Origin of the sequence: Arthrobacter rhombi, assembly GCF_039526245.1 — a bacterium.
In the GTDB taxonomy this organism is placed as follows: Bacteria; Actinomycetota; Actinomycetes; order Actinomycetales; family Micrococcaceae; genus Arthrobacter_H; species Arthrobacter_H rhombi.
Map to the genome: position 1 here is coordinate 75,505 of NZ_BAAAIV010000009.1, position 55,238 is coordinate 130,742.

Sequence of the window (55,238 nt, forward strand, 5' to 3'; positions counted from 1 at the left end):
GAAGGGGAGGCGGCCGACGTCGTGTTGTTGTTGCTGGACCTAGTTGGCCGAAGGCAGGACGAACGCCGAGTCGACGTTGATGGTGACCTTGTCGCCGACCAGGACGCCGCCGGCTTCGAGGGCCGCATTCCAGGTGATGCCGAACTGCTTGCGGGAGATGTGCGTGGTGGCGGAGAAACCGGCGCGGGTGGCGCCGAACGGGTCAACGGCGACGCCGCCGAACTCGACCTTGAACTCGACCGGGAGGGTGGTCTCCTTGATGGTCAGGTTGCCCTTGAGGACGAATTCCTCGTGGTCACCTGCGGCGCCGGTGGACACGAAGGTCATCTGGGGGAACTGCTCGACGTCGAAGAAGTCGGCGCTCTTGACGTGGCCGTCGCGGTTCTCGTCATTGGAGTCGAAGGAGGCGGTCTTCACGACGGCCTCGACCTTGGAGGCCTCGAGGGACTCGCCGACCGTGAGGGTGGCGTCCGAGTCGGTGAATGCGCCGCGGACCTTGCTGATGCCTGCGTGGCGGACGGTGAATCCGACCTCGGTGTGGGCCTGATCGAGCTTCCAGGTGCCGGGGGTGAGCGTAACTGACATGTTGGACTCCTTTGCTTCTCCCCGGCGGAACCGGGAGGTTTGTATGCTTATGCATATAACTATGACACTACATGATTGAAGTGTCAAGCATTATTTTCCAGAAGATCTCCGCTGCCCTCTCGATAGCGGGTCGGCAGTGAAGGACGGCCAGCCGGTCATCACCCACCACCAGGAATTCGATGCCGTGCTGGAAGAGATGCACGACGGCGGAAACGGGCTCCCGTGGTCAGTCCCGGGGCTTTCCGGCTGCCGCCGCGTCGGCGCCGGCTTCGCGATAGCGTGCCGCGAGCTCGGTCCGTGAGCTGACGCCCAGCTTCGAGTAGATCCGGGTCAGGTGATACTGGACGGTCTTGATGCTGACGAAAAGTTCCTCGGAAGCCTGCTTGTTCGTGTTGCCCGCGGCGACCAGTTGGGCCACCGCCTGTTCCTGGGAGGTCAGCGAGGGGAGACCCTCATGGGCGGTGCGGGACATGGCCGCTCCGCACGCCTGCACTTCGCGTTCGCAACGCTTCACATAGGTGTCCGAGCCCAGGGCGGCGAACTCCTCCCGCGCCCGGGAGAGCATCGAGGCAGCCTCGCGGCGTTTGCCGGCGCGACGCAGGGTCTGCCCGTAGGCGAAATACACGCGGGCGCGTTCGTAGGGCATGTTCAGGGATGACAGGCTGCCCAGCCCCCGCTCGAAGGCCTCGGTGGCGGCGCCGATGCGTCCGCGCGCGCCGAGGATTCGGCCGCGTACGTACGAAAGCCTGGCGATCTCCGACTTCCTGCCGCGCTCGGCGGCTGCCGCCTCGTAGGGCTTCAAGAAGGCGTCTGCCTCATCCACGCGGTCCTTCATGACCAGGGCGTTGGCGTAGACATCCTGCCAGGGCCAGAACCCGGGCTCGTCGATCCCGCGTCCGTGTTGCAGGTCCAGGAGTGGCTCCAGGGCGCGGAGCACGCCGTCGTAATCCGTGGTGGCCTCCGCGACATAGGCCAGGGCCGTGCGGTAGGGCAGGACCATGATGGGATAGTTCTCCGTGTTGGCCCGGCCGGCGTTCAGATGGCTCGCGGCGAGTTCCCAGTTGCCGCGCAAGACGTGGATGCGGGTGGCGATCCCGTGAAGCAGCGGCCTGATGGTCTCCATGCCGGTGCGCTCCTGCAGCAGCACGGCCTCGTCCACGGTGCGCAACGCGGTATCCCAGTCCCCGGAATGAAAGTGGGTCTGCGCCAACCAGGCACTGGCCCAGAGCGAAATCCGGTAGGACCCGGAGCTGAAATCGGTGCACACTGCGGCCGCCAGTTCCGTCCGTGCCGCGCTGAGGCGGTCGGTGGCGAAATCGAGCCATCCCATGGACATGGACACGCGCTGCCGTTGGGCCCCCAGGTCGTCTCGACGCAGGAGTGTCGCGTAGCAGTCCGCTGCCTCGGACAGCCTGCCGGTGGCTCCCAGCCCGAGGCCGCGGATGGCCTGGGCCTCGATGTAGGCGGGGCTTCCGTCCTCGGCCAATGAGGTGGCCCGTTCGGCCCACATGACGAGGTCGACCCCGTCGAGTCGGACCAGGGAATCCAACACCCGGCGCAGGGCGATGGTCCCGGCCAGGGCCGGTTCGTGGGCGGGGCTGACGCGGCGCCAGGCCCGATCCAACTGTGTTCCCGCGTCAGCCTGCCGCCCCTGCAGGATCGAGACATACCCGGCAACTGCATCCCGGGCGGGCCCGGTGTCGTCGTTGCCGATCTCGTCGGCGTAGGTGAGGGCGCGGGGGAGCTCCCCGGCGGCAACCAGGGCATCGATGGCCTCGAGTTGCAGGGCATGGCTGGCGGACTCGCTGGGGTGCAGATGGCCCGCCGAGAGCAGCGCGTTGGCCGCTTTGGACCAGGCTCCGGCTTCGGCTTGGCTCATCGCGTACGCTTCGAGTTCCCCGGCCAGCCCCACTTCGGGCAGCAGGGCGGCCGCTGCCCGGTGGGCCAGGGCCAGGCCGGTGTCCGTCTGGAGGCCGGCCGCCATCCGGTGGAGGCCAATCCGCCGGGACAACGGCATGGAATAGTAGACCGCCGCTTGCTCCACGGTGCCGGCAAAGGAGACGGCCACGTCCCCGCCGTTGCCCACCACGCGGAGCAGGCCGTGGAGTTGGGCCGCTTCCAGGGCCGGAAGTGGATCGTCGATCCCTGCCAACGCGGTGGCCTGGACCAGCGCACTGGTTTGCCCCAGGACTGCCGCCGCCTCGACGAGGGAACGCTCCGACGTCCCCACCGTGTCCAGGCTGGCGGCAACGGCGTCGACGAGGGCCTGGGGGGCGGGTAGCAGCCCGCGCCATCTGCCCCAGGCCGCGGCGGGAACCTCCCGCAGGAGGTCCAAGACGTGCCGGGCATTTCCGGAAGTGTGCTCGGCCAGCTGGTGTGCCAGGGGAGCTGTCAACGCGACGCCCGCGCGGCGAAGGGCCACTTCGCGCACCGCTGTGCCATCGAGGGGGCCCAGCACCAGACGGGTGGAACCGAGGCTTTCGATCACGTCGCGGATGGCTGGCGGGAGTCGATGGTGTTGCCCGGAGCGCAGGGCGAGGATCACGAGCAGCTTCTCGGCGTGGAGGTTCCGCGTCACGCAGGTCAGGGCTTCGAGGCTGGCCCGATCCGCCCACTGGAGGGAGTCGACCCACAGGACGGATGCGGCGCCGTCTGCTGGGGCCCGGAGCTTGTCCAGGACCAGGTGGGCGGCCTCATGGGCGCGGCCCGTTGCCGCCAGCCGGCCGGCCTCGGCATCGAGTTGGGCCAGCAGTCCGCCGGGTTCCTCCGCCTGCCCCACTGCACCGTGGGCGCTCAGGTGGCGGAGCCCGGGTGGTGATGCGAGGAATGCCTCGACCAGGGCCGTTGCGCCGCTGCCCTCGGGCCCGGAGACGATGGCCACACGGGGCAGGCCGGCGGTCGCCTCGGCCAACAACCCCGCCAACGCCGCAAGCTCCGGACCACGGGCAATGAGTCCGTGCTCCGGAGCCTGGGCGACGCCGTCGTGTTCTTGATGGTCCATGACCTGCCAGCTTACTGTGTGCTGCGCGTCCCACCCGGGGGTGTGACGGCGCCGCCAGCCCCTGAGGGGGTCAGCCCAGATCGCCGCCGGCGACCGGCAGGACGCTACCGGTGATGTTCGATGCCTCTTCGGAAGCGAGGAACACAATCGGGGCGGCCTGTTCGTCCAGGGTGCCGTAGCGCTTGAGCAGCGACGAATTGATGGTCTGGTCGATGTGGGCCTGGTGCCAGGCCTGTTCGACGTCGTTCTGCGGTGTCGGCGTTCCCCGCGGGATCTTGCGTGGGGGCGCCTCGGTGCCCCCGGGGGCGGTGGCGACCACCCGGATGCCGTGGTCGGCGTACTCCATCGCCAATGAGGCCGTGAGTGCATTCACCGCACCCTTTGCCGCACTGTAGGGAATGCGGTGGATGCCGCGCGTTGCCGCGCTGGAAACGTTGACGATCACGCCCGAACCCTGCAGGACCAGCTGGGGCAGCACCGCGCGGCAGGCGTACAGGGTCGTCATCAGCGAACGGTCGATCTCCGCCCGGATCTGGGTGTCGGTGAACTCCGTGAACGGCTTGAAGTTGATGGCGCCACCCACGTTGTTGACCAGCACATCGACGCGGCCGAATTCCTCCACCGCAGCGGAGACGGCGGCCTCGGCCCCGGAGTAGGACTCCAGGTCCGCGGTCACGCTGAGGACCCGGGCCCCGGAGGAGCGCAGTTGCCCGGCCGTCTCGTGGGCCAGCTCGGCTCGGTCGACGAGGACCACCGAGCCGCCTTCGGAGGCGACCCTGCCGGCAACGGCACTGCCGATCCCCTGGGCGGCACCGGTGACCACGACGACCTTGCCATCGAAACGGCCCGGATGGAACGTGCTCATGCGCTCACGCCGTGGGCTGAGGAGCCCTCCATCGCGGCGCGCATCGTGGCCTTGGCATGCTCGTTGTGCGCGATGATGCAGGTGCGGGCTGCCGCCTGGTCCCCGCGCTCGAAGGCATCAACCAGTTCCAGGTGGTCGTCCGCGACGGCACCGTCGACCCAGTTGCCGTTCTTCAGGACGTCGTCCATCATTCCCTGCACGCCCAGACGGGAGTAGGCCTCGCGCAGGAACCGGTTGCCGGTGCTGGCGAAGAGGAAATCGTGGAACGCCGCGTTGGAGGCGGTGAACCCCTGGGCGTCGACGAAACGCTCGTCGCCCAGCGAGGTGCCGGCCAGTTCGGCCAGGATCCGGTACTCGGAGAGCTGGCCCTCGGTGAGCCGGTTCATCATCAGCTCCATCGCCCCCAGTTCCAGGGCCATGCGGGCGTCGAACTCGGCTTCGACCGTGGCGTGTTCCTCGCCGATCTCGTATTCGGCCGCCTGCGGAGCTGTGGTCTCGGCGGCTGCCTCGGCGGCGGGTGCCTCGCTGGGCGCCGGTTCCGCTGCCGGCGCGGCTTCCGCCTCGGCCGCGGCAGCAGCAGGGACAGCCAGTGCGAACTTCTCGTAGTAGAAGTTCACCGGGCTGATGCCCTCTGCCGTGAGGTGCTTGCGCACGCCCTCGACCATGGGAGGCGGGCCGCAGAGGTAGATGTCGACATCGCCGTCGTTCAGATGTGCGGGCTGGAAGTGGTTGGTGACGTAGCCCTTCTTCTCGGCGGCACTCTCCGGGTCCCCGACGACCACGTCGAAGGTGAAACCGTCGATCCGGGAGGCATAGTCCTCCAGGACGTCGACCTCCACCAGGTCCATGTCCGAGGTGACGCCGTAGATGAGGTGCACGGGGTGGTCCGTGGTCTCGGCTGACATCTTCTCCAACATCGACAGCAGCGGGGCCAACCCGGTGCCGCCGGCCAGCAGCAGTGCGGGACGCTTGATCTCGCGCATGAAGAAGCTGCCCATGGGGCCGGTCAAGGTGAGCTTGTCGCCCTCCTTCGCGGTGTCGCGCAGGTAGGAGGACATGACGCCCTTGTCGGTGATGCGGATCAGGAACGAGAGCGTATCGGCGGTGGGGCCGGAACTGAACGAGTAGGAACGCTCCTGGTCGGTTCCGGGGACCGAGACGTTGACGTACTGGCCGGGCAGGAACGCCAGCGCGTCGCGGTTCTCGATGGAGACGTCGAACCCGTACGTGGTGTCGGAGAGGCGGCGGATCCGCTGCAGGGTGGCCTCGAAGACGCCGGCTGCGGTCTTGGCGACGTCCGACGTGGTGGGGATCTGCAGGACCAGGTCGGACTCGGGGACCATCTGGCACGGCAGGGCGTATCCGGCCTCTGCCTCCTCGTCGGTGAGGGCGTCCTCGATGTAGTCACCGCCGTCGTACTTTCCGGATTCGCAGAAGGACTTGCAGGTACCGCACGCGCCATCGCGGCAGTCCAGGGGGATGTTGATGCGTGCCTTGTAGGAGGCGTCGGCAACGGTTTCGTTCGGCCCGCATTTGATGAAGCGGGTGATCCCGTCCTCAAAGCTCAGGGCAACCTGGTAGGTCATGGAAATGCTCCTTTTCAGGCGGATCAGATGTGGTAGATGTCCACGACGTGGTGGATGAAGTCGTTCTTCAGGACGACCTTCTTCTTCAGGATCAGCGGCTGCGTCCCGGACAGGTCGATCGTGTAGAACGACGTACCGAAGTAGGTGTCCACGTTGTCGTAGCGGAAGTAGAGGGTGAACCAGTTGAAACGGACGTCCACCTGGTCACCGCGGTGCTCGACGATCTCCACGTTGGAGATGTTGTGGCCGGTGCGCGGCTCGGGGATGCTGGTCGCCGAGGAACGGTCGGTGCGGATGCGGAACACCCGGTCCTCGAGGCCGCCACGGTTGGAGTAGTAGATCAACGAGATCTCGCGCTGCGGATCCTCGGTGAGGGTGCCGTTGTCATCCCACGCCGGCATCCAGAATTCGGCATCCGGGTGGTAGCAATCCACCCATTGTTCGAATTCCCGGTCGTCCAGGAAGCGTGCCTCGCGGTAGAGGAACTGGCTGATGCGATGCAGCTCGGTGATGTGCTGCTCGTCGGTCAGTGCGGGTGCCGACGTATCGGTGGTGGTCATGCTCATGGTCCTTTCGTCGTCCGGCTCTAGTGGCCGCAGCCGGTGGTGGGCTCGGCGGCCGGGCAGGCGGGGCCCTGCGCCGCTTCGCGCTCCTCGGCGGCAACCGCCGCGCGCATTTCCTGGGCCCAGTAGTTGTGCTGGACGGGGTAGAGGCCCTCGTCTTCGGTCATGGCACCGCTGGAGATCGGGTTGATGCCGAGGCCCTTGGCCGTCTCGTCCGGCCCGTTGAGCTGGTGGGCGACACCGCGGCTCATGTCATTCCACGGGGCCTTCTTGGCCATGTAGGTCTTCTGGCAGGAGCGGAATTCCTCCAGGTCATCCGGGGTGGCCATGCCGGAGGCGTTGAAGAAGTCCTCGTACTGGCGGATGCGGTTGGCGCGGGAGGCGTCGGACTCGCCCTTGGGGGCGATGCAGTAGATGGTGACCTCGGTCTTGTCCACGGCGATCGGCCGGAAGTGGCGGATCTGCGAGGAGAACTGGTCCATCAGGTACACGTTCGGGTACAGGCACAGGTTGCGCGAGGCGCCGACCATGAACTCGGCCTTCTTCTCGCCGAACTCCTGCTTCCACTCATCCAGCTGGCCGTAGTTCGGGCGGTCCTGCGGGTTGCCCCACCACATCCACAGCAGCAGGTGGCCGTGGTCGAAGGAGTAGTAGCCGCCACCCTGCTTGCCCCAGGTGCCGGCGTCCATGGCCTTGGTCTCGTTGGCTGATTCGCCGCTGGAACGACGGGCGGTCGTGGCCGCGTAGTTCCAGTGGGTTGCCGAGACGTGGTAGCCGTCGGCGCCGTTCTCGGCCTGGACCTTCCAGTTGCCGTCATAGGTGTAAGTGGACGAACCGCGCAGCACCTCCAGGCCCTCGGGGGACTGGTCGACGGTCATGTCGATGATCTTGGTGGCGTCCCCGAGGTGCTCCTCGAGGGGCTTGACGTCGGCGTTAAGCGAGCCGAAGAGGAAACCGCGGTAGCTCTCGAAGCGGGCGACCTTGGTCAGGTCGTGGGAGCCTTCCTTGTTGAACTGCTCCGGGTAGCCGCCGGTGCGCGAGTCCTTGACCTTGAGCAGCTTGCCGTCGTTGCGGAACGTCCAGCCGTGGAAGGGGCAGGTGAAGTTCTTGCGGTTGTCCGTCTTCTTGCGGCACAGCATGGCACCGCGGTGGCTGCAGGCGTTGATGAGGCAGTTGAGCTCGCCGTCCTTGCCGCGCGAGATGACCACGGGGGAGCGGCCGATGTAGGTGGTGAAGTAGTCGCCGACCTCGGGGATCTGCGATTCGTGGGCCAGATAGACCCAGTTGCCCTCGAAGATGTGCTTCATCTCGAGCTCGAAGATCTCCTCGTCGGTGAAGATCTCGCGCTTGGTCCGGTGGATGCCCTCCTCCGGGATTTCGACAACGGCGTCCTGGAGTCGCCGGCTGACCTGCTCGAGGGTTTCTGTCATCGTGTTCTCCTATGCTCCGCATGGGCGTCCTTGCCCCGGGCCGACCATTCGGTCGGTTCACGTCATCCATACATGCTGCCAGCGTGTGTGGCCGGTCACACTAGGTGTCTGCCTAGGGTTGGCCTAGGGGGGTATTGAGAGGCCGCAGGTCCGAATTTGACCGAAATGGGTACTTGTTTCCCGAGTGCTGTGGACCGTAGCGTGGTCAGCCGTGGCGCATCCCCTGCGGATGGCCCGATTCCTCCCCTTGCAGCGACCGATGACGGATGTCCCGTACTCTCGCGCCCCCCTCGATCCCCTGGAAGGCCGGACGCCGATGACGTCGACCAGCACTGCCACCCGCCGCCGAGATCACCGCCGACCCCGTTGGGCCGATGTATCGCTCTCCGCGGTGGTCGCCGGGCTGATTGCCGTCGCCGTCTCCTACGCGGGCCCACTGCTGGTGGTTCTCAATGCCGCCCGGAATGCCGAATTGACGCCGGAACAGACCTCTTCGTGGGTCTGGGCGATCTCCGTGGGCAGCGGGGTGGTGTGTGTGCTGCTGAGCCTGTTCACCCGCCAGCCCGTGGTGGTGGCCTGGTCCGTTCCGGGAGCCGCGTTGCTGTTGGCCGCCTTGGGGAACTACACCTACTCCGACGCCGTGGGTGCCTTCATCGTCGCCGGGATGCTGGCCCTGGTACTGGGCGTGACCGGTTGGTTCGGCAAGCTGCTGGCCAGCGTCCCGGGCCCGATCCTCGCGGCAGTGCTGGCCGGCGTCCTGCTGCCCTTCGTGCTCAAGGTGGCCGGCGCGGTCGTCGACGCCCCGTTGGTCGCCGGAGGCGTGGTCGTCGCCTACCTGCTGGGGCGCCGGTTCATGCCGAAGTACGCCGTCTTGTTGGCCCTGCTCGCCGGGGTGCTGCTGGTCCTGGTCTCCGGGCAGGGCTCGACCCCTCAGATGGGCCTGGAGCTCTCCGGACCGGTGTGGACGACACCGACGTTCAGCCTCCCTGCCGTCATGGGCATCTCGATCCCGCTGCTCATCGTCACCATGGCCGGCCAGAACGGTCCGGGCCTGGCGATGATGCACGCCAACGGCTACGCGGCCAACGACCGGCTCCTGCTGGGTGGCTCGGCCGCGGCGTCCATCGTCTTCGCCCCGTTCGGCGCCCACTCCATCAACCTGGCGGCCATCACCGCGGGCATCTGCACCGGGCGTGAGGCCCACGAGGACCCCACCCGCCGCTACGTCGCCGGGATCTCCTGCGGGATCTTCTACCTGGTGTTCGGCATGATCAGCGGGACCGTGGTCGCCCTGCTGGCCGCCGTGCCGACCGAACTGATCACTGCCATGGCCGGCGTGGCCCTGATCGGCGCGTTGCAGGTGTCCTTCTCCGACACGATGGCCGACGCCCGGACGAACCCCGCAGCCGTCGAGGCCGCCCTGATCACCTTGGCGATCACCGCCTCCGGGGTCGCACCGTGGGGGATCGTGGCGCCTTTCTGGGGTTTCCTGGGCGGAGCTGCCGCCTACCTGGTGCTGCGCCAGACCCGCCAGGCGCGCGCCCTCCGCTAGCGGCTGGCCGCCTCAGCGGCGGCGCGGGAGCGTACGCAGCAACGAGTCCAACCGGCGGCGCATCCGGGTCATCGCGGACGGCCGGGTGGTGGTGCCATCGGCGTTCCGGGGGCCCACCGTGATCTCGGCGACCTGCTCCAGCCGGGGTGCCCCGCCGTCGTCGTTCTCCACCACACCGCGGGACCAGCCGATGCGCAGCCCCTGCCCGGCATCCTCGAGCACCGCCAGGTTGTTGTCGAACCAGGGCCCCCGGATCTTCGCCCAGTTGAAGGGCGGAGGCGGAACCCCGGCGGACCGGGCCAGCAGGGAGCCGAAGAGCCGTGCGGGCCCGTAGGCCATCGAGGAGACGAAAACGCGCAGTGCCGGGGGCATCGGATTGCGCATGGGGGAGCAGACGGCCTGGATGATCCGGCTGCCGCTGTGCCGTTCCACCTCGGCCACGTAGGAGAAGTGCACGTCCCCGGAGAGGAACGTGATCGTCTCCGGGGCGGGGCCGCGCTTGCCGTCGGCGGTGTCCGTCACCAGGCGGGCCATGTGGCGGAAGCTGCGTTGGAAGGCGGCCCAATGTTCCAGGTCGACCGCCTGGCGGATGGTTTCGCCGATCCGGGACCAGGTGCGGCCCCAGGCGCCTTCGGAGATGGCCTCGTCCCACGATTCGACGTGGTGCAGGCCCTTGGGCAGCAGGTAGGGCAGGGACGTGCCAATCAGCAGGTGGCGGAAGCCGCCGTGGAGGCGCTCGTCCACCCACGTCATTTCGTCGTCGTCCAGCAGGGAGCGGGACCCGGGATCCAGTTGGCGGGCAGCACGGGAGTCCACCACCAGCAGGCGCACATCGTCGATGTCGCGGCAGTAGCTCCAGCGGTAGGTGGTGGGGTCCTGGTCGGCGCGGTCCGCGAAGGCGTCGAGGTCCTCGCTGAGGTCCAGTTCGCCGTCGCCGCGGTGTGCGGCGATGCGCTGCCACAACGGATCCGCCGCCCGTTCAGCCCGGGAGAGGTTGCCCAGATGCTGGTGGACCCAGTAGCTGCCGAGCCCGGCGACGATCCGGCCGTGCCACCAGCTGGTCTGCTCCATCTGCCGGCGCCACGACCGCGAGGAGTTCCAGTCGTCGCGGATGTCGTGGTCATCGAAGATCATCGCCGTCGGCAGGGTGGAGAACAGCCAGCGGATCGCCGGATCCGACCAGGCCAGCCCGTAGAGGTGGGCGTACTCCTCATAGTCGCGCAGTTCGGCACCGGGCGGTTCGTTGATGTCGCGGCGGCTGCGGATGAACTCCTGCATGGCGTCGCTGGTGATGTCGGCATAGACCTGGTCCCCGAGCAGGACTGCCAGGCCGGGCCACTGGGGATCCCGGCTGCCGGCCATGTGGAGGGCGTAGGAGCGCAACGCGTCCACGCCGTGCTCGCGGTTGCCGGCGGCGTCGTGGGGGACGCTGGTCCGGCAGGACCCGAAGGCCATCCGCAGCGGGGTGCCCGTGGCGTGCGTGCGGATGACCGAGGGCGGGAACCCGGCGGATTCGGGCCACACCGGGTGGCCATCGACGCTGACCCGGTACTCCAGCTCGGCGCCTTCCGGCAGCCCCTCGAGGGTGACCAGGGCGTAATGGTGGCCGTGGACCCCGAACGTGCGGGCCGTCCAGATGCCCGCCTCCGTTTCGACGGCCACGGTGCCGGCGCGGCTGGTCTCGACCCAGATGCTGGCGCCGGTCTCCTCCACATGGCGGAGCATCGGACCCAGCAGCAGGGTGGGGATCGCGGTGGCCTCGGGTTCCATGGGCAGTCCTCCTGGGGTGGGGCATCGGGGCATCGTCGAACGGCGCACTGCCATCGTACGGCCCACCAGCCCCCTGCCCCGGGCGGAGCCCCCGCGGCGCTGGAAGACAAGCCCGCTGCAGCCAAAGACAAGCCACCCGGACGTGAACTACGGCACAGTGGATCCCAGTGACCCCGCGCCGCCACCCGGCGACGCCCAGCACCAAGGAGCAGGCATGTCAACGCAACCGGCCACCGCAGCAGCCACCTACCGGGACCTCCTGGCCCGCATCGCACCGCAGGGCGACTCCCGCCCCATCAACGATCCGGCCACCGGCGAGGAGGTCGGCCGCGCCCCCGTGCACACCACCGAGGACCTGGACGCCGCGGTCTCCGCGGCCCGTGCCGCGCAGCCAGCGTGGGGCGCCCTCTCCCACGCCGAACGCAGCGGTTATCTCAACCAGGCGGCCGACGCCGTGGAGGCCAACGCCGAGGCGCTCGCCGAACTGCTCTCCCGCGAGCAGGGCAAACCGTTGAACGGGCCCAACGCCCGCTTCGAGGTCGGTGCCTGCTCGGCCTGGCTGCGCGCCACCGCCGCCTTCGAACTGGAACCCGACGTCGTGGTCGACGACGGTGAATCCCATGCGGCCATCCACTACCGCCCGCTCGGCGTGGTCGGGGCCATCGGCCCGTGGAACTGGCCGATGATGATCTCCGTCTGGCAGATCGCCCCGTCGCTGCGCATGGGCAACACCGTGGTCCTCAAGCCCAGCGAATACACCCCGCTCTCCGTGCTGGCCCTGGGAGCCGTCCTCAACGACGTCCTGCCGGCCGGCCTGCTGCACGTGGTCTCCGGCGGCCGCGACGTCGGCGAGGCGCTCTCGGCGCATCCGGGGATCGACAAGATCATGTTCACCGGCTCCACCGCCACCGGCAAGGCGATCATCCGCTCCTCCGCCGACACGGTGAAGCGGCTGACCCTGGAGCTCGGCGGCAACGACGCCGGCATCGTCCTGGACGACGCGGACCCGCAGGCCATCGCCGAGGACCTGTTCTGGGGTGCCTTCATCAACACCGGGCAGACCTGCGCGGCGCTCAAACGCCTCTACGTCCCGGATGCCCTCTACGAGCAGGTCTGCGACGCCCTGGTGGAGATGGCGGCGAAGATGCCCATGGGCAACGGCCTCGACGAGGCCAACGTGCTGGGCCCGCTGCAGAACCAGGCCCAGTACGACATCGTCGCGCGGCTCGTCGAGGCGGCCAAATCCTCCGGTGCCCGCGTGCTCACCGGTGGCAACCCGGACGCCTCGGCTCCGGGCTACTTCTACCCGACCACGCTGGTCGCCGACATCGACAACGACAACCCGCTGGTCGCCCAGGAACAGTTCGGCCCGGCCCTGCCGATCATCCGCTATACCGATCTGGAGGACGCGATCGCCATGGCCAACGGGCTCGACGTCGGCCTCGGCGCCTCCGTCTGGTCCGCCGACCCGGCCCGCGCCCGCGAGGTCGCGGCCCGCATCGAGGCCGGCACGGTCTGGATCAACAAGCACGGTGCGGTGGATCCGCGCATCCCGTTCGGCGGGGCCAAGCAGTCGGGCTACGGGCTGGAATTCGGTGTCGCCGGGCTCAAGGCCCTGGGCACCCCGCAGGTCATCGCCGGTTAGGGGACAACACATGGAACAGCAGGACTTCGACTACCTCATCGTCGGCGCCGGATCGGCCGGCAACGTCATCGCCCGCCGCCTGCTCGACGCCGGCCACCGCGTCGCGGTACTGGAGGCCGGCGGGCAGGACACCAACCCCGACATCGCCAACGTCTGCACCCTCGGCGCCCTGTGGCACAGCGAGCAGGACTGGGACTACTACACGCTCCCGCAGGCCGGCGCCTCGGGACGGCGCATCCATCTGCCGCGCGGCAAGGTCATGGGCGGATCCCACGCCCTGAACGCCACCATCTGGGTCCGCGGCGCCCGGGCCGACTACGACACCTGGGCCTACCTCGGCTGCCCCGGCTGGGCCTGGGAGGACGTGCTGCCGCTCTTCCGCACGATCGAGGACTACGACGGCGGTGCCTCGGACACGCGCGGTGCCGGCGGTCTGCTCGATGTCACCAGTGGCTACGAGCACCACCCGATCCAGGACGCCATGCTCGCCGGCGCCGTCGAAACCGGGTTCACACTCAACGAGGACTACAACTCCGGGGACCCCGAAGGCGTGTCACGGATGCAGCTCAACGTGCGCGACGGCGGCCGCTTCAACACCTGGCACGCCTACCTGCGGCCCGTGATGGACCACCCCCGCCTCACCCTGCTCACCGGTGCCCACGTGCGCCGTCTGGTCATCGAGGACGGGCGGGTCACCGGCGTCGAGGTGGAGCACGACGGCGGCACGCGGGTCATGCGCGCCACCGAGACCATCCTCGCCGCGGGGGCCATCAACTCGCCCGAACTGCTGCTGCGCTCGGGCATCGGCCCCACCGACGAGCTGGCCGCTGTGGGAGTCGAAGCAGTCCACGATCTGCCCGGGGTGGGCAAGAACCTGCAGGACCACATGCTGGCCCCGGTCATCTTCTCCACCGACGAACCACTGGACGCGCCGACCGTCGCGCCGGCGGAGGTCCACCTCTTCGCCAAGTCCCGCCCGGACCTGCCGGTGCCCGATACCCAGCCGATCTTCTTCTCGGTGCCCATGTATTCGCAGGACTACGCCGGTGGGGAGATGAGTGGTGCAGAGGGTGGGTTCTCGATGCTCGGCGGGCTGGTCCGCCCCGCCAGCCGCGGCGAAATCCGCCTGACCGGCCCGGCGGCCAGCGATCCGATCAGCATCGACCTGCGGGCGTTGTCCGAACAGTCCGATGTGGATGCGCTGGTGGCCTCGGTGCAACACTGCCGGGCGATCGGCCGCTCACCGGCGCTGGCCGCGTGGGGTGCCACCGAGGTGTATCCCGGCCCCGATATCGCCGACGAGGACCTAGAGCAGTACGTCCGCGATTCGGTGGTGACCTATCACCACCAGGTCGGCACCTGCCGCATGGGCCTGGACGCCGGCTCCGTGGTGGACCCCCGGACGTTGAAGGTCCACGGGCTGGAGGGCTTGCGGATCGCCGACGCGTCGATCATGCCGCTGGTGCCCACGGGCAACACCAACGCCCCCTCGGTGATGATCGGGGAGAAGGCCGCCCAGCTGCTGGCGGGCGGCTGAGCCTCACCAGTCCCTGCCGCGCTTGGCCAGCAGCTGGAGCTTGTCCAGCCGGGCCATGCGCACCTCGCGGACCAGGCGCAGGGTCGGCTTCAGGGCGAAGCAGACGGAGCCGACCAGGAAGCACCAGGTCCCCGGGATCATCAGCGCATCGGAGAAGAACATGATGCTGCCGACGATGAACAGGGCGGCGGCGGAGAAGTCCACCACCGTGTAGGCGATCTCGAACGAGGCGTAGAGCCGTTGGTGTTCCTCGGACTTGTTGCGTTTATCGGGCGTGAAGATCATGGTGCTCTCCTGGTGGGTGGGGGCCTGGTCACAGCATCCCACTGGTGGCCGTCAGGGGCGGCTTCTGCCGATCCCGGAGGCCAATGGAACCCGCAACCCCAGGCGCAGCGACAACACCCGGGTCCCGAACACCACGGCGGCCACGGCGGTCCCCGTCACCGGGTTCAGCCAGCCGATGACCCAGAGCCCCGAGGTCAGGGCGGCACCGACCATGGCCGGGATCGCGTAGACGCCGCGGGGGTTGAACACCTGGGGGATCTCATTGGAGACGACGTCGCGCAGGATGCCCCCGCCCACCGCGGTCGTCAGTCCCAGGAGCGCGGACGTCACCGCGCCCATCCCCGATTCCAGGGCGGTGAGCGTCCCGGTGACGCAGAACAGTGCCAGCCCGCCGGCGTCGAAGATCATCAGCGTCCGGCGCAACCGGCGCACGCCGAAGAGGTGGAAGTACACGGCCAGCACCGCCAGCACCGGTGGCACCAGGTAGATCGGGGACTGGAACGCCTTCGGCACTCCCTGGTCGATCACCACGTCCCGGATGACCCCGCCGCCGAGGCCGACCAGGGAGGCCAACATGACCGAGCCGACCACGTCGAAGTCGCGACGGGCGGCCAGCAGCGAACCGGAGACCGCGAAGAAGAACACCCCGAGCAGGTCCAGCAGGAGCATGAGGTTCACGGGCGGTGGCGCCCCTTTCGGGTGTGCATCGGATCAGGCAGCCGTGCCGACGCGGGACAGCAGCGCTGCCACGGCGGCCCGGGTCCCGGTTTCCAGGGTCGGTTCCATGACGGGGGCGAATTGGGGGGAGTGGTTGACCGGGAACTCACCGGCATCCATCGTCTCCTGCGTGTAGGCCCCGAAGAACCAGAAGACCGACGGCACGTCGATCGCCGCGGACAGCGCCCCGAAGTCCTCCGAGGCCATGGCCGGTTCCCCCTCGATGACGGCGGCGTCCCCGAGCTCGGCCCGCAGTGCGTCGGCGAGGGCATCCGTTGCCTTGGCGTCGTTGTGGTTCGGCGGGTAGACGGTGAGGACCTCGATGTCGGGTTCCGGGGCGTTGGAGGCAGCGGCCTCGGCGGAGATGATGCGGCGCAGGGCGGCCAGGATCTGGTCGCGGACGTCTTCGTCGAAGGTGCGCACGTTGAGCGTGAACTCGGCGGTGTCCGGGATGATGTTCTCCTTCAGCCCGCCGCGGAAGGTGCCGATGGTGACGACGGCGGCGCGGCGCGGGTCGACCTCGCGGGAGACGATGGTCTGGATCCGGGTGATGGTCGCGGCACCGAGCACGATGGGATCGATCGAATCCTGTGGTTGCGAGCCGTGCGACTGGCGCCCGTGCAGGGTGACCTTCCACGAGTCGGCCTGCGTCATCGGGTGCCCGTGCACGTAGGAGACCGTTCCGGCCAGGCCGGGCATCACATGCTGGCCGAATACGACCTCCGGCTTCGGGGCCTTGTCCCACAGCCCGTCCTCGACCATCGCCTTGGCCCCGGCAGCGGTTTCCTCGCCCGGCTGGAAGATGAAGACGATGGTGCCGGACCACGCGTCGGTGGAGGCTGCGAGGATGCGGGCCGCGGCCAGCAGGGAGGCGGCGTGGGAATCGTGCCCGCAACCGTGCATCACCGGGACGTCGGTGCCGTCCTCGAGGGTGCCGCTGGCGGTGCTGGCGTAGGGCAGTCCGGTGTCCTCGCGGATCGGCAGGGCGTCGATGTCGGCGCGGAAGGCGACCGTGGGTCCCTCGCCGTTGCGCAGCACCCCGATGACTCCGGTGCCGCCGCAGCGCTGGGGCTCGATGCCGAACGACGTCAGTTCCTTCTCGATGGTCTCCGCCGTGCGGTGTTCCTGCATGGAGAGTTCCGGATGCTCATGGAATTGCTGGTAGATCCCGTGGAGGTATGCGCGGTGGTTGTCGGTGAGAAGATCGGCTGCTGACATGTTCGACTCCTAGGGTTTCGACACCGGTCCCGGTTGCAACGGCCCCGGTCGCCACCCACCCGGAGAGTGGCGGCGTGTTCATCGTAACAACGGCCGCGCCGATAGGATCCGGTCATGAGTTCCCTCGACTTCACCATTGCCCTGCGCTGGTCAGACCAAGACGCCAACGGCCACCTGAACCATGCCCGCATCGTCACCCTCATGGAGGAGGCGCGCGTGCGGTGGACCCGGACCGGCGAGGGCTTCGGGACGTTGCTGGCCGGCGTCGTCGTTGCCTCGCTGAAGGTGGACTACCTGGCCCAGGCCGAGTACGTGCCGGAGATGACGCTGAGCCTGGGCGTGGAGCGCATCGGGACCAAGTCCTTCACGCTGCGCCACACCGGCATCCAGGGTGGGACCACGGTCTTCGTCGGTACCACGGTGATTGTGCCGTTGGGTCAGGACCGCACCAGCTCGCGGGCCCTGGACGACGACGAACGCCGGGCCCTGGAGCGCAACCTCCTGGAGGAGGCCCAGGCCTGAATCCGCCCGGGATCCGCCCCGCACCAACGGGTGCATCCGGGCCGCGCGGGACTAGAATAAGCCCCAGTTCCTCCCGGAAAAGAGGCCGCCATGCGGCATGCACAGCACCAGGTTGTATCCCGTCGGATGATCCGCGCAGCGGCCTCCGGAACGTTGGCCCTGGCCCTGGTGGCCGGCTTCTCCCCGGTGGGTCCTGCAGGTCCAGCCCACCCCCTCCTTCCGGCAGCCACAGCGGCAGCTCGGTCGACTCCCGCCCGGCAACTCTCCCGGCTGAGCCTTGACCAGCGGGTCGGCAAGGTCCTCATGATGGGGGTCCCGGCCACGGGTGCCAGCTCCACCACGCTGAAGACCCTGACGCGCTACCACGTGGGCAACGTCTTCCTCAGCGGGCGTGGCTACGGGGGAACCGCTGCCACGCACTCGGTGGTCGCGAAGATCAACGCCACCGTCTCACCGGCGGCCACCGGCAGCCTGCCGCGGTTCATCGCCACGGACCAGGAGGGCGGATACGTCCAGGTGCTCAACGGCCCCGGGTTCACCGACATGCCCACCGCCCTGCACCAGGGGACCTGGTCGACGTCTTATCTGCAGTCGCAGGCGACGAAGTGGGCACGCCAGCTGCGCTCTGCTGGAGTGAACGTGAACCTCGCGCCGGTGGGCGACACCGTCCCCAGCGCCGCGTTCGCCCCGCACAATGCACCCATCGGCTACTTCCACCGCGAGTTCGGGTACACCTCACAACATGTCGCGGCCGACGTCGACGCCTTCACCCGCGGCATGAAAGCCGGAGGGGTGGCCCCGGTGGTCAAGCACTTCCCGGGCCTGGGGCGGGTCACCCGGAACACCGACACGTCCATGAACGTCAAGGACACCACGACCACCCGTTACACGGCCTACCGGCGGCCCTTCGCCCGGGCGGCGAACAACGGGACGCGCTGGATCATGGTCTCCAACGCGTACTACACGAAGATCGACAGCCGCCACATCGGCACGTTCTCCCCGGTCATCATGAAGACGATGCTCCGTCACGACCTGGCCTTCAAGGGCATCGTCATCTCCGATGACCTGTGCAATGCCAAACAGCTCTCCCCTTGGAGCTACGCGACGCGGGCGAAGACCTTCTTCAAGGCCGGCGGAACGATGTTGTTGTGCGTCAATCCCGCCGCCATCCCCACGATGCATACGGCGCTGGTCGCCGAGGCGAAGGCCAGCCCGGCGTTCCGCAAGGTGATCGACGCGGCGGCCCTGGAAGTACTGGATACGCAGGCCGGCAACTAGCCGCCGGGCTCAGTCCTTGAGGAAACCCGAGAGCCGCCGGTCCAGCGCCGAACTGCGTTCGTCCAGCCCGGTCACCCTGACCTCGGCGCCGTGCTTGGCGTACTTGGCCCGCACCGAATCCAGGGCGGCGATGGTCGAGGCGTCCCACAGCTGGGCCGCCGAGAGGTCGATGACCACCTGGGCGGGGTCCTCGGCATAGTCGAACTGCTCCACCAGGTCGTTGCTGCTGCCGAAGAACAGCGGCCCCGCCACGGTGTAGCCGACGGAGGCACCGTCGTCGTGCAGATGCCGGGTCACCACGAGCACGCGGGCGACCCTGCGGGCGAAGAGCACCATGGCCAGCAGCACGCCGATGCCGACGCCGACGGCGAGGTTGCCCGTGGCCACGACGGCGATGATCGTCACGGCGAGGACCAGGGTCTCCGGCACCGGCATGCGGCGCAGCGTGGCGGGGCTGACGGAATGCCAGTTCACGGTCTGCACGGCGACGACCATCATCACCGCGGCCAGGGCGACCATGGGGATGCGGGCCATCACATCGCTCAACGAGGTGATCAGTAGCAGCAGGAACAACCCGGCGACTAGCGTGGAGATGCGGGTGCGGGCCCGCCCGAGCTTCACGTTGACCACGGTCTGCCCGATCATGGCGCAGCCGCCGATGCCACCCCACCCGGCTGCCAGCATGTTGGCCACGCCCAGTCCCCAGGATTCGCGGCCCTTGTTCGAGTGGGTTTCGGTCAGGTCGTCGGTGACCTTGGCGGTCAGCAGGGTCTCGAGCAGTCCGACGAATGCCACCGACAAGGCGGTGGGCCAGATCAGCTGCAGCGTCTGGAGGTTGAGCGGAACGCCCAGGGCCGTCAGCCCGGGCAGCGGGCCGCCGATGGTGCCCTCGTCGGCGACGTTGGGGATAGTCCAGTTCAGCACGATGACGGCGGCGGTGGCCAGGGCGATGGCCACCAGCGGGGCGGGGATGACGGTGGTGAAGCGGGGGAGCAGGAGAACGATGAGCAGCACCGCGGCGAAGACCGCGTAGCCCAGGGGCGGCAGGTCCAGCACGTGGGGGACCTGTGCCAGGAAGATCATGATGCCCAGCCCGTTGACGAAGCCGAGCATGACCGAGCGCGGGACGAAGCGCATCAGACGGGCCAGCCCGAGCACCCCGAACGCCACCTGGACCAGGCCGGCGAGGACGATGGTGGGCATCAGGTATTCGACCCCGTGCGTCTTCACCAGCGGGCCGACCACCAGCGCCACCGATCCGGCCGCCGCAGTGACCATCGCCGGACGGCCACCCAAAAACGACATGGAGACGGCCAGCACCACGGAGGCCAGCAGGGAGACCTGCGGGTCGACCCCGGCGATGACCGAGAAGGAGATGACCTCGGGGATGAGCGCGAGCGTGGTGACGATCCCTGCGAGGACCTCCGTGCTCAGGGCACGCGGGGACCGCAGGACGCTGCGGACGGAGGCGGGGGCGGGAACGGCTGGCACAAGGGACCACTTTACGCGGTGGGTACTGCAGGCTTTTCTGAGGCAAAACCCGTGCAAAACCCAGGAATGGGGGATACGGTGGTGATATCAGTCGAAAGGCGGTTAGTCATGACCATCGCTCCCGGCAGTCCCCGGCACCAGGCGCGAACCCTGGACATGGACATCGACGAGGTCGTGCGCGAGTTGATCGAGGTCCTGACAGCGAATCTCGTCGCTTCACTCGCCGGCATCAAGGATCCCGGCCAAGCCCGCAAATGGGCGCGCGGAGAACTGGTACCGCGGCCACCTGCTGAGCAACGACTTCGCTTCGCGATGGAGACCTTTGACCTCCTTGCCGGGGCCAACACTTCACAACGTGCCCAGCGGTGGTTCCTCTCGATCAACCCGCAGCTTGATTTCCGATCGCCCATCCAGGCAATTCGTGAGAATTCCTTTCAGTCAGTGGGAGTCGCCGCGCGGGCCGTGGCCGAGGATCCGTCGGACGCATGAACTCCCGTACCTGCTCCGATACCGGCCTGCGGCTGGTGGATGGGCCGGGCAGGATGTATCGGGTCGCGGGAAATGCTCCTGACCGTGGCCCGCTGAACCCCGTCCCGCGCCGACAAGGGCAGGTCGCGGAACGGCTGGGCTGGAACCGGTACGACACCGTCGGACTGACGATCTACGGTGCGGCGCATCGGGACACCGCCCTGACCGAGTCAGTTGCCTACAGGGCTCCGGACGCGAACGGGTATGCCGCCCTGCGGACGGAGGCTGCATACCTGGGTATCGGTCTTGATGAGTTGCTCCGGGACCTCCGGCAGGCTGGTGTCCCTGTGGATGGGCTCGGCTCCGAGTGGAGTGGATCGCACTTCATGTATGAACTCGACGCCAGCCAAGGGGAATGGGTGGACATCCGCCACCCCCTGACGATTGCGGCGTTGAAGGGCGCCGGTCTCCTGCAACGCCCCCACCTTTGGTGGGCGGATTTGATGGGAGAAGATCGGATGCTCACGACATTCGCCGCCGAATGGCTCCGGCAGTCCGAACTGGACACCGGGTCGCGACCGGCCGGCATCCGTTACGCCTCGAAATTCGGGATGGCCACCGATGACGACCATTGTTGGGCGATGTTCCTGGACCCATCCGATCTGCCACGACAGCTCGACCAGTGGCCCATCCTCGCGCACGCCGAAGATGTCAGTACCGCAGTGTTGCGCACTGGGGTCCACATCGCCTGAGGAGGCCCGCCAACCCCGACGGGCGCACGCTGGTCAAGCGGTGGTAAAGTCAAGGTAGATATGCTTCCGCCGCCCACGGGTCGCGACTGCCCCCAGATTTTCCCGGTTTGCTCCGGTGTCGACCGAAAAGACACTGCCAGCCGGACTCCGAAAAACAACACCGCACAGAGAACGGATCCTCTTGAGAAAAAAGCAGCACCAGACCCCGCCCGCCCTCGCGAAGGGAGCCATGCGGATCACCCCGCTGGGTGGCCTGGGCGAGATCGGCCGCAACATGACGGTCTTCGAATACGGCGGCAAGCTGCTGATCGTTGACTGCGGCGTCCTGTTCCCCGAGGAGCAGCACCCCGGCGTCGACGTGATCCTTCCCGACTTCTCGGCGATCCGCGACCGCCTCGATGACGTCGTCGGCGTCGTGCTCACGCACGGCCACGAGGACCACATCGGTGGCATCCCGTACCTGCTGCGCGAACGCGCGGACATCCCCCTGATCTCGGCACGCCTGACCCTGGCCTTCGTGAAGACCAAGCTGCAGGAACACCGCATCAAGCCCAAGGTCGTCCAGGTCAAGGAGGGCGAGCGCAAGAAGTTCGGTCCCTTCGACCTCGAGTTCCTCGCGGTGAACCACTCCATCCCCGACGGCCTGGCCGTGGCGATCCGCACCCCCGCGGGCCTGGTGCTGGAGACCGGTGACTTCAAGATGGACCAGTTCCCGCTGGACCACCGCATCACCGACCTCGCAGGCTTCGCCCGTTTGGGCGAGGAGGGCGTTGACCTGTTCATGCCCGACTCCACCAACGCCGAGGTCCCCGGCTTCATGGCCGCCGAGGCCGAACTGCTCCCGGCGATCGACAACGTCATGCGCACCTCCCCGCGCCGTGTGATCGTCTCCTCCTTCGCCTCGCACGTGCACCGCATCCAGCAGGTCATCGACTCGGCCCACAAGTACAACCGCAAGGTGGCCTTCGTCGGCCGCTCGATGGTCCGCAACATGGGCACCGCCAAGGAGCTCGGCTACCTGAAGATCCCCCGCGGCGTGCTGGTGGACTTCAAGGAGGTGGAGAAGATGGCACCGGACAAGGTCGTCGTCATCTGCACCGGTTCCCAGGGTGAGCCCATGGCCGCCCTGGCCCGCATGGCCAACCAGGACCACGTCATCGACCTGGTCGAGGGCGACACCGTCCTGCTGGCCTCCTCGCTGGTCCCGGGCAACGAGACCTCGATCTACCGGCTGATCAACGACCTGACCAAGCTCGGCGCCAACGTGGTGCACAAGGGCAACGCCAAGGTCCACGTCTCCGGCCACGCGTCGGCCGGCGAGCTGGTCTACTGCTACAACCTGGTCCGCCCGAAGAACGTCATGCCCGTCCACGGCGAGCACCGTCACCTGAAGGCCAACGCCGAACTGGCCATCCGCACCGGCGTGGACCCGAAGAACGCCCTGGTCCTCGAGGACGGCGTGACCGTCGACCTCAAGGACGGCGTCGCCCGCGTCTCCGGCAACATCGCCGCCGACTACGTCTACGTCGAGAACATGGTCGCCGGCGCAGCCACGGAGGAATCCCTGCAGGACCGCATCCGCCTGGCCGAGGACGGCGCACTGACCGTGCTGGCCATCGTCGACCCGGAGACCGGTGCACTGGAAGAGGACCCCGAGTTCTTCCCGGTCGGCTTCTCCTTCTCCGACAAGGACCTCGGCAAGGCCGTGGGCATCGTGGAGAAGACGCTGACCGGCCTCAAGGGCGTCAAGACCGGCCCCGACGCCGAGCGCGCGATCTCCCAGGCCCTGGTGCGCTGGTCCGACCGCGCCATGCGCCGCAAGCCGGTCGTCACGGTCATCACCGTCGACGCCTAGCCACACCGCAGCACCGGAAACCGGTCCCGATCACACCGATCGGGGCCGGTTTTTTTCATGCACGACGGCGGTTCCTCCCGGATGCCCCCGGACCATTGACAGCGGTCAGACCGCTTCGTAGGGTGGGCCCACTGCTTGAATCCGATCACTGGGGATCCGGAGGCGGCGGCCGGCCCCGACGCCGGCAACGGCCCCGCGGTCCGGACTACAGGGGACCACCGTGAACACCTCGCCGACCGCTTCCGCTGCCACGACGCCGGCCACCGCGGCGCTGCTGGACTCGCTGGCCTGCGCTTCGACGGATCCGGAGGACCGGGCCCACGCCAGCACCGACCGATCCGGCTACGTCTCGCCCTCGATCCCCGACGGCGTCGTCTTCGCCGAGAGCATCGACGACGTCGTCCAGACCATGAAGCGGGCCACGGAACTCGGGGTCCCCGTCGTGCCGCGCGGTGCCGGGAGCGGCCTGGCCGGGGGAGCGGCGGCCCACGCCGGACAAGTGGTGCTGGACGTCTCCGGGATGAACCGCATCCTGCACATCGACCCGGTGGAGCAGATCGCCGTCGTCGAACCGGGGGTGCTGAACGCGGAGGTCAACCAGGCCGTGGCAGCCCACGGGCTCTTCTACGCCCCCGATCCGGCCAGTACCGCGATCTGCTCCATCGGCGGGAACGTTGCCACCAACGCCGGAGGGATGTGGTGCGCCAAGTACGGGGTGACCCGCGAATCCATCCTCGCGCTGCGCGTCGTGCTGCCGGACGGACGCCTGCTGGACACCGGCCGCGGAACCATCAAGGGCGTCACCGGCTACGACCTGAACGCCCTGATGATCGGCTCCGAGGGAACGTTGGGAATCGTGGTGGAAGCGAAATTGCGGTTGCGACCCAAGCCCGTCCACACCGCGACGCTGGTCGCCTACTTCCCGGACGTCTCGGCTGCCGCGCAGGCTGCTTCCGCCATCATCGCCGCCCGGGTGCAGCCCTCGGTGCTCGAACTCATGGACGGCCAGACGCTTGCGGCGGTCGATGCGGCCCAGGGAACCGACCACGCGGCCCGCGGCTCGGCCTTCCTGCTCGCTCAAACTGACGGCTACGGTGCGCATCTGGAGCAGGAGGTCCTCATCGAGGCCATCCGGCCGTTCGCCTCGTCGATCGAGCAGGCCGGTGATGCCGAGCAGGCCGAGGCTTTGATGGCGGCCCGCCGGGCGGCCATCCCGGCGGTCGAACGGCTGGGCAGGGTCCAGATCTGCGACGTCGGCGTGCCCCGGAACCGCCTGGCCGAAGCCTTCGCGGGGCTGGAGGAGATCGCCCGGAAGACCGGGGTGCGGATCTTCACCGTGGCCCATGCCGCCGACGGGAACCTGCACCCCATCATCGCCGTCGGCCCCGATGAATCGATCACGGAGGGCCCGGCCAAGGTCGCGTTGGGGGACATGTTCCATCTGGCCCGGCGCCTCGGCGGCACCCTGACCGGCGAACACGGGGTCGGCCTGCTCAAGCGCGACTGGCTCACCGAGGAACTGGGGGAGACCTCGCTGGAGCTCCAGCACGCCATCCGTGACGTGTTCAACCCCCACGGGATCCTCAACCCGGGCAAGGCCATCTGATGACCACGCGCCCTGCGGCGGGAAGCGGGGGCGGCTCCGCACCGCGCAGGTCCTATGACGCGCTGCTCACGGACGTCGAGGCGACCTTGGCCTCTGGCGAGCTCGCCGTCGGGGACCAGCTGCCCGGCGAGCGCGTGTTGGCCGGGAAGTATGGGATCTCCCGGGCTTCGGTCCGCGAGGCGATCCGCATCCTCGACGCCATGGGCATCCTCCAGGTCCCGAGGAACTCGGGTCCGCGCTCCGGTCCCCTGGTCATCGCGACCCCCTCGAAGGGCTTGGGGTCGGCCCTGCGCCTACATGTGGCCGCCAAGAAGCTGCCGGTGGCCGACATCGTGGAGACCAGGATCCTGCTGGAGGGCTGGGCGGCCCGCACCAGCCCGGAACGCCTGGGCCCGGAGGCCCTGCAGGAAGCGCACGGTCTGCTGGAGGCCATGGATGCCCCGGACATCGAGCCCGGGGCCTTCCATGAACTCGACGCCCGGTTCCATGTGGCGCTGAGCAGGCTGGGTGGCAACGTGGTGATCGAGACGATGATGGAGGCGCTGGGCGGGGCGATCAGCGGATATATCGGCGACGCCCTGGCAACGCTTGGCGACGCCCCCACGGTGCTCGATGAACTCCGCGGCCAGCACCATTCCATCTTCGCTGCGGTCAGCTCCGGTGAGCGGGACACCGCAGCCCGGCTGATGGGAGAGCATATCTCCTGGCTCCACGATCGCGCCCGCAGCGAGCGGGAATAGGAGCAGGCCCGGGGCGTCGCGATGCTAGAGTTGGTGTCGAAAGTATGTTCTACTCCAGGGGGTATCGTGTTCGGCCAGGATCCGGTCCACGTGCCCCCGCCCGGGACGGGCCCCGACGGCGACGCCTCCGGCGGATCGACGGTGGAGCGGCAGGCCAGCGGATTCCCGTCACCGGCCCGGGACTATTTCCACGGCGGGATCGACCTGAACCGCCATCTCATCCGCGACCGCACCTCGACGTTCATCATGCGCGTGGCGGGGAATTCCATGTCCGCGTCCGGAATCTGTGACGGCGACGAGGTCATCGTCGACCGCTCGGTGGAAGCCCGTGATGGACGGGTGGTCATCGCGGTGCTCGACGGCGAACTGGTCATCCGCCGTCTGGCCGTGGACGCGTCGGGGGTCACCCTGCACACCGACGATCCGCGCTCCGCGCCGACGCGTGTCGCCCAGTTGGAGGACCTGACGGTCTGGGGCGTCGTGACGCGCTGCCTGCACCATGTCTGAGAGCCGGACCGCGCACCAGCGCCTGGCGCTGGTGGACGTGAACAACTTCTATGTCTCCTGCGAGCGCGCCTTCGACCCGAGCCTGGAAGGGCGCCCCGTCGTCGTGCTCTCGAACAACGACGGCTGCGTGGTCGCCCGCTCGGAGGAAGCCAAACGGGCCGGGATCAAGACCGGTACCCCGTGGTTCCAGGTGCAGGGGAGCGCGGCGGCGATGGGGCTGGTGGCGCGTTCGAGCAACTACGAGCTCTACGGTGACATGTCGGCGCGGGTGATGGAGGTGATCGGCCGGTTTGGGGCCTGGCAGGAGGTCTACTCCATCGACGAGTCGTTCATCGGTCTTCCCGGTGACGAGGAGGCGCTGCGCGTGTCCGCCGAACGGATCCGCGCGGCCGTCTGGCGTCATGTGGGGGTCCCGGTCTGCGTGGGGGTGGCGCCGACGAAGACGCTGGCGAAGTTCGCCAACCACGTGGCCAAGCGCAATCCGTCCCTGCGCGGTGTCTGCTCGTTGGGCAGCGTCCCCGAGGAGGAGATCCACCGCATCCAGTCGCGGGTCCCGGTGACCGGTTTGTGGGGTGTGGGCGGGCGAACGGGGACCCGGCTGAACGCGCTGGGCATCGACACGATCGCCGACCTGCGGGCCGCCGATCCGCTGATGATCCGCAAGAAGTTCTCCGTGGTGCTCCAGCGCACCGTGCTCGAACTCAACGGCACGCCCTGCATCCCCGAGGTGGAGGAGCGTGCGGACAAGGCGCAGATCATGTTCTCGCGCAGCTTCTCCACACCGGTGACGACCGGCACCGACATGGACCAGGTCATGGCGCTGTACGCGCAGCGCGGGGCCGCCCGGATGGCCGCCGAGGGGCTGCGTGCCTCGATGCTCACCGTCACCGCGGGGGTCAGCAGGTTCGCCGCGGCAGCCCCGGATGCCGGCCCGGCCGCCACCAACCCCGCAGTGTCGGTGCGGTTGCCGGCTCCGACCCAGGACCCGATCGTGCTGACCCGGGCGGCCGTGGCGGCCATGCGCGAACGCATGGTGCCCGGGACCCGGTATGTGCGCGCCGGGGTGATGTTCTCCGGGCTGGAACCGGCGACGGGCCAGGCCACCTTCGACGCGTTTGCCGGTGAGGGGGAGGAGCGGGACATGGGTTCGCTGCTGGGCACGGTGCGCGCCCGGTTCGGGGAGGCGGCCATCGGGTTGGGCCATGCCGGGTTGGCCGAACCCGCGGGATGGACGATGAAGCGCGAATTCGCCTCCCCGCGCTACACCACGGAATGGTCCGACCTGCCGGTGGTCTCCGCCTGACGGCGGGGGCCATCACTCCCGGTGAATGCCGCGTGGGGTCGGCCGCGACGTGGTGAAATAGGGCATGGCCCCCACACAACGCGTCAACCGTCTGCTGGAGTCGACGTTTCGGATCAGTCTGGTGCTCAAGGGCCTGGACGGGGTGCTGGAGTTGATCGGTGGCATCCTGCTGCTCGTGGCCTCGCCCGCGAAATTGGGCTCGCTGGTCCGGGTGTTGACCCAGCACGAACTCTCGGAGGACCCGAACGACCTGGTATCCACGGCGCTGGTGCACTGGACCGAGGGCCTGACCGTCTCCACGACACTCTTCGGTGCCGTCTATCTGCTGTTGCACGGGTTGGTGAAGGTGGTACTGGTCTGGGCGGTGCTGCGCGACCGGCTCTGGGCCTACCCCTGGATGATCGGGTTCCTGCTGGTGTTCATCGCCTACCAGTGCTATCAGCTGGTGGTGGGGCCGACGTGGGGGATGGCGCTGCTGACGGTATTCGACATCTTCATCGTCTGGCTGACCTGGTACGAGTATGGGCGACACCGTCGGCGCAGCACCGGTGCGGTCCCGGGCGGCCATCGGTTGTAATCTGGTGACGTTTTGCCAGCAGTTCCCGAACCGGAGGTCCCATGTCAGCAGCGCCCGCCGGAAGACGTAGCCGGGCCTGGCTCTGGACGTTGGTCGCCGCAGCCTTCTTCTCTCAGACGGCACTGAACCTGGTCCGCCCGGTGACCACGTACCAGCTGATCGACCTCGGCTCCGATGCCACGGTCATCGGGCTGGTGACCGCCGCCTACGCAATCCTGCCCGTCGCCACCGCCATGTGGTTGGGGCGGCTGACCGACCGGATCCCCGGGCTGCGGGCCATGGTCGCCGTCGGGGCGCTCATCCTGGGGCTCGGCGCCGTGGGGCTGGCGCTCGCCGGAAGCATCATCTGGGTCGCCGCCGCCAGCGCCGTGCTGGGAATGGGCCACCTGGTCTTCACCATTGCCGGTCAATCGGCGATTGCCCGGTTCTCCTCCAACGACGAGCTGGACACCGGGTTCGGCTGGTTCACCGCAGCTTATGCCGGCGGACAAATCGCCGGCCCACTGCTGGCAGGATTCCTCCTGGGTGGGTCGGCGGGGGCCGGTGCCGGCTCCCGTGCCGACGGCATCACGTTCTCGATGTGGCTGGGAGCCGGTCTGGCGCTGATGGTGCTGCCCGTGATGTTGCCGGGCATCATTGCCAGCCGGGCCGGAACACGGGGGAGTGCTGCGGGGCAGCGCCGCCGTCGTTCCGTTGCCCTGCCCGCCGGTGCATCCGGGCAGGAGGCCGACGCCGGAAAGCCGACAATGCCCGCCATCCTGCGTCGACCCGGGATCCCCTCGAACATGCTCGCTTCGCTGGCGCTGTTGGCGATGCTGGACATCCTCACCGCGTTCCTGCCGCTGGTCGGCGAGGCCCACGGTGTTTCCCCGGCATGGATCGGGATCCTGTTGGCGGCCCGTGGCGCCGGAACGATCCTCTCGCGAGGTTTCCTGCCGTACCTCAGCCGGCGCATCCCGCGGCGGAGCCTGCTGATGGGCAGCCTCTACGGGGCGGGGATCTGCCTGGCCGTGCCCCCGCTGGTCATCGACACGTCCTGGGCGACTTTGGTGCTGCTGTTCGCCGGCGGGGTCTTCCTGGGATTGGGGCAGCCGCTGACCATGTCACTGATTTCCGAGGCGGTCCCGCATCACTGGCGCGGATCGGCGCTGGCCGTGCGGCTGCTGGGCAACCGGGTGGGACAGGTGGTCATGCCGCTGGCCGCCGGCGTGATCGCCGCGCCGCTGGGCCCGGCAGGGGCCATCTGGTTCAGCTGTGCCGTGCTGGTGGGCAGCGGTGTGCAGAAGAGTCTCGGCTGCACCCGCTGACCCACCCGGCAGGGGCCCTAGAGCTTGACGATCATCTTGCCCGTGTTCGCCCCGCGCAGCAGGTCCAGGAACGCGTCCACTGCGTGGTCCAGCCCATCGACGACGGTCTCGTCGAACACGACATCGCCGTTGGCGACCCAGGCTCCGGTCTGCTCGGCGAAGGCGCCGAAGTGCTGCCAGTAGTTGCCCACCGTGAAGCCTTCCAAACGCAGCCCGCGGGTGACCAGATTGGTCATGTTCCGCGGACCCGAGGCCTGCTCGGTGGAGTTGTACTGGGAAATCGCCCCGCACAGTGCCGCCCGGCCGGCGTCGTTCATGGCGCCGATGGCCGCCTCGAGGTGCTCGCCGCCGACGTTGTCGAAGTAGACGTCGATGCCGTCCGGTGCGGCGGTGGCCAGCTGGCCGGCGATGTCTCCATCCTTGTAGTTGAACGCGGCGTCGAACCCGTACTTGGAAGTCAGCAGCTCGATCTTCTCGGCGCTGCCGGCCGAACCGATGACACGGGCGGCGCCCTTGAGCCGGGCGATCTGCCCGACCATGGTTCCCACGGCCCCCGCTGCGCCGGAGACGAAGACGGTGTCGCCTTCCTTCATCGAGGCGATTTCCAGCAGGCCGACCCAGGCGGTCAGCCCCGTCATGCCCAGGGTACCCAGGTAGACGGAGAGGGGGAGGCCGGGAAGCTCGGTGATGGCGCGGAAGTCGGCGGCCGGGCCCTGGGCGATGTCACGCCAGCCCTGGGTGTGCAGGACGGCGGTGCCCACGGGCAGGGAGTCGTCGCGGCTTTCGACGACGCGGCCCACTGCCCCGCCGTTCATGACCTCGCCGATCTGGAAGGGCGGGACGTAGGACTTCACGTCGTTCATGCGTCCACGCATGTAGGGGTCCACTGACATGAACTCGTTGGCGACGCGCACCTCGCCCTCGGCCAGGGCCGGGAGTTCGACGACGGCGGTGCGGAAGTTCTGGTGGTCGGGCCACCCGGTGGGGCGGCTGGCGAGCTGGATGTGCGTGCTGGAGGTCATGGTGTTCTCCCTCGTCCGGGGTGGTGTCGCGGTCTGCGATGACACTACAATATTAGAACGACCAGTACACAATGAACTTTTGAGGCGAATTTCACCTCCGGCGCAACCGGGGTGGATGAGGCAGGGAACAGGCGGCACGGCAGATGGCACGGACCAGGGCATTCGATACGGACGAAGTCGTCCAGGCGGCGCGGGACGTCTTCTGGACCCTGGGGTACGACGCTGCCGCGATGCCGGATCTGGAGCGGGCCACCGGGTTGGGCCGTTCGAGCCTCTACAACGCCTTTGGCTCCAAGCGGGGGCTCTTTGACGCCGCAGTACTCAGTTACCTGGACGAGGTCGTCCGGCCCCGGCTGGCGGTCCTGGCGGCGGCGCCCGACGGGGCCACCGGGCTGCGCTGCTATTTCGAGTCGATCGCCGACGCCGTCCTGACCGGGGAGGGAGACCAGCAGCGAGGCTGTCTGCTGCTGACCGCGTCCACGGGCCGCAGTGGGCAGGACGCCGAGGTGCGCGCCGCCGTCGAGGCCTACCGGGTGGAAATCACCGCCGCCTTTGCCGCCGCCCTGCGCCGCGATCTGCTCCGGGAACACGGCAGCGGCGCCGCCCCTGAGGACGACGCCGCTGCTGGTCAGGACGAGCTGGTTGCCGAACGGTCACGCATGTTGTTTGCGGTGCTCACGGCCGGCATGACCTTGGCACGCATCAACTGCGGCGAGGCCGCGGCGACACTGCGCTCGGCCCTGCGCTTTACCGGCCCGTTGGCGTCTCGCTGACCTCGGCATCCTCGGGAGATGAATCGTCACGCGACAGTTCCCCGGATGCGCCGCCCCGCCGGTAGCGGAACACGCCAATTCCCACGACCACGACGGCCAGGCCGAGGGAGAGGAACAGGGATTCGCGGGTGTCTTCGAGGATCAGCATGCCGATCAGGAGTGCAACGATCGCGCCGATGGACAGCCAGGTCAGGTAGGGGAACAGCCACATGCGAATGGGAAGGTCGCGTGCCTCGGCACCCATGCGTCGACGCAGGATCAGCTGCGAGCTGGCGATGACCAGCCAGACGAACAAGGCGATGGCACCGGAGGTGTTGACCAGGAAGAGGAACACCGTGTCGGGCCACAGGAAGTTCAGTCCCACGGTGATGAATCCGACGACAGTGGAGGCCAGGACTGCGGTGATCGGAACCCCACGACGTGAGGTCTTCTGCCAGGTCTTCGGTGCGTCGCCGCGGGTTGCCAGCGAGAAAAGCATGCGGCTGGCCGTGTACAGACCCGAGTTCAGGCAGGAAAGGACCGAAGTGAGCACGACGATGTCCATGATCGTGCCGGCAGCCGGGACGCCGAAGCTTTCGATGACCGCCACGTAGGGGCTTTTCGCCACGGAGGCCGAATCCCACGGCAGCAGGGTCACGACGATGGCCACGGACCCGATGTAGAAGATCAGGATGCGCCAGACGACGGAGTTGACGGCCTTCTTGACCGCATCCACCGGGTTTTCCGATTCGCCGGCGGCGATGGTCGCGATCTCGGCACCGAAGAACGAGAAGACGACGACGAGGATGCCGGCCAGGACAGCTACCCCACCGTTGGGGAAGAAGCCGCCGTGTCCGGTCAGGTTGGACATGCCCGGGGGCTCCACCCCGGGGATGAGGCCGCAGATGGCCGCGATGCCGGCGATGAGGAACAAGACGATCGCGGTGATCTTGATGGAGGCGAACCAGAACTCGAACTCCCCGTAGGACTTCACGCTCCACACATTGGTCAGCGTCAACAGGATCATCAGGGCCAAAGCCCAGACCCACTGTTCGATGCCCGGCACCCAGCGATGCATGATGGCGGCACCCGCCGTGGCCTCGATGCCCAAGACGATGATCCAGAACCAGGCGTAGAGCCACCCGATGCTGAAGCCGGCCCATCGGCCCAGTGCCTTGTCCGCATAGGAGGAGAAAGAGCCGGTCTCCGGGTTGGCTGCTGCCATCTCACCCAGCATGCGCATGACCAGGATGACGACGATGCCAGCCGCAGCGTAGGCCACCAGGATGCCGGGGCCAGACTGCTGGATGGCCGCGCCGGAGCCGACGAAGAGTCCGGCTCCGATCACTCCGGCGATGGCGATCATGGACAGGTGACGCGGTTTCAGCGTTTTCTGCAGCTGTGGTGGTGTTCCCACGAAGGGCCTTCCCGTAGCGGTCGATGTCGGCACCTGCGTGACGTGGATGACTTTTTGCCTTCTTCAAGCGGTGCGCCGTATAACCTATTCCGGGGTGAGCCGCACCGCCAATGTGTAGTCGCACAAAAATTCACGCTAAAATCGGTGCAGCCAAACATCCAGGCGGCGTTTCGTTCCAACGCCCACGAGCCCTGGAGGCGGATCCACTCCCGGAATTCCGTTGTCCGCGACGCCCACGGCGTTTCGGCGGACGAGGTATACGGGACTACGTGGAATCCCGTCGAACATGAAGTCAGCGGCTTGTCGGAACCCTGGGACGGGGCTACGTTGGGTAGCCATATGTTCCGCGGGCCCACCCTTGAAATCCACTGGAGGCTAGCGCATGGTCGACCCATCGCCCTTGAACAACCGGACGCTGAAGAAAGCCGCCGCAATGCTGCTGGGGGCTGTCGTCGTCACGACCTCCCTGACTGGCTGCCGGATGAATTTCAAGGACAACTACGTCCCCGAAGTGGCCGGCACGGTGGTGCGCGTTGTCGACGGTGACACGTTCATTGCGGAGATCGACGGCAAGGAAAAGTCGGTCGACCTGCTTAACACGTTGGCACCAGTGGATGGAGACAATCCGGAGTGCCTCGCCCCGGAAGCCACCAAGGCTTTGGCCTCCGTGCTGACCGAGGGTGCCAAGGTGCGGCTCGAGTACGACGATCAGATGCCTCCCAAGCGCAAGAACAACAAGGCTGCTGTCTTTTCCGCAGGCATCTTCGCCAATGAGGAGATTGCCAAGGAAGGATTTGCCGTGGCGGAAAAAGACAGCCCGAACAACCCTTACTATGACCGCGTCCTGACCGCCCAGAACAAGGCGAAGGAGGACGCCAAGGGACTCTTCGATGGTTCGCGGGACTGCACCGTGGCGGCAACTGTGGAGCCTGCCATCAAGCGCATGAAGGATGTGTCCAAGGCTCCGCCGACGACCGTCGAGTCCGCAGCCAGCATGGTGGATGACCTGACGTCGATTGTCGACGACGGAAACGCCGCCAAGAAGACGCTGACAGATTTGCAGGTGAAGGAAGGGTCCGCGCAGGCAGTCGTCTACGCCTCCGAGCGGGCCACCTGGGAAAAGCAGATCAACCGCACGATTGGCGAGGCGCAGAAGCGCATGAAGGTCGTGAAGGGCGAACAGAAAAAACTGGTTGCCGAAAAGAAAGCCGAAGAGAAGCGCCAGGAAGAACTCGCGAAAGCCGCAGCAGAACGACAGGCAGCCGAGCAGGCAGCCGCGCAGGCCCGTGCCGAAGCAGAGGCGAAGGCCAAGGCTGCCCGGGACAAGGCGAATGCTGCCAAGGACAAGGCGGACGCTGCCAAGGATAAAGCCGCCGAATCCAAGAAGGCGGAAGAGTCCAAGAAGGCCGAGGCATCGAAAAAGGCTGAGGAGTCCAAGAAGGCGGAAGAGTCCAAGAAGGCCGAGGCATCGAAAAAGGCTGAGGAGTCCAAGAAGGCCGAAGAGTCCAAGAAGGCCGAGGCATCGAAGAAAGCAGACGAGTCCAAGAAGGCGAAGGATTCCGACAAGGGCAAACCCAAGAAGCCGTGACGGCGGTGTCGGCGCGCTGACGCCGGACTCGCGCTGCAGTCTGTGTCCTCGTTCGTCTGGCTCCTCCGGTGGGCCTGGAGTGCCTGTGTGGAGCTCGCCGTGGGGATACGCCACCCTGCAAGGTGATCGGAAAGCTTTCCTGTGTTCCCCCGATCTGCCAACAGGTTCGCGGCAGATCCGCGGGCAAGGCCGCCCTGCATTTCTCCTTCGGGCTCATCGGAGCACGGTTCGTCTACCGGGTTTCCCTCAACGAAGCCATCTTGCTCGGCAAGGGCACAGCGCTCACTGATGCGATAGCCGGCGTATTTATGGCCGGCGTGCCCGGGTCCTCCTTCCTTGCCCTTTCGGCCACTGCAGCGGCACGGGGCATCCTTCCTGTCACGGGGGTGGCCCTGCTGCTCGGCGCGGATCGGCTCATGGATTCCATGCGCGTTGCCGTGAATTTGCTGGGGAACCGTGTGGCGACCTTCGTCGTCGTAACGTGGGAAAAGCAATTCGACCGTGAGGCGATGAAACGGGCCTTTGCAGGAGAAATAACCAACGCGGCCTCCTCGATTTTGCTGGGCCAGGAGAAGGAATACGCCGAGGAAGAGCAGGAGCGCGGAGCGCAGGGGTACGGTCCTGCCCCGTTGTATGCGGGCGGCCCGCTGCGTACCGAGCAAGAGTCCATTGCCATGAAGTGTTGGGCTTCTGTTCCAGTAAAGGATTTTGCTGCGCACACCCGTGGTGCAGGAGCGGCAGGCGACGGGAGCCTGGCGTCGGAGAAGGATCGAGATGGGGTGGAGCTCGCCGGGAGGGGCTAGCCGGCGTTGAAGGAAGCGATCTGCTCGGCCAGCAGCATGGCGCCCAGCAAGAGCATGATGATCCCGCTGCACAGGGTCACGATGCGGGCGGCCGAAGGCCTGCTGGCGAGCAGGCGTCGAGCTCCGAAGGCGACTCCTGTGTAGACCACCGCGGAGACGAGGAGGTGCGAGATCCCCAGGATCCCGGTCTGAACGGGAGCGGGGAAGCCGGAGTTCAGGTCGATGAACTGGGGGATCAGCGCCAGATACAGCAGCAATGCCTTGGGGTTGGTCCCGCTGGTTCCCAAGCCACGCAGGAAACTTCCAGCGTTATCTGGTTGTGGATGATCGGCGTCGTCCGACGTCGTGTAGCCTGCAGACCGCCAGGACCGGGTTGTCGAGATCCCCAGCCACAGGAGGTAGGCCGCGCCTGCAATGGTCAGCCCGGCCAGCAGCTGTGGCATGGCGATGACCAGCGCTGCCAAGCCAGCGACGATGAGGATTGTGTGGATCAGGTAGCCGCCCAGGAGCCCGCCGACGGCCGGGGCTATCTTGCGTCCGCCCAGGCCTGAGGAGATGGCATAGGCCCAATCGGCCCCGGGAGTCAGTGCCAGCGAGACGGAGACAACCGCGAAGCCGAGAATAAGTTGTGGGTCCATGGTTGCCTCCTGGGCGGTGTTGTTGTTGCCAGGAAAAGCTTAGGAAAATTCGACCCAAAAGTGCTTACCCTTTTAACCGCCAAATAGGTTGTCGACGATATGATTATTGCGTGGTTGATGAATTAGACAGAAAAATCTTGCACTTGCTCCAAAAAGATGGACGGATGACTGTCACCGCCCTGGCGGCCGCGGTGGGATTGACGGTTGCGCCCTGCCATCGGCGGCTCAAAGACCTGGAGGCTGATGGGGTCATCACGGGATATCGTGCGCTGGTCGATCCGCCACGGATCGGGCTGGGATTCCAGGCGCTCGTGTTCGTGACCTTGAAGGATCGCCAGAACATGAGGGCGTTCGAGGACGAAGTGACCGAGATACCCGAGATCACGGAAGCCTCGCGGCTCTTTGGCGAACCGGACTTCTTGTTGAAGGTTCTGTCGACGGATCTGCCCAGCTACCAGAAGTTCTACGACGAAGTACTCATCGGGTTGGCGGGAGTCGAGAAACTGACATCGACCATTGTCATGAAAAGCCTCAAGGGAGCGGGGGAACTTCCCCTGTAGGCGAGGCGAGGATCGGTCGGGCATGCGTGGTCGATCATTGCGCTACGTGGCACCTGAATGCTGCTTGGCTATGTGAGGCAGCGCGGAGGCGGTGTCGCAGAACTGCTGGGTGGCGGGCAAGCCGCGCGGAAGCGGTGTCGACGCGGCATCCCCTGTACATGGTTCCGCTTCGGGGCCTCGGCGCATAGGGGGACATCCCCGACCCGACTGCTCCATGCCGCGGTTGCCATTCCAGCGCGACGCTGGCCAAAATTGCCGCGTTGCTGCCGAGGTTTTCCACAGGCGGTGCCGTAGGGATGCGCGCGGACACCGCGCTGTCTGGCATCGCGCTACCGGCGCTGCGGACGAGGTGAGGACCGCGGAACCCCTGGCCCTGCTCCGACGGCTGGCACTCAAGATTGAATGGGCCATCCCAGGGTGCATGGATGCAGACACGGTGAACGGGAATGTGCGTTGATTGGGCGCCTTTTCGCTGTAATACTGCGTGAAGCAATCCGGCTGTGTCGCGCGTCACATCGCGAGGCGAGCGGGTCACCACTCACACATCGTGTCAATTTGAGGAGCATCAACATGGCGGCACAATCGCCGACTAGTCAACCGGGGCTTGGTGCCGGCTTGAAGAAGGTGGTGGTCGCCTCGATGGCGGGCACCGTCGTTGAATGGTACGAATTCTTCCTTTACGCGGCCGCGTCTACCCTGGTCTTCGGTCACTTGTTCTTCCCCAACTCGAACAGCGATCTTGACGGCATCATGAAGGCCTTTCTGACCTACGCGGTCGGCTTCATCGCCCGCCCGATCGGCGGCATCGTCTTCGGTCACTTCGGGGACAAATTCGGCCGCAAGAAGCTGCTGCAGTTCTCCATCATCCTGGTCGGGGTTTCGACCTTCCTCATGGGCTGTCTGCCTGGCTTCGACGCCATTGGCTATGGGGCACCGGTGCTCCTGGTGCTCCTGCGCTTCATCCAGGGCTTTGCTGTAGGCGGGGAATGGGGAGGAGCAGTCCTGCTCGTCGCCGAACACAGCCCCGATGACCGGCGCGGCTTCTGGTCCAGCTGGCCCCAGGCCGCAGTGCCCATGGGCAACCTGCTGGCCACCGGCGTCCTGCTCTTCCTCTCATTTGCCTTGAGCGAAGAAGCCTTCCTCGGCTGGGGCTGGCGTGTGGGCTTCTGGCTCTCCGCTGTCATCGTGCTGATCGGCTACTACATCCGCACCAAGATCTCCGACGCCCCGATCTTCCTGGAGGAACAGAAGAAGATCGAGCAGAACAAGGACGTCGGCTACGGCATCGTCGAGGTATTCAAGCGCTACCCCCGTGGCGTCTTCACGGCCATGGGACTGCGCTTCGCGGAGAACATCCTCTACTACCTGGTGGTCACGTTTTCCATCACGTACCTGAAGATCATTGTCGGGATCGAGACATCGCACATCCTGTCCATGCTGCTGCTGGCTCACGTCATCCACTTCTTCGTGGTGCCCCAAGTGGGCCGCCTGTCGGATGCGATTGGCCGCAAGCCCACCTATCTGCTCGGCGCCATCACCGGGGCTTCGTGGGGCTTCTTCGCATTCCCGATGATGGACACCGGCAATGACTGGATCATCCTGGCCTCCGTGACCATCGGGCTGTGCTTCCACGCGCTAATGTATGCCGGTCAGCCGGCGATCATGGCGGAGATGTTCCCCACGCGGATGAGGTATTCCGGAGTCTCCCTGGGGTACCAGGTCACCTCGATCGTCGCCGGCTCGCTGGCACCGATCATCGCTACCTCGCTGGTGGAGAAGTACTCCTCGTCCGTTCCGGTGGCGATCTACCTGCTCATCGCCTGCGCGATCACCGCCGTCTCGGTGCTGGTCCTGAAGGAAACGCGGGGCATTTCGCTCCAGGACGTCGACCAGGCCGATGCCGACGGGACCGCTGCCCTGCAGGCCAGCGCTGCCAAGAAGGAAGCGGGGACGCTGTAGCGCCACGAAGCGAAGCGGTTTGCGGTCCCGTCCCGAATTTTCTCGGGGCGGGACCGTTTACGTTTCCCAGACCCCTGCGTGCCCGATGGTCGTTCAGGACAGCAGGGCAACGCGCTGGCGGCGGGTCTCGGCCAGAAAGGCCCCGATGACGGCCTGCACTCCGGGGGAGCGCAGCGATTCCGGGCGGGCCAACGCGGAGTAGGTAATACGTCGCTCGAAGGAGTCGGCCAGGACGGGTGCGAAACCGTCGTCCCCGTGGACCACGTACGACGGGAGCATGCCGATCCCGCCTCCGGCCCGGACCGCCTGGAGCTGGGCAAAGATGCTGGTGGCCTGGAAGGCGGCCGAAGGCACGGGCAAGCCGGTGGAGCGGTAGTCGAGTTCGGCGACCTGCAGCTCCGAATCCACATAAGAGACGAAGCGATGCCGACCCAATTCGGAGAGCGACGCGGGGGTTCCCTCCACCTGCAGATAGTCCGGGCTCGCGTAGAGGCGCAACACATACTCACAGAGCACCATGACCTCCGCCCGGGAATCCTCCACCCTCCCGGCGACGACTTCCAGATCGACACCGGATCGGTTGCGGCTGGCCCGGCGCGTGGCGCTGAGCAGCTCGACCTTCAGGCGCGGGTGGTCGCGTTGCAGGTTCACGACGGCTGGCCCGGCAATGTGGGACCCAAAGGCGTCGCTGACGTGCACGCGGACGACGCCCGCCACACTCTCCCCGCGTTGGCTCACTTCCGATTTCAGCGTGCTCAGGCTCGACTCGATTGCCTCGGCCGCGCGCAGTGCATGCCGGCCCAGGTCCGTCAGTTCCCAGCCGCTGGTCGTCCGGGCCAGGGTGCGACCGCCCAGCTGTCGATCCAAGGCGGCGATCCTGCGGGAGACGGTGGTGTGGGTGGTCTCCAGTGCCTCGGCGACCGCCGTGAACCGACCCAGCCGTGCCACGGTGAGCAGGATCAACAAGTCGTCCGGGCTTGGGAGTCTGTTAGTGGTCATCGCCAACCATCCTGGGTGTGCATCGGTGCACAGGCCTTATGCCAATTTAGTGCTTGAATGCACCATAGCAGCATGTGATGGTGGTCATATGCGGCGGCGGATTCCCGCCGGACACCACAACGAAGGGCGAGCAGGCGATGGCGACTGTTGGATGGATCGGACTTGGACACATGGGCGGACCCATGACGGCGAATCTCGTCAAGGCGGGACACGCGGTGCGCGGCTTTGATCTCAGCCCCGAAGCGCTGGCCGCGGCCACCGCCAACGGAGTCACGGCGGCCGGGAGCATTGCCGAGGCCATCGAGGGTGCCGACGTCGTCTTCACGATGCTTCCCAAGGGTGACCACGCCAAGGCCGTCTACCTCGGTGACGGGGGAATCCTCGAAACCGTGGGCGCCGATGTGCTGCTCGTGGATTCCTCCACCATCGACATCGAATCCGCCCAGGCACTCCACGACGCGGCCGCCGCGCACGGCAACCGCTTCGTCGATGCTCCGGTCTCGGGCGGGATCTCCGGCGCCGAAGCCGGGACCCTGACCTTCATGGTCGGCGGGGCCGAGGACGCCGTCCGCGACGCCGGCACCTACATTGAGCCGATGGCAGGAAACATCATCCCCACCGGTGCGGCCACCACCGGCCAGGCAGCCAAGATCTGCAACAACCTCATGCTGTTCATCAACCTGGCGTCCACCTCAGAAGGAGCCGTCCTGGCCGAACGGCTGGGACTGGACCGCCAGGTGTTCTGGGACATCGCGAGCGTTTCATCCGGGGACAGCTGGGCCCTGCGCACCTGGTACCCCCTGCCCGGTGTCGTGCCCACCGCGGCGTCCAACCATGATTTCGCACCGACCTTCACCACCGAACTGGCGCATAAGGACATCAACCTGGCCCTGTCGGCCGCCAAGCAGACCGGCACGCCCCTGGTCCTGGCGGAGCAGGTCTCGGCAATGTTCGAGACCCTGGTGCAGGATGGGAAGCAGGGGCTGGACTGCTCGGCCATCGTCCAACTGGTCGACGGCTCCCACCAGCCCGGCACCCCAACGAACGCGAAGACCACCGGAGGCGCAGCATGACCCAGAACATCGGCACCACGAACGATCCCCACGACGGTGAACGCCAGACGGCTGCCCGCAGCGCCGTGAACGAGGCCGCCGGGACCTCGGTGGACACCGGGCGCTCCTCCGGCTCCGACATCCTGGACTGGCCGCAGTGGGTCGGCGGCGAACGCGTTGAGTCGGTATCAGGGACGTGGCGCGAGGTCGCCAACCCCGCCCTCCGTGATTCGGTCATCGCCCGGGTGCCTGCTTCGGACACGCAGGACGTCGACCGGGCGGTCGAGGCAGCCCGCCGGGCCTTCCCTGCCTGGGCCGCCCAGCACTTCACGAAAAGGGCACGTCCGCTGGCCCTGATCGCCGACGACATCGAAGCCGAGGCCGAGGAGTTCGCCCGGCTGACCGCGCTGGATACCGGCAACGCGATCCGCACCCAGGCCCGTCCCGAGGTCGCCACCCTGGTGGCACTGTTCCGCTACTTCTCCGGTGTGGCAGGGGAAGTCAAGGGAACGACGCTGCCGGCAGGTGAGGACCAGCTGCAGTACACCCGGCGCGAACCGCTGGGGGTGGTTGCCGCCATCCTGCCGTGGAACTCCCCGCTGATGATCGCAGGATTCAAGGTGCCCGCCGCCCTCGCTGCCGGTAACACCATCATCCTCAAGGCCGCCGACGATGCACCCTTGACCATCCTGAAACTGGCCGAGGTCTGCAACCGCCATTTGCCCGCCGGGGTCCTGAACGCGCTGACCGGCCGCGGCTCGGTCATCGGCCAGGCCCTGGCCGAACACCCGGGGGTGGACAAGGTCTCCTTCACCGGTTCCACCGAGGTCGGCCGCGGCGTCGCAGCCCAGGCAGGTGAACGCCTGGCGCATATGTCCCTCGAGCTCGGCGGAAAGAACCCGTCGATCGTCTACCCGGACGCCGTTGACGACGATCTGGTCGACCAGCTGCTGCTGGCTTCGCGCTTTGCACGGCAGGGCCAGAGCTGCACTGCGGGGTCCCGCCTGTTCATCCACCAGGACGTCTATGACGATGTGCTCGCGCAGCTGGTGCCCCGGCTCGGTGCCATGAAGGTCGGGGACCCCCTGGAGGAGTCCAGCGACATGGGAGCGGTCATCAATGCCAAGCAGTTCGACGGCATCACCGGGTACCTGGACGAGGGGCGGACCCTCGGGGGCCTGGAGACCCTGCTCGGCGGTAGCGCCCCCACCGAGGGCGAACTGACCCGCGGCTACTACCATGTTCCGACGGTCTTCGGCGGCGGACGCAACGACTTCCGGCTGGCCCGTGAGGAGATCTTCGGCCCGGTGCTGATGGCGATCCCGTTCTCGAGCACCGAGGAGGTCGTCCGGATGGCCAACGACACCCACTTCGGGCTCGCTGCCTACGTCTTCAGCCACGATCTGGACCGGGCATTGAACACCGCCCATGCGCTGCAGGCCGGTTGGGTCCAGGTCAACCAGGGCGGTGGCCAGGTCGTGGGACAGGCCTACGGCGGGTACAAGCAGTCCGGCATCGGCCGGGAGGTCTCCCTGGAGGGGATGCTCGAGGGCTTCACGCAGACCAAGCAGATCAACGTCAAGCTCCGGCCCTCCCGCGACGGATCATGAGCGTCCCGGGCGGGACACCACACGACGCCGGCCCCGGCATCGCCGTCACGGTCGATGCCGGGATCGGCACGATCATGTTGCGCAACCCGGCCCAGCGCAATGCGTTGACCCGGACCATGTGCCGGTCCATCGCGGAAGCTGCTGCGGAGCTGGACGCTCGGCAGGACGTCGACGTCGTCATCGTGCGCGGACACGGCGGAACCTTCAGCGCCGGGGTGTCCATCGGGGAACTACGTGACGTCATCCTGGACGACGACGGGGCCACCGACCACCTCACCGCCGCAGATCGTGCCCTGGGCCGCGTGGCCAAGCCGACCATCGCCGTCGTGCAGGGTCATTGCATGGGAGGCGGCTGGCAGCTGGCCTCCGCCTGCGATTTCATCGTCGCCTCCGAAGACGCCTCGTTCGGCATCACGCCGGCCAAGCTGGGCATCATCTACCCGCGGGCCGGCGTCGACCGCTTGGTCGCGCTCGTGGGGCCGGCCACGGCGAAGTACGTGCTGATGAGCGCCCGCACCTTCCCCGCCCGTCGCGCCCAGTCCATGGGGCTGGTGGCCGAGGTGCTGCCCGCCGAGAAATTCGACGACGGCGTCCACCTTCTGCTCGGGGAGCTGCAGGCACGTTCGAGCTACTCGATGCAGACCACCAAGCACCTGATCGACCGCTCCGGGGATCCCGCGACCGAGCCGTCCGAGCTCGCCGACGCCTGGAAGCAGGCCTGGGCGGAGATGGCAGCCGGGCCCGACATCGACGAAGGTGTCGCCGCTTTCCTGGAGCGTCGTGATCCGCAGTTCCCGTGGCAGCCGGGGGGACAGCGGGGCTGACGGAAAACCCGGAACACGACGAAAAGAAGGTGCCAGCGGCCGTAGCCGCTGGCACCTTCTTCTCTGGTGCGGTTACTTCTTGGTGAAGGTCACGACCTGGGCCTTCTGGCCCGTCTCGTTATGCAGGTGCAGGAAGAGGCCCTGCTCCTGGTTGTCCTTCTTCTTGGCCATCGCCATCTTCTTCGGGAAGGCGTTGCTGTAGTCCTGAACGTGTGCCGTGAGGGTCTGGCCCGGGAGGTCGGCGAATGCCGTGCCCGTTCCGGCTCCTTCGAACCACAGGTCAGGATCCACTGCGTTGTAGGCGACCCAGTCCGTGGAGTCGACCGGCACCTGGGCGCCGGACTCATCCGAGTTGTACTGGCTCCACGTGGTGACCCGGTACTGGATCTGGCCGGAGGATGCCTCCGTCATGCCCAGTGCCGCCAGCGAAACCGGCAGGCTGACCGTGTTCGTGTCGAACGTGTTGGAGTCCGTCTCGCCGGTCAGGCCGTTGGTCGGCCAGAGGTCGACCTGCTCGCCGGTCTTCAGGTTGTAGGTCGCAGCCAGATCCAGGTCGAGCTCGTCGATGTTCGAGTTGAACGTGACGAAGTCGGCCTTGTTGTCGCCGTTGACATCGATTTCCACGTCGATCTCCGTGCCGCCGGCCAGATGAGCCCAGTTGCCGAAGGTGCTGACGCCGATGTTCAACAAGCCGTCGGCGATCCCGTTGGAGGGGGCGTCGGAGGCTGCGCCGACATACTGCAGGTCCATGGCGCGAGCGCCCGGGATCTCGTCAGCGGACTTCGGGAGCTTGGAGCTGGAGGCACCGAGCTCGAAGGCGGAAACCAGCGACAGCACGCGCTCGTCGCCGTTGCCGACCAGCAGGCCCTTGCCCTTGAGCTTGACGTTGGCAGTGCTGGCGCCCTTCTTGGTCGAGATCGCCTTCTTGTTCACAGCCATGTCACTGGACGCCTTGGGGGCGGCCTGGACGGGAACCCGCAGGGCGGGCTGTCCCTTGGCGGTCAGCTCGACCCGACCGGTTGCGTCGGCCAGGTACTGGCGGTTCAAGCCCAACTGCTGCTTGTCCATCGTCGGGTCCATGGTCTTGGCGAACTTCTTCGGATCGATGCTCAACGTGACCTTGACCTGCTTCGACTTGCCCGGCTGGACGCTGACCCGGTCGGTGCTCAACGAGTACGTTGCACCGGGGATCGTCGTGGAGGGGACGTAGTCGACGCTGTAGTGCTGGGTCCACTTGGACTTGTTCTGCACCGTGATCGAACTGGTCTTCGTGACCTTCTTCTTGCCGAGCTCGATGACACCGAACGAGAGCGAGGTCAGGTCCGGGGCCTTGGTTGCGAAGGCAAAGGCCGGGGTCTTGATCGCGGCGTCGGCGATGACGCGGCCGGAGCCCACGCGGTTCGGCCCGTAGGTCTCCCCGTTGGCTGCCGTGACGTCTGCCGTGGCCGTGTTCATCACGATGGACTTGACCTGGTACGCCGTGTAGTCGCCGGAACCGGCAACCAGGGCGGCAATGCCAGCAGTCAACGGGGTGGCCATCGAGGTTCCGGTCATGACGGCCGGGCCATTGCCCGTGCCGACTCCCGCGGAGCCGATGAGCGTACCCGGTGCGGCGACGTCTGGTTTGACGATGCCGTTGGATCCGTGGACGCCACGTGAGGAGCTGGAGTTCAGCGTATCCAGGGCGCCGGATTCACCGGATGCCGTGCCGATGAGTGCCTGGTCCAGCTGGACCTTCAAGGTGCCTGCCTCGGCGGCCGGGCGCAACTTCTCGGAGAAGTCCTTGTTGAACTGGATGCCCGGGATCGTGGCGTTGCCGGCGATCCCGGCGTCGAACACGTTGCGCGGCGAATCCAGGACGACGCCTGCGCCACCGGCTGCGGCGACGTTATTGAACCGCTGGCCCGAACCACAGGGGAACGCGCCGTTCTCTTCCCACTGCAGCCAGACCCACTTGCCAGCGAAGTCGGTGCCGGACGGGAAGGCGTCGCAGCCGAACTTGTTCGAGGCGTCAGGGACCACGACGGTCCCGGTGAGCTGCTCTGCGGAGGCGGAACCGTAGTCGAAGTTCGCCGAGTACTGCCCGGAAGCGGAACCCGCAACATCGGCAGGAGCCAGGATCTTGGCGCCGTCGAGGGTGATCTTCGAACCGACGGTGTTCGCGACGGTCAGCGATGACCGGGCGTTGCCGGGGGAGCCTCCCACATCGGTGACGTCACCGGCGTTGCCGGAGGCCACCACGGAGAGGATGCCCTGGGCGGCCAGTGCGTCAACGATGTCGTTCTCGGGATCTTCCACGGGGGAGTGGTCCGAGCCCAAGGACATGTTCACGATCTGGGCACGGTCACTGAAGTCGCCGTCGTTGTTCGGGTCCAGCACGTAGTCGAGGGCCTGGCCCACGACGTCCGAGGAGCCTTCGCAACCGAAGACGCGGATGCCCACGAGCTGGGCCTCCGGAGCGGAGCCGGGGCCGATCTTCATGGCCGCGACGTCCTTGGCGGAGAGCTTGCTGTAGTCGCCGGAGAAGGTCTTCCCCTCGGCGTCCACGCCGTATCCGGCGGCGGTGCCGGAGACGTGGGTGCCGTGCCCGGCGGACGCGCAGTCCAGCGGGTTGGCGTCCGGCTTGGGAACCGGCTGGTAGGTGTCGGCCGTGGGGTCGGCATTGTAATCGTCGCCGACGAGGTCCCAACCGCCGATGAACTTGGCCGGATCGATCAGACCGGTGTTGGCCGCGGGCAACGCTACCGAGGCCTGTGCCTTCTTGTAGGCGGCGACGGTACCCGGGCCGCCGAAGTCTGCATGGGTGTAGTCGACGCCGGTGTCCAGGACGGCGATGGTGACGTCCTTGCCGGTCTCCTCCAACGCGGTCCACGCGTCGAGCGCCTTCGTGTCGACGACGGAGCCCTTGTTGGTCGGGGACTTCGGCACGACGGCCGTGATCTTCACGACGTCGGGTCGTTTCGACAATGCCCGCAAGGCATCTGCATCGCCGCGCAGGGCCACGCCCGGCAGTGAGTTTGTCGTGGTGTAGACGACCTCGGACTTCGAGGCCTTCGCCGCCGAGGCGCCTTGGGCCTTGATGTTCTTGCGGATCTGCTGGACCTTGGTCTTGTTCTTGACCGGCTTGGCCATGCCGCGGGCCACGCTGGAGGTTTGGGTGGCCGCAAAGGCGCCCTCGCCGCTGAACTGGACGTAGGCCGTGACCTCGCCCTTCTTGCTGACCATGGGGCCGGAGACCTTCAGGTCCTGCAAGGTCTTGATGTCCTGCTTGTTCAACGCAGAACCCCCGAATGCCTGGGCTTGGCTTCCGGGGGTGCTGTCGATATTTTTTGGCGAGGCGTTGGCCGGGACCGACATGGTGGCAGCCAGGACGATTCCCGAGGCTGCCGCCACGACGGCCCGGGCAAGCCGGGGCCGGTGCGAGTGATTCATGATGCTCCTTGTAACCGATTGGGCGGTTTGGGGCACCGTTGGGGCGAATACCCCCGTGCGCCCCACGCCATAGCCTAAGTGACTGCAGTCACAAGTCAAGGACTTGCTTTACAGTTCTTCAGGGCGTGGGACGCCCAATAGTTGACAACGATTGGCGGTCAAATCCGGCCTGCGGCAGTCGTGGCGGCGGGCAGATGCTGGGGCCGAACGCCGGGCGCCGGAACTCTGTCGAAAGCGTCGCCCGGCAGAGGCGGGGCGAAACGTCGACGGAGTCCATTTTGCAAACATCAGTCGACCTGCTGTCACATCACCCGATCGAGAGTGAAGCATTCCGAAAGTTCACCGGACCGGGAGGACTGGGGCTGCGCGTGGACAGAAAAAAAGTGGGAGCAGCGCCGCGCTGGCGTTGCTCCCACTGGAGGGGGTGGTCCGTAGATCAGGCGCTGGCGCCACCCTGCCAGAGTGCATCGAAGGGGGCGTGCGATGCCACACGATGCTCGATGCCGGCTGTGACAAAGGCCTTGGCGGTGCGTGCGGCCTCCAGTGCCGTCGCGCCCTTGGCCAGTTCCGCGGTGATCGCCGCGGCCAGGGAGCAGCCGGCTCCGGAGACGGCGACCTCGCCGATCTTGGGCGCCGAGAGGATTTCGGTGGTGGTTCCGTCGTGGAACACGTCGACTGCCTCGGATCCGGCGAGTCGGACTCCGCCCTTGGCGAGCACCGCGGCGCCGCTGGCTTCATGGATGATGCGTGCGGCGCGCTCGAGGTCCTCGGCGGTGGAAATGGTGATGCCGGAGAGCGACTCTGCCTCGAAGTGGTTCGGGGTGACGAAAGTGGCCAGTGGCAGCAACGTGGACTTCAGTGCCTGGTCGGTGTCCAGCGCGTGTCCGGGCTCCTGCCCCTTGCAGATGAGCACGGGGTCCAGGACCACGTTCTTCCATCCCTGGGAGCGCAGCGCAGTAGCAACCGTGTCGATCGTTGCCGGGCTGCCCATCATGCCCAGCTTCACGGTATCGAGCTGGCCGGCGTAGCAGGACTGGATGGCCTCGAGCTGGTCGGCAATGACCTGGGTGTCCACGGGGGTGAATCGGTGGTCCCAGTTCTGCTTCGGGTCGAAGGCGACAATGCACGTCAGGGCCGTGATGCCGAAGACCCCGAGCTGTTGGAAGGTCTTCAGGTCCGCTTGGGCACCGGCCCCGCCGGTGGCCTCGGAACCGGCGATGGTCAGGGTGATGGCCGGGGAGGACTGCTGTTGCGTGGAAGTCATGATCCCATTTTAGGACGCTTTTCGACGGGTTCGCTTTCCACGGTGCGCACGACGCCGATGACGTCGTCGACGATGTGCCGGACCACGGGAAGCCGGGAGAGGACCGCCAGCCGCGCCATCAAGGAGGCGGCGTTGGCCGCCAGGCGCCGACTGCGCTCGGCACCGGGGGAGCGGTCATAGGCCCAGAAGATCACCAGGCCGCGCTGGACAAGCCAGAGCAATTCAGGCAAGTCATCGCGGATGGCGGCGGGTGGTTGGGGCAGCGAAGCCGTGACCGCATGGCGCCACAGGGCGAATTCCTTCGCGCGCGAGATATCCGATGCCTCATCGTCGCCTGTGGCGGCGCGCAGCAGCACGGTCCCGCAAGCGTGGAACGGGGCCAGTACATCCAGCGCCGCGTCGAGTACGGCCTGGATGTTGTCCCGCAGGTTGTTCCCCGAGCGAAGCCGCGGCCGGGCGGAACGCACCTGGGCGTCGACGAGCTCGCGGGCCAACTCGCGGACCAGGTCTTCCTTGGACGGAAAGTAGTAGTAGGCGTTACCGAGGGAGAGCCCGGATTCGGCAGCGATGGCACGCATCGTGGTGCCGCGATACCCGTTGCGCGCGAAGAGCTCGACTGCGGCGTTTTGGATGCGGGCCCGTGTTTCGGCGGACTTTGCCGACTTCGTTTCCATGGATTCCTTGTAACGGAGAGGATTTTGACCAGTATATTCACTTTTGAACATGTTCAAATAGTTGATCCGCATTCCGGCGTGGACATTCCCGGACCGGAGCGGCTGCCGCGGACACCGCCGTCGTACTCCGTGGGAGAATGGGACCGTCAAGTGCTAATACAGCGGGCGGCGACACCGGGGAAACCCGGGAACCACGCCTGGCGAACCACTTCCAGAATGGAAAAAACTTCATGCATGCCACCTCCGGCGACCCCACCAACACCCTGCCCGCGAAACCTGCGGACCGGCGCCTCCGCCAGGCGGCCTACGCCTCCGCCGGCAGCCCCTACTTCTCGGCCGTCCTGGCCCTGATGGCCGTGGTGGTCATCCTCTCCAACATCGGGGCCACCAAGGGCGTCACGTTTGGCCCCATCATCACCGATGGCGGGTTCTTCCTGTTCCCCTTGGCCTACATCCTCGGTGACGTGGTCAGCGAGGTCTATGGGTTCAAGGCAGCCCGCCGGTCGATCATCATCACGTTCCTGCTGGCCGCCTTCGCCTCCTTCTGCTTCTGGGTCATCATCACGTTGCCCGCCGCCGACTGGTACACGGGCCAGGCAGCCCTGGAACAGACACTGGGCCCGGTATGGCAGATCGTCGCTGCCTCGCTGTGCGGCTTCCTGGTGGGACAGACGCTGAACTCCTATGTGCTGGTACGCATGAAGGACCGGTTGGGGGAGAAGGGCCTTGTGGGACGGCTCATGGGCTCAACAGGCGTGGGCGAATTCGCCGACACCCTGATCTTCTGCTCGATCGCCGCTACCGTCATCGGGATTTCGACGGTGCCCGAATTCGTGAACTACGTCCTGGTGGGCTTCATCTACAAGACGGGCGTCGAATTCCTGTTCGTGCCGATCACCACCCGGGTCATCCGCTGGTTCAAGCGCCGTGAACCCACCTACGGCGTGGCCAACGGCTGATCAGGCACCGCTAGGGTGGAACCCATGGATCCGCAGGACGCACCGTTGTTGACCGCACGCGGCCTGGTCGCCGGATACGGGGACTTCGAGGTGTGCGGTCCGTTGGACCTGGTCTTCGACCGGGGCGACGCGCTGGGGATCGTCGGGCTCAACGCCGCCGGTAAATCCACGCTGTTGCGCACCCTGATCGGGCGCCAGCCGCCGGTCTCGGGCCGGGCTGCCGTCCTGGGCGTCTTCGCTGACGACACCTCCCACGTCCACCGCCGGCTGGTTTCCGCGGTCTTCGACGAGGACGCCTTCTTCGACTCGCTGACCGTCGAGGAGCACCTGCAACTAATCGTCTCCGGACACGGCGTGCCCGACGGGCAGGAAGCCGTCGACCGGGAACTGGAATTCTTCGAACTGACCGCGGCACGCAACGCCCTGCCGGGCGCACTGTCCTCCGGCCAGCGCCGCCGCCTGCTGCTGGCTGCCGGCTTGATCCGGCCAGCCGAACTCCTGGTCCTCGATGAACCGGAACAACGATTGGACCCGCCGATGAGGGCCCAGCTTGCGGTACGCCTGCGTGCACGCATCGACAACGGTGGGGCTGTCCTGCTCGTGACCCATGACGCCGTGCTGCTCACCACGGTGGTGGACCGGTGCCTGATCGTCGGGGACGGGCTGCGCTTTGCCAGCGCCGCCGAGGGCGCCGCGGCGATCGGCGGCCCATGAGTGTCTGGCCCGGTGCGCCCAGTGGGCAGCCCGCGCTGCCGGCCTGGGTTCCTGCCGGGCCACCGACGGATTTTAATCCGGCAACCGTCACGCGGCGACTGGACCGGGAACGTCGGCGTACCGAGCGTTTCGAACGGTGGAACGACATCTACATCGGGGTACTCGGGGCCGTCGTCCTGATGGCCTACGTTCTCGGGCTGGTCCAGTTCCTGGCCCAGGGGCTGCGTGATTCCGCCGCGGCAGGAATCGTCCGGGACGGTGTTGCGGTGGTGCCGGCCAACGACGCCGTCTCGGCATTGCTGGCGATCGCCTTACTGGGTGTTGCCGGGCTGTTGACGAGCCTGGGCCCCGTCGCGGTGGACCGGGCGCAGGGGCTCTGGTGGCTGTCCCTGCCCGTGGACCGGGGGCCGATGTTGTCGCGGCGGCTGCGCACCCGCCTCGCCTGGGTCTTCGCCGGTGGTGCCGCTGCCTGGCTACCCCTGGGGCTCTCCGCCGGCACCGCCGGCCCGTTCGGATATACGGGACCTCCGCTGGCCGAACTCGTCGCCGGGTGCGCGACGTTGGGGCTGGAATTCGTGGTGCTCGCCCTGATGGCCGCCGGGGCCCAGACCGCCAGGATCCGCCGTGGCTTTGCCCGGACGCTCACGGTGGCCGGGGTGCTGCTGGTACTGGCCTATGCCATCGACGCCGTTTCCCGGGCGACCGGTGCCACGAACTCGCCGTTTGCCGGGCTCTGGTCCGCGCTTCCGTCCGCCTGGCCGGCCGCAGGCGGCTGGCTGGCACCGGGGATCCTGGCGGTGGCCGTCGTCGTTGGATGGCTGCTGGTGTGCCCGCGCCTGGACCGGATCCGCACCTCGGACTTGCTCGACGCCGGCGGCATCAGCGGCCAGGCGGTGGACTCGGTGGCACTGCTGGACGTCAGGTCGCTGGCCCGATCCTTCTCCCGGGGGCCGCGCCGGAGCTCCCATGTCCGGGATGCCTGGGCGCGGCTGCTGCCGGCACGCTTCGGCGGGTCGCCGGTGGCGGCCCTGTTGCGGGCCGAAGCGCTGGTGCTGCTGCGTACCGGCACCGTCTGGGCCCGGTTGCTGGCCAGCCTGGCCCTGCTGGCCGGGACGGTGACTGCGCACGGAGGCGGCTCCGCCGTCGTGCTCTGCGTGGCGACTGCACTCTCGGGGATCCTGGCCGCCCAGGCGGCGGGAGCCGCCGCTTCCGAAGCGGCACGTGTGCCGGGGCTGGACGCCCTGCTTCCCCTGGACTCCGGCGCGGCGCGACGGGCGCATGGCCTGCTGCCGGGCCTGGTCCTGGTCCTGTGGGGCGCGTTGGCCGGGGCCCTGCTGGGCTGGGCCACTGCCGGCCCGGAGGCACCCGGAGACGCGGCGCTGCTGGTCGCCATCGGTGCGTTGTGCGGTATCGGGCTGGCCGGGGGATCGATGCGCATGGCCTACCGCCCCGAACTGGATTGGGAATCGGTGCTGCAGCGCCAGGTCCTCGGCAAGGGCGGCGGACCGGTGATCCGTCATGCGGTGCACGGCATGGAACTGGTGCTGATCGCGTTGGTACCCCTGGGGGTGGCCCTGCTGCTGGCGCCCATTCCGGTGGTGCTGCTGGCGGTCGCCGCCGGCGTCGGGGTGGGCGGCTGGTTCGCCGGGACCTACCGTTCCGAAGCGCCCTAGAGCCCCTGCGGGTCCGGCTTGCCGGCGTAGTAGGCGGCCAGTGTGGAGGCCTTCAGGTCGGCGAAGGTGCCGGTCTCGATGGCCTCGCGTGCCCGGTCCACCAACGACACCACGAACCGTTCGTTATGGATGGAGATCAGCGTGTGGCTGACCAGCTCCTTGGCCTTGAACAGGTGGTGGATGTAGGCGCGGGTGTAGTGCGTGCAGGTGTAGCAGTCGCAGCCGTCCTGCAGTGGGGTGAAATCGGTGCGGTAGCGGGTCCCCGAGAGGTTGAACCGGCCATGCGGGGTGTAGAACGCCGAATTCCGGGCGACCCGGGTCGGGGAGACGCAATCGAAGGTGTCCGCACCGTTTTCGATGGCCGTGAAGATGTCATCAGGTTCGGAGATGCCCAGCAGGTGGCGGGGTTTGTCCTCGGGCAGCTCCTGGGAGCACCAGCCGACGATCGTGCCCAGGTTCTCCTTCTCCAGGGCCCCGCCGATGCCGAACCCGTCGAAGGGCATGGCCCCCAGGTCGGCGCAGGCCTTGCGGCGCAGGTCCTCGTACTGGGCGCCCTGGATGACGCCGAACAACGCCTGGTACGGCTTGGTGGTGCGTTCGTCGGTGAGCCGGAAGTGTTCGACGATGCAGCGCTCGGCCCACCTCCGGGTGCGCTCCAGCGATTCGACCTGGTAGCCGCGCGAATTGTGCAGCGTGGTCAACTCGTCGAAGGCGAACATGATGTCGGCACCGATGCGGTGCTGGACGCCCATGGAGATCTCCGGGGAGAAACGGTGCCGGTCCCCGTTGATGTGGGATTTGAACCAGACGCCGTCCTCGTCCACATTGGCCAGGCGCTCCTTGCCCGGGGCGACGGTGTCGTCACCGCCGGCGGCGCTGGACCCCTGCATGTCGATGACCTTCTTGAACCCGGAGCCCAACGACATCACCTGGAATCCGCCCGAGTCGGTGAACGTCGGTCCCTGCCAGTTCATGAACGCCCCGAGGCCGCCAGCTGCGTCGAGGATGTCCGATCCAGGCTGCAGGTACAGGTGGTAGGCGTTGGCCAGCACCGCCTGTGCGCCGAGCTCGGCGACCGATTCGGGGAGGACCGCCTTGACGGTGGCCTTGGTGCCGACGGCAATGAAGGCCGGGGTCTTGATGTCACCGTGTGGGGTGTGGATGACGCCGGTGCGACCCAGGCCGGTGGATCCATCCGGGTTCACCATGCGGGTCCCGACGTCAAAGGAGAACCCCTTCTGGCGGGGATGCGCGGCGGGCACGGGGGAGTCGGAGGTCACAGCGGCGGTGGGATCGGAGGCAGGCACCCCACTATTTTGCCCCATCCGCGGAGCGGACTGTGACGAACGAGCCGCAGGAAACCGCGTCCGGCGCACCCCCGCGGGTCATAGGGTGGGAGGGGAGGGCGAGGCATCGTCGTCGGACGTGCCCTCCCACCGCAGATCACCCACACCACCGCAGGAGGCCCCGTGGACAATCCCCTGACACTGCGCCACCTGTTGACGCTGGGGCCCGGCGACAAGGACCCCTGGATCGGGGTGCGTTGCGGGCTCGGGGTGTTCCTGCCGCTGGTCGTGCTGCTGGGCACCGATCGGCTGGAGCTGGCGATCTTCGCGATCTTCGGTGCCTTCACGAACATCTTCGGGCGGGTTCCTGCCCACCGGGACCGGCTGCGTGCCCAAACGCGGGCCGGGGCGCTTTTCCTGGTGGTCATGGCCGCCTCGTGGGCCTCCAACCACTTCCTCATCGACCACGACACGGTGGCCGGCGGATGGATGGTGGTCATCCTGACCACGCTGGTGGCCTGGGCGTGCTCGCTGGCCACCGGCTTCCTGCAACTGCGCCCCGCGGGGTCGCTGTTCCACATCTTCTGCTTCGCCGCCATCGCCTCGATCCCCACGGTCCCCGGATTCGGTGCGTCCATGGCGACGGCCATCGGCACGATCGTGTTGGGTCTCTGCCTCGGCCAACTCGGGCAGATCGCCGCCTCCCGCCGCACGGGCTGGGCCGGCTCGGCTGCGCGCCCGCTGACCCCCGGGGTGCGCACCGCCATCCGGATCGAATCGGTCGGCTACCTGCTGGCCGCGGGATTGGCCGGAAGCGTGGCCCTGCTGATGTCGGGGGTGCTGAGCACCGGGCATCCCTACTGGGCCATGGTCGCCGCCGTCGTCCCCCTCGTGGGGCACACCACCCGCCACCGGATCGCCCGGGGCATGCACCGCGTGCTGGGCACGATCGCCGGACTGGGGGTGATGGCGGTGATCATCGTCGTGAACCCCAACCCGTGGGCGATCATCCTCTTCCTCGGTTTTGCCCAGTTCGGGGCCGAGATGCTGATCACCCGCAACTACTTCTGGGCGCAGGTGTGCGTGACCCCGCTGGCGTTGGTCGGCACCGCACTGATGGCGGGCATGAGCACCCAGCTGCTCTACGACCGGATGCTGGAGACCGTGATCGGCTCCGTCATCGGGGTGGCCGTGGCCCTCGCCGGGTCAGCGCTGCGGCGCCGGATGCAGGCCGGCACCGCAGCAAGCTGAGAACGCTCAGGCGTCCGCGGCCGGTGTCTCGCCGGCGGTCTGGCGGTCCGGGGTGTCCGGCGCGTCCAGGGTACGCAGCGTCTGGAGCTCGTGGTCGATCATCCGCTGCAGTTCCTCACGGCCGAGCGTCCGTGAACCGCCGTGGGCCAGCAGGTACAGCAGTGCGTCGAGCCGTTCGATCCGCCAGGACCGGATGGCCGGTGCGTCCTGCGCCGCCGTCGCCCGGTGGATTTCGCGATCGAACAGGTTCGGCTCGTCGAGCTGGCGTTGGCGCAACTCGCCGGTCAGCTTCGCCTTGAGCGGATCCTCCTCGATGTGGTCGGTGACCCGCAGCGACTCGGAGAACCTGCGGGCGGCCTCCAGGTCGCCGTCCGAGGCGGAGAGGTAGGCGGCAATGGCCAACGCTGACTGGATGGACTTCCAGCGGCCGAAGTTCCCGTCGAAGGGCAACTCGGTCAGGATGGCCAGTGCACGCCAGACATTGGGCTGGTCGTCGAGCTCGACGAAGAGCAGATGCGCCAGATCGCGCACGTCCTCCAGCTGGGCGCCGGACTTCGGGTTGAAGCCGCGGCTGAGCTTGGCGATGGGGCCGAGCACCCGCTGGTCCCAGGGGTACTCGCGGGCGATGGAGATCAGCTCGGCCTCCGGCGACCCGTCCTCCACGGGGATCACCGTCAGCTCATCCAGCGTTGCCGCCGGCGGCGGGGCGCTGGTGTGCACGCGGATGGTCGAACCGTGGGCGATCGTCACCTTCTGGCCGCTGTCCAGCGTGGCCTCGATGTAGGCCGGGGTGCCGAAACTGTCCTGGACGATCCGCACACTGGACACCGGAAGACTCGGGGTGCCCGTGCGGGTGATGAACCGGTCGCCGCGTGCCACTTTCTCGGCACGCACGGCACGGATGTAATCCTGCTGCAATGTCACTTCCTACTCGCACCAGCCCGCATGGGCCAGCGCCTGTCGAAGGATGTTGGCGCGGCCGCCGGCGAACTCGTCACGGATGGACGGGCTCAGGGCCTCGCTCGGGGTCAGCCAGGTCAGCTCGAGGGCGTCCTGGCGGGGGTTGCATTCGCCCCTGACGGGGATGACGTAGGCCAGCGAGACTGCATGCTGGCGTTCATCGGTCAGGCCGGTCTCGGAGGGTGAGGGGAAGTACTCGGCGACCGTGAACGGCACCGGGCTCAGGGGCAGCTGCGGCATGGCCATGGGCCCCAGGTCCTTCTCCATGTGCCGGACCAGGGCGGCCCGGATGGTCTCGCGGTACATGACCCGGCCGGAGACGAACGTGCGGGTGAATTGCCCGGCCGCGTCGGCGGTGTAGAGCAGCCCGACCTCGTTGACGTACCCCAACGGGTCCAGGCGGACCGGGATGGCCTCCACATAGAGGATGGGCAGGCGCTGACGGGCCTCATAGAGGTCCTCGTCGGACAGCCAGCCGGGATACGGGTCCGGGGTGCGCACGTTCATACCCTCATGTTTATCGCATCCGCCCCGACACTTCACGGCCCCATCCCGAGCGGAGCCGGATTGACTGAAGGTCAAGCCCATTTGCGTGGTGTAAGTCGGTTGCCACGTGATTCTTGATGTTGGTTAGGCGCTCA

The 55,238-nt window shown here is 67.3% G+C and carries 46 protein-coding genes and 1 pseudogene; 26 read left to right on the forward strand and 21 right to left on the reverse strand.

Annotated elements, in window-relative coordinates; all coding sequences use genetic code 11:
• Positions 1-39: 39 nt before the first annotated feature.
• The 6 genes from ABD088_RS07870 to benA form a co-directional block, all read right to left on the reverse strand.
• The gene (locus tag ABD088_RS07870) at positions 40-585 is read right to left on the reverse strand and encodes a YceI family protein (RefSeq protein WP_343901281.1); all 546 of its coding nucleotides are present in this window, start codon (positions 583-585) and stop codon (positions 40-42) included.
• A 226-nt stretch (positions 586-811) separates the two neighbouring features.
• Positions 812-3,586: a helix-turn-helix transcriptional regulator gene (locus ABD088_RS07875; RefSeq protein ID WP_343901283.1), complete on the reverse strand. Its 2,775-nt coding sequence runs from the start codon at positions 3,584-3,586 to the stop codon at positions 812-814.
• A gap of 70 nt (positions 3,587-3,656) precedes the next feature.
• Positions 3,657-4,451: a benzoate diol dehydrogenase BenD gene (benD, locus tag ABD088_RS07880; RefSeq protein WP_343901285.1), complete on the reverse strand. Its 795-nt coding sequence runs from the start codon at positions 4,449-4,451 to the stop codon at positions 3,657-3,659.
• A complete protein-coding gene (gene benC, locus ABD088_RS07885) occupies positions 4,448-6,037 on the reverse strand; it encodes a benzoate 1,2-dioxygenase electron transfer component BenC (RefSeq protein ID WP_343901287.1) in 1,590 nt (529 codons plus the stop codon). Before benC ends, benD begins: the two co-directional genes overlap by 4 nt.
• Positions 6,038-6,060: 23 nt before the next feature.
• Positions 6,061-6,597, reverse strand: a complete 537-nt coding sequence (benB, locus tag ABD088_RS07890; protein ID WP_343901289.1) for a benzoate 1,2-dioxygenase small subunit — start codon at positions 6,595-6,597, stop codon at positions 6,061-6,063.
• 26 nt (positions 6,598-6,623) lie between these two features.
• Positions 6,624-8,030 carry a benzoate 1,2-dioxygenase large subunit gene (benA, locus tag ABD088_RS07895; RefSeq protein WP_343901290.1) on the reverse strand — a complete coding sequence of 469 codons (1,407 nt, stop codon included), beginning with the start codon at positions 8,028-8,030 and terminating at the stop codon, positions 6,624-6,626.
• A 316-nt stretch (positions 8,031-8,346) separates the two neighbouring features.
• Here benA and ABD088_RS07900 point away from each other — a divergent pair, with 316 nt between their 5' ends.
• Positions 8,347-9,582 carry a benzoate/H(+) symporter BenE family transporter gene (locus ABD088_RS07900; protein ID WP_343901292.1) on the forward strand — a complete coding sequence of 412 codons (1,236 nt, stop codon included), beginning with the start codon at positions 8,347-8,349 and terminating at the stop codon, positions 9,580-9,582.
• Positions 9,583-9,594: 12 nt separating this feature from the next.
• Here the strand turns inward: ABD088_RS07900 and ABD088_RS07905 are convergent, their stop codons facing one another.
• A complete protein-coding gene (locus tag ABD088_RS07905; RefSeq protein ID WP_343901294.1) occupies positions 9,595-11,352 on the reverse strand; it encodes an alkaline phosphatase D family protein in 1,758 nt (585 codons plus the stop codon).
• A gap of 214 nt (positions 11,353-11,566) precedes the next feature.
• Here ABD088_RS07905 and ABD088_RS07910 point away from each other — a divergent pair, with 214 nt between their 5' ends.
• Entirely contained in the window at positions 11,567-12,997 is a 1,431-nt protein-coding gene (locus ABD088_RS07910; protein WP_343901295.1) for an aldehyde dehydrogenase family protein, read from the forward strand.
• 10 nt (positions 12,998-13,007) lie between these two features.
• Positions 13,008-14,534 carry a GMC family oxidoreductase gene (locus ABD088_RS07915; protein WP_343901296.1) on the forward strand — a complete coding sequence of 509 codons (1,527 nt, stop codon included), beginning with the start codon at positions 13,008-13,010 and terminating at the stop codon, positions 14,532-14,534.
• A 3-nt stretch (positions 14,535-14,537) separates the two neighbouring features.
• On the opposite strand, the gene ABD088_RS07920 is transcribed toward ABD088_RS07915, so the two are convergent.
• From ABD088_RS07920 to ABD088_RS07930, 3 genes are read right to left on the reverse strand one after another with little or no spacing between them, the layout of a single operon-like run.
• Complete coding sequence (locus tag ABD088_RS07920; protein ID WP_343901298.1) at positions 14,538-14,819, reverse strand: YrhK family protein; 282 nt, start codon at positions 14,817-14,819, stop codon at positions 14,538-14,540.
• Between the two features lie 51 nt (positions 14,820-14,870).
• Positions 14,871-15,488 carry a trimeric intracellular cation channel family protein gene (locus ABD088_RS07925; RefSeq protein WP_343901342.1) on the reverse strand — a complete coding sequence of 206 codons (618 nt, stop codon included), beginning with the start codon at positions 15,486-15,488 and terminating at the stop codon, positions 14,871-14,873.
• 42 nt (positions 15,489-15,530) lie between these two features.
• Entirely contained in the window at positions 15,531-16,754 is a 1,224-nt protein-coding gene (locus tag ABD088_RS07930) for an amidohydrolase (protein ID WP_343901299.1), read from the reverse strand.
• A 114-nt stretch (positions 16,755-16,868) separates the two neighbouring features.
• Between ABD088_RS07930 and ABD088_RS07935 the strand changes: the two genes are divergently transcribed.
• Entirely contained in the window at positions 16,869-17,276 is a 408-nt protein-coding gene (locus ABD088_RS07935; RefSeq protein WP_343901300.1) for an acyl-CoA thioesterase, read from the forward strand.
• A 90-nt stretch (positions 17,277-17,366) separates the two neighbouring features.
• Positions 17,367-18,554: a glycoside hydrolase family 3 N-terminal domain-containing protein gene (locus ABD088_RS07940; RefSeq protein ID WP_343901301.1), complete on the forward strand. Its 1,188-nt coding sequence runs from the start codon at positions 17,367-17,369 to the stop codon at positions 18,552-18,554.
• A 9-nt stretch (positions 18,555-18,563) separates the two neighbouring features.
• Here the strand turns inward: ABD088_RS07940 and ABD088_RS07945 are convergent, their stop codons facing one another.
• Complete coding sequence (locus ABD088_RS07945) at positions 18,564-20,045, reverse strand: SulP family inorganic anion transporter (protein ID WP_343901302.1); 1,482 nt, start codon at positions 20,043-20,045, stop codon at positions 18,564-18,566.
• A 108-nt stretch (positions 20,046-20,153) separates the two neighbouring features.
• On the opposite strand from ABD088_RS07945, the gene ABD088_RS07950 reads away from it, so the two are divergent.
• From ABD088_RS07950 to ABD088_RS07990, 9 genes are all read left to right on the forward strand, one after another.
• Positions 20,154-20,534, forward strand: a complete 381-nt coding sequence (locus ABD088_RS07950; RefSeq protein WP_343901303.1) for a hypothetical protein — start codon at positions 20,154-20,156, stop codon at positions 20,532-20,534.
• Entirely contained in the window at positions 20,531-21,265 is a 735-nt protein-coding gene (locus tag ABD088_RS07955) for a hypothetical protein (RefSeq protein WP_343901305.1), read from the forward strand. Before ABD088_RS07950 ends, ABD088_RS07955 begins: the two co-directional genes overlap by 4 nt.
• A gap of 229 nt (positions 21,266-21,494) precedes the next feature.
• Entirely contained in the window at positions 21,495-23,120 is a 1,626-nt protein-coding gene (locus ABD088_RS07960; RefSeq protein WP_343901306.1) for a ribonuclease J, read from the forward strand.
• 220 nt (positions 23,121-23,340) lie between these two features.
• Positions 23,341-24,726 (forward strand): FAD-binding oxidoreductase, encoded by a 1,386-nt coding sequence (locus tag ABD088_RS07965; protein ID WP_343901307.1) that lies wholly within the window; start codon positions 23,341-23,343, stop codon positions 24,724-24,726.
• Positions 24,726-25,466, forward strand: a complete 741-nt coding sequence (locus ABD088_RS07970) for a FadR/GntR family transcriptional regulator (RefSeq protein ID WP_343901309.1) — start codon at positions 24,726-24,728, stop codon at positions 25,464-25,466. The genes ABD088_RS07965 and ABD088_RS07970 overlap by 1 nt, the downstream gene beginning before the upstream one ends.
• 66 nt (positions 25,467-25,532) lie before the next feature.
• A complete protein-coding gene (locus tag ABD088_RS07975; protein ID WP_425546004.1) occupies positions 25,533-25,973 on the forward strand; it encodes a LexA family protein in 441 nt (146 codons plus the stop codon).
• On the forward strand, positions 25,966-27,276 hold the full coding sequence (locus tag ABD088_RS07980; RefSeq protein WP_343901310.1) for a Y-family DNA polymerase: 1,311 nt from the start codon (positions 25,966-25,968) through the stop codon (positions 27,274-27,276). The genes ABD088_RS07975 and ABD088_RS07980 overlap by 8 nt, the downstream gene beginning before the upstream one ends.
• Before the next feature lie 64 nt (positions 27,277-27,340).
• Positions 27,341-27,853, forward strand: a complete 513-nt coding sequence (locus ABD088_RS07985; protein ID WP_343901312.1) for a DUF2127 domain-containing protein — start codon at positions 27,341-27,343, stop codon at positions 27,851-27,853.
• A gap of 41 nt (positions 27,854-27,894) precedes the next feature.
• The gene (locus tag ABD088_RS07990) at positions 27,895-29,160 is read left to right on the forward strand and encodes an MFS transporter (RefSeq protein WP_343901313.1); all 1,266 of its coding nucleotides are present in this window, start codon (positions 27,895-27,897) and stop codon (positions 29,158-29,160) included.
• Positions 29,161-29,177: 17 nt separating this feature from the next.
• On the opposite strand, the gene ABD088_RS07995 is transcribed toward ABD088_RS07990, so the two are convergent.
• Positions 29,178-30,182, reverse strand: a complete 1,005-nt coding sequence (locus ABD088_RS07995; protein ID WP_343901314.1) for an NADP-dependent oxidoreductase — start codon at positions 30,180-30,182, stop codon at positions 29,178-29,180.
• Positions 30,183-30,325: 143 nt separating this feature from the next.
• Here ABD088_RS07995 and ABD088_RS08000 point away from each other — a divergent pair, with 143 nt between their 5' ends.
• Complete coding sequence (locus tag ABD088_RS08000) at positions 30,326-30,955, forward strand: TetR/AcrR family transcriptional regulator (RefSeq protein WP_343901315.1); 630 nt, start codon at positions 30,326-30,328, stop codon at positions 30,953-30,955.
• On the opposite strand, the gene ABD088_RS08005 is transcribed toward ABD088_RS08000, so the two are convergent.
• Positions 30,930-32,351 (reverse strand): amino acid permease, encoded by a 1,422-nt coding sequence (locus tag ABD088_RS08005; RefSeq protein ID WP_343901316.1) that lies wholly within the window; start codon positions 32,349-32,351, stop codon positions 30,930-30,932. The genes ABD088_RS08000 and ABD088_RS08005 overlap by 26 nt on opposite strands.
• 382 nt (positions 32,352-32,733) lie before the next feature.
• Here ABD088_RS08005 and ABD088_RS08010 point away from each other — a divergent pair, with 382 nt between their 5' ends.
• Entirely contained in the window at positions 32,734-33,939 is a 1,206-nt protein-coding gene (locus ABD088_RS08010) for a thermonuclease family protein (protein ID WP_343901317.1), read from the forward strand.
• Between the two features lie 305 nt (positions 33,940-34,244).
• A pseudogene (locus ABD088_RS17235) lies at positions 34,245-34,485 on the forward strand (cation:dicarboxylate symporter family transporter); the annotation flags it as partial.
• A gap of 253 nt (positions 34,486-34,738) precedes the next feature.
• On the opposite strand, the gene ABD088_RS08020 reads toward ABD088_RS17235, so the two are convergent.
• Positions 34,739-35,380 carry a LysE family translocator gene (locus ABD088_RS08020; RefSeq protein ID WP_343901318.1) on the reverse strand — a complete coding sequence of 214 codons (642 nt, stop codon included), beginning with the start codon at positions 35,378-35,380 and terminating at the stop codon, positions 34,739-34,741.
• A 110-nt stretch (positions 35,381-35,490) separates the two neighbouring features.
• Between ABD088_RS08020 and ABD088_RS08025 the strand changes: the two genes are divergently transcribed.
• Entirely contained in the window at positions 35,491-35,940 is a 450-nt protein-coding gene (locus tag ABD088_RS08025) for an Lrp/AsnC family transcriptional regulator (protein WP_343901320.1), read from the forward strand.
• Positions 35,941-36,510: 570 nt separating this feature from the next.
• Positions 36,511-37,899, forward strand: a complete 1,389-nt coding sequence (locus ABD088_RS08030) for an MFS transporter (protein ID WP_343901321.1) — start codon at positions 36,511-36,513, stop codon at positions 37,897-37,899.
• Positions 37,900-37,992: 93 nt separating this feature from the next.
• On the opposite strand, the gene ABD088_RS08035 is transcribed toward ABD088_RS08030, so the two are convergent.
• Positions 37,993-38,898 (reverse strand): LysR family transcriptional regulator, encoded by a 906-nt coding sequence (locus tag ABD088_RS08035; protein WP_343901322.1) that lies wholly within the window; start codon positions 38,896-38,898, stop codon positions 37,993-37,995.
• A 137-nt stretch (positions 38,899-39,035) separates the two neighbouring features.
• Here ABD088_RS08035 and mmsB point away from each other — a divergent pair, with 137 nt between their 5' ends.
• From mmsB to ABD088_RS08050, 3 genes are read left to right on the forward strand one after another with little or no spacing between them, the layout of a single operon-like run.
• Complete coding sequence (gene mmsB / locus ABD088_RS08040) at positions 39,036-39,971, forward strand: 3-hydroxyisobutyrate dehydrogenase (RefSeq protein WP_343901344.1); 936 nt, start codon at positions 39,036-39,038, stop codon at positions 39,969-39,971.
• A complete protein-coding gene (locus tag ABD088_RS08045) occupies positions 39,968-41,560 on the forward strand; it encodes an aldehyde dehydrogenase family protein (protein WP_343901323.1) in 1,593 nt (530 codons plus the stop codon). Before mmsB ends, ABD088_RS08045 begins: the two co-directional genes overlap by 4 nt.
• Positions 41,557-42,384 carry an enoyl-CoA hydratase/isomerase family protein gene (locus ABD088_RS08050; protein WP_343901324.1) on the forward strand — a complete coding sequence of 276 codons (828 nt, stop codon included), beginning with the start codon at positions 41,557-41,559 and terminating at the stop codon, positions 42,382-42,384. Before ABD088_RS08045 ends, ABD088_RS08050 begins: the two co-directional genes overlap by 4 nt.
• Before the next feature lie 72 nt (positions 42,385-42,456).
• Here ABD088_RS08050 and ABD088_RS08055 read toward each other — a convergent pair whose 3' ends face one another.
• From ABD088_RS08055 to ABD088_RS08065, 3 genes are all read right to left on the reverse strand, one after another.
• Positions 42,457-45,816: a S8 family serine peptidase gene (locus ABD088_RS08055; protein WP_343901325.1), complete on the reverse strand. Its 3,360-nt coding sequence runs from the start codon at positions 45,814-45,816 to the stop codon at positions 42,457-42,459.
• 436 nt (positions 45,817-46,252) lie between these two features.
• Positions 46,253-47,080: a bifunctional hydroxymethylpyrimidine kinase/phosphomethylpyrimidine kinase gene (thiD, locus tag ABD088_RS08060; protein WP_343901327.1), complete on the reverse strand. Its 828-nt coding sequence runs from the start codon at positions 47,078-47,080 to the stop codon at positions 46,253-46,255.
• Positions 47,077-47,754 carry a TetR/AcrR family transcriptional regulator gene (locus ABD088_RS08065; RefSeq protein WP_343901328.1) on the reverse strand — a complete coding sequence of 226 codons (678 nt, stop codon included), beginning with the start codon at positions 47,752-47,754 and terminating at the stop codon, positions 47,077-47,079. The genes thiD and ABD088_RS08065 overlap by 4 nt, the downstream gene beginning before the upstream one ends.
• A gap of 230 nt (positions 47,755-47,984) precedes the next feature.
• Between ABD088_RS08065 and ABD088_RS08070 the strand changes: the two genes are divergently transcribed.
• From ABD088_RS08070 to ABD088_RS08080, 3 genes are read left to right on the forward strand one after another with little or no spacing between them, the layout of a single operon-like run.
• A complete protein-coding gene (locus ABD088_RS08070; RefSeq protein WP_343901329.1) occupies positions 47,985-48,713 on the forward strand; it encodes a queuosine precursor transporter in 729 nt (242 codons plus the stop codon).
• A 24-nt stretch (positions 48,714-48,737) separates the two neighbouring features.
• Entirely contained in the window at positions 48,738-49,427 is a 690-nt protein-coding gene (locus ABD088_RS08075) for an ABC transporter ATP-binding protein (RefSeq protein ID WP_343901330.1), read from the forward strand.
• Positions 49,424-51,100 carry a DUF6297 family protein gene (locus ABD088_RS08080; protein ID WP_343901332.1) on the forward strand — a complete coding sequence of 559 codons (1,677 nt, stop codon included), beginning with the start codon at positions 49,424-49,426 and terminating at the stop codon, positions 51,098-51,100. Before ABD088_RS08075 ends, ABD088_RS08080 begins: the two co-directional genes overlap by 4 nt.
• On the opposite strand, the gene tgt is transcribed toward ABD088_RS08080, so the two are convergent.
• Positions 51,097-52,425, reverse strand: a complete 1,329-nt coding sequence (gene tgt, locus ABD088_RS08085) for a tRNA guanosine(34) transglycosylase Tgt (protein WP_343901334.1) — start codon at positions 52,423-52,425, stop codon at positions 51,097-51,099. The two genes, ABD088_RS08080 and tgt, sit on opposite strands and share 4 nt — an antisense overlap.
• A 144-nt stretch (positions 52,426-52,569) precedes the next feature.
• Here tgt and ABD088_RS08090 point away from each other — a divergent pair, with 144 nt between their 5' ends.
• The gene (locus ABD088_RS08090) at positions 52,570-53,637 is read left to right on the forward strand and encodes an FUSC family protein (protein ID WP_343901335.1); all 1,068 of its coding nucleotides are present in this window, start codon (positions 52,570-52,572) and stop codon (positions 53,635-53,637) included.
• A 6-nt stretch (positions 53,638-53,643) separates the two neighbouring features.
• Here the strand turns inward: ABD088_RS08090 and ABD088_RS08095 are convergent, their stop codons facing one another.
• Positions 53,644-54,561, reverse strand: a complete 918-nt coding sequence (locus ABD088_RS08095; RefSeq protein WP_343901337.1) for a DUF6707 family protein — start codon at positions 54,559-54,561, stop codon at positions 53,644-53,646.
• A gap of 3 nt (positions 54,562-54,564) precedes the next feature.
• A complete protein-coding gene (locus tag ABD088_RS08100; protein ID WP_343901338.1) occupies positions 54,565-55,104 on the reverse strand; it encodes an NUDIX hydrolase family protein in 540 nt (179 codons plus the stop codon).
• Between the last annotated feature and the right edge of the window lie 134 nt (positions 55,105-55,238).

Excerpts from the sequence above, each read along its gene's own strand:
- ABD088_RS08070 (WP_343901329.1), top strand. The coding sequence starts at position 47,985 with ATGCATGCCACCTCCGGCGACCCCACCAACACCCTGCCCGCGAAACCT.
- ABD088_RS07870 (WP_343901281.1), bottom strand. The coding sequence starts at position 585 with ATGTCAGTTACGCTCACCCCCGGCACCTGGAAGCTCGATCAGGCCCAC.
- ABD088_RS08055 (WP_343901325.1), bottom strand. The coding sequence starts at position 45,816 with ATGAATCACTCGCACCGGCCCCGGCTTGCCCGGGCCGTCGTGGCGGCA.
- ABD088_RS08020 (WP_343901318.1), bottom strand. The coding sequence starts at position 35,380 with ATGGACCCACAACTTATTCTCGGCTTCGCGGTTGTCTCCGTCTCGCTG.
- ABD088_RS07935 (WP_343901300.1), top strand. The coding sequence starts at position 16,869 with ATGAGTTCCCTCGACTTCACCATTGCCCTGCGCTGGTCAGACCAAGAC.
- ABD088_RS07950 (WP_343901303.1), top strand. The coding sequence starts at position 20,154 with ATGACCATCGCTCCCGGCAGTCCCCGGCACCAGGCGCGAACCCTGGAC.
- ABD088_RS08045 (WP_343901323.1), top strand. The coding sequence starts at position 39,968 with ATGACCCAGAACATCGGCACCACGAACGATCCCCACGACGGTGAACGC.
- ABD088_RS07995 (WP_343901314.1), bottom strand. The coding sequence starts at position 30,182 with ATGACCTCCAGCACGCACATCCAGCTCGCCAGCCGCCCCACCGGGTGG.
- ABD088_RS07980 (WP_343901310.1), top strand. The coding sequence starts at position 25,966 with ATGTCTGAGAGCCGGACCGCGCACCAGCGCCTGGCGCTGGTGGACGTG.
- ABD088_RS07900 (WP_343901292.1), top strand. The coding sequence starts at position 8,347 with ATGACGTCGACCAGCACTGCCACCCGCCGCCGAGATCACCGCCGACCC.
- ABD088_RS07915 (WP_343901296.1), top strand. The coding sequence starts at position 13,008 with ATGGAACAGCAGGACTTCGACTACCTCATCGTCGGCGCCGGATCGGCC.
- ABD088_RS07940 (WP_343901301.1), top strand. The coding sequence starts at position 17,367 with ATGCGGCATGCACAGCACCAGGTTGTATCCCGTCGGATGATCCGCGCA.
- ABD088_RS07990 (WP_343901313.1), top strand. The coding sequence starts at position 27,895 with ATGTCAGCAGCGCCCGCCGGAAGACGTAGCCGGGCCTGGCTCTGGACG.
- ABD088_RS08035 (WP_343901322.1), bottom strand. The coding sequence starts at position 38,898 with ATGACCACTAACAGACTCCCAAGCCCGGACGACTTGTTGATCCTGCTC.
- thiD (WP_343901327.1), bottom strand. The coding sequence starts at position 47,080 with ATGACTTCCACGCAACAGCAGTCCTCCCCGGCCATCACCCTGACCATC.
- ABD088_RS07955 (WP_343901305.1), top strand. The coding sequence starts at position 20,531 with ATGAACTCCCGTACCTGCTCCGATACCGGCCTGCGGCTGGTGGATGGG.
- tgt (WP_343901334.1), bottom strand. The coding sequence starts at position 52,425 with ATGGGGCAAAATAGTGGGGTGCCTGCCTCCGATCCCACCGCCGCTGTG.
- ABD088_RS08065 (WP_343901328.1), bottom strand. The coding sequence starts at position 47,754 with ATGGAAACGAAGTCGGCAAAGTCCGCCGAAACACGGGCCCGCATCCAA.
- benB (WP_343901289.1), bottom strand. The coding sequence starts at position 6,597 with ATGACCACCACCGATACGTCGGCACCCGCACTGACCGACGAGCAGCAC.
- ABD088_RS07905 (WP_343901294.1), bottom strand. The coding sequence starts at position 11,352 with ATGGAACCCGAGGCCACCGCGATCCCCACCCTGCTGCTGGGTCCGATG.
- ABD088_RS07920 (WP_343901298.1), bottom strand. The coding sequence starts at position 14,819 with ATGATCTTCACGCCCGATAAACGCAACAAGTCCGAGGAACACCAACGG.
- mmsB (WP_343901344.1), top strand. The coding sequence starts at position 39,036 with ATGGCGACTGTTGGATGGATCGGACTTGGACACATGGGCGGACCCATG.
- ABD088_RS07925 (WP_343901342.1), bottom strand. The coding sequence starts at position 15,488 with ATGCTCCTGCTGGACCTGCTCGGGGTGTTCTTCTTCGCGGTCTCCGGT.
- ABD088_RS08080 (WP_343901332.1), top strand. The coding sequence starts at position 49,424 with ATGAGTGTCTGGCCCGGTGCGCCCAGTGGGCAGCCCGCGCTGCCGGCC.
- ABD088_RS07960 (WP_343901306.1), top strand. The coding sequence starts at position 21,495 with ATGCGGATCACCCCGCTGGGTGGCCTGGGCGAGATCGGCCGCAACATG.
- benD (WP_343901285.1), bottom strand. The coding sequence starts at position 4,451 with ATGAGCACGTTCCATCCGGGCCGTTTCGATGGCAAGGTCGTCGTGGTC.
- ABD088_RS08075 (WP_343901330.1), top strand. The coding sequence starts at position 48,738 with ATGGATCCGCAGGACGCACCGTTGTTGACCGCACGCGGCCTGGTCGCC.
- ABD088_RS07970 (WP_343901309.1), top strand. The coding sequence starts at position 24,726 with ATGACCACGCGCCCTGCGGCGGGAAGCGGGGGCGGCTCCGCACCGCGC.
- benA (WP_343901290.1), bottom strand. The coding sequence starts at position 8,030 with ATGACAGAAACCCTCGAGCAGGTCAGCCGGCGACTCCAGGACGCCGTT.
- ABD088_RS08000 (WP_343901315.1), top strand. The coding sequence starts at position 30,326 with ATGGCACGGACCAGGGCATTCGATACGGACGAAGTCGTCCAGGCGGCG.
- benC (WP_343901287.1), bottom strand. The coding sequence starts at position 6,037 with ATGACCTACCAGGTTGCCCTGAGCTTTGAGGACGGGATCACCCGCTTC.
- ABD088_RS07985 (WP_343901312.1), top strand. The coding sequence starts at position 27,341 with ATGGCCCCCACACAACGCGTCAACCGTCTGCTGGAGTCGACGTTTCGG.
- ABD088_RS08050 (WP_343901324.1), top strand. The coding sequence starts at position 41,557 with ATGAGCGTCCCGGGCGGGACACCACACGACGCCGGCCCCGGCATCGCC.
- ABD088_RS07910 (WP_343901295.1), top strand. The coding sequence starts at position 11,567 with ATGTCAACGCAACCGGCCACCGCAGCAGCCACCTACCGGGACCTCCTG.
- ABD088_RS08030 (WP_343901321.1), top strand. The coding sequence starts at position 36,511 with ATGGCGGCACAATCGCCGACTAGTCAACCGGGGCTTGGTGCCGGCTTG.
- ABD088_RS08100 (WP_343901338.1), bottom strand. The coding sequence starts at position 55,104 with ATGAACGTGCGCACCCCGGACCCGTATCCCGGCTGGCTGTCCGACGAG.
- ABD088_RS07875 (WP_343901283.1), bottom strand. The coding sequence starts at position 3,586 with ATGGACCATCAAGAACACGACGGCGTCGCCCAGGCTCCGGAGCACGGA.
- ABD088_RS08010 (WP_343901317.1), top strand. The coding sequence starts at position 32,734 with ATGGTCGACCCATCGCCCTTGAACAACCGGACGCTGAAGAAAGCCGCC.
- ABD088_RS07930 (WP_343901299.1), bottom strand. The coding sequence starts at position 16,754 with ATGTCAGCAGCCGATCTTCTCACCGACAACCACCGCGCATACCTCCAC.